Below are 57,115 nucleotides of genomic sequence, written 5' to 3'. Positions count from 1 at the left end.
CACCGGTCCGTCTGATGGGCGCCGCGCTTATCATCGGCGGCGCGATTTTTTGCGAACTCGCCGGCAAACGCGCAGACACCAAAGCAAGCATCGCTCAAGCGGCACGCGCCTAACAGCCCCTCTTCAGCTCAAAGCAGGGACGCATCCGCGGTTATCACGTTGCAGCAAACCACACAGCCGGAAGTGCCCCTGCTTTGAAATGTTATCTGCGCAAACAGCTACTCCCCAGATGGGGATTATTGTCTAAAACACCCCGATGTGCCAAACTGCTCTTATATGTATAAAGATGGCATAAAGGTCTGCTGCCCTTTGCAGGGGCCGGATGTCTAAGGGAGTCCACGTGGCACACAACAAACTGGAGGCAAGCCCCCAAGACCAGCGTGGTCAAGGCGGGCATGGAGCCATTCCCCTCTCCGCTGGCATGCTGCTCGTAACGCTCGGCGTCGTCTACGGTGACATCGGCACGAGCCCCATGTACACCATGAAATCAATCGTTGCCAACAACGGCGGCATCGGTACCGTCAGCGAGGACATGATCCTGGGCGCGCTTTCGCTCGTCATCTGGACCATGACGCTCGTGACCACGGTCAAGTACGTGGTTATCGCCATGAAGGCCGATAACCACAACGAGGGCGGCATCTTCGCCCTGTTTAGCTTGGTGCGCAAAGTGGCGCCGTGGCTGATCCTTCCCGCCATGATCGGCGGCGCGGCGCTGCTCGCCGACGGCATCCTCACCCCCGCCGTCACGGTTACCACGGCCATCGAGGGCTTGCGCACTATCGAGTGGGGCCATGCGCTTTTGGGTGACGGCCAGACCAACGTCATCATCATCACCATCATCATTATCTGTGGCCTGTTTGCCATGCAGCGCGCCGGCACCTCGTCGATCGGCAAGCTGTTCGGGCCGCTCATGACGCTGTGGTTCCTGTTCTTGGCTGGCGCCGGCCTGTTCAACATGCTCGGCAACCTGTCCATCCTACGCGCGCTCAACCCCATCCGCGGCATCATGTTCCTGTTCTCGCCCATCAACCACTCGGGCATCATGGTGCTCGGCTTCGTCTTCCTGTCGACGACCGGCGCCGAGGCGCTCTATTCGGACATGGGTCACGTGGGCAAGGCTAACATCTATGCATCCTGGCCGTTTGTTAAGGCGGCCCTTATCCTCAACTATCTGGGTCAAGGAGCTTGGCTGCTCGCCAATAACTCCAACCCCCAGATGCTCGCGATGGATATCGTCAACCCGTTCTATATGATGCTCCCCGAGCCCCTGCGCCCCTTTGCCATCGTGCTTTCGGCCGTAGCGGCCATCATCGCCTCGCAGGCGCTCATCACCGGCTCGTTCTCGCTGGTATCCGAGGCAACCCGTCTCAATCTCATGCCGCATCTGCGCATCCACTACCCCAGCGACACCAAGGGCCAACTCTATATTCCGCTCGTCAACAACATCATGTGGGTCGGCTGTATCTTCATCGTGCTGCTGTTCCAAAACTCCGAGCGCATGGAGAGCGCCTACGGCCTCGCCATTACCGTGACCATGCTCATGACCACGACGCTTTTGACGAGCTACATCGCCGGCATCCTCAAGCACAAGCTGGGCGCCTGCGTCTTCGCCCTGCTCTTTGGTGCCATTGAGCTGTGCTTCTTCGCTTCGTGCCTCACCATGTTCTTTGACGGCGGCTACGTCATGATCTTCCTGGCCGCGCTGCTGTTTGGCCTTATGTACGTGTGGCGCCGCGGCACCGCCATCGAGCGCACGCAGACGATCCTGCTGCCCGTCTCCAAGTACATTGACCAGCTCGGCCGCCTGCGCAACGACGAGACCTACCCCGTGCTCGCCGACAATCTGGTGTTCCTTACCAACAGTCCCGACCCGCTCACGCTCGACCGCGACGTGCTCTACTCCATCTTGGACAAGCACCCCAAGCGTGCCAAGGCATATTGGTTCATCAACGTACACGTTACCGACGAGCCCTATACGCACGAGTATTCCGTTGAGACCTTTGGCACAGACTTCCTGTTCCGCGTGCGCTTGGACCTGGGTTTTAAGGTCAACCAGCGCATCAACGCCTACCTGCGCCAGATCGTTGGCGACCTGATGGCCTCGGGAGAGCTGCCACCGCAGCACCACACCTACTCCATCTACGAGACGCGCGGCAACGTGGGCGACTTCCGTTTTTGCATGCTGCGCAAGATGCTCGCCCCCGAAACGGACATCAACCGCAACGACCATCGCGTCATGGCCATCAAGTACGCCGTCCGCCGCGCCTGCGGAAGCCCGGCACGTTGGTATGGTCTCGAGAACTCGGCCATCATCATCGAGTACGTGCCACTGTTTGCCCGCATGCGCCCGGCCGTTAAGCTCGTGCGCACCCAGGTGCCGCTCGAGGTTCAGATCGAAGAGGCCGAGGAAATGGAAGTCGATATCTTCTCGGACGACTTGGTCAACGGCAACGAGGCCGGCAAGAGTATGAACGTCGATCCCACCGAGCTGCTCGAGAGCGTCGCCGATACGCCCGAGCAACAGCAACTCGACGGACTCGAGAGCACCCAGCTCAACGACGCCAACTTCTAACACGCCACCAGCCATTGACGACAACGGCTCCGCATCTCATAAAAGGTGCGGAGCCGTTTTATGTCGCAACGGACCGGTGAGCTACGAACGACGCGGCTCGGGAACCACGAGCCTATCGGGGCTCGCGCCCTCGGCATCCATCAGGCTCACGTAGCGAATCGACGGATCCCCATACATCGCGTAGTAATAATTGCCCGTGCGCGCGCTAAAGCATCCGGTGTAGATAGTCTTCTCGAACTTGCCATCGCCCATCCTGGACGCCCCCTCGATCATCACCACGCCCTCGAGCGAGCGGAACATGCGGACGACGTTTTCGGTCTCGCTCTCCTTTTGCGGGTAATTGGCATTGAGGTACGCCGCCTTTACAAAACGGCTCGGCGAATAGCAGTCACCCGGAATACCGCGCATGCCGGCACCCGCACCATAGGGCTTGAGCTCGGCGCCACGCCATGTCGCCGTCTGCGGAAAATCGCTTGTGGCCGTGATATAGGTGCGCAGGTTTTCCATGTGCCACGGGAAGGTGGGCTGATTGGCAAGGGTGTCGACCGGATCGTCGTATACATGCAGGCCGTCAGCCATCATCTCGACCACGATGCTACGCTGGCTGTCGCCGATAATCCAATGGAGCAGCGACACGCCCAGCCCCTCTCCGGCAGATTTGGCGACAATCACCGTGTCGCGCAGCGCGGCCTCGACCTCATCGACCGTCGAGAACGTCGCTGCCACCCACAGGGGAAACTCATAGGCTGCGATATTGGTCTTGCCGTCGACAGGGTCCTCGGCATACTCGGCATAACCCGGGAAATTGAGACCCGCCACGGCGAGGCCCGCATCGTTGCCGCAGTCGAAGAACATGGGATAGTTCTTGTAATCGATGCACATACCGATCACCGCGTGTGCCGCTGTCGCGTCGTCGATAAACGAATACGGAATGTGAAACCCGCGAGGCATCACGCGAACCTGTTGGCCATAGTCAAAGCTCCAGTCGAGGTTGCGGCCTAGATACATGTGGCCGGAATTATCGGTAAATCGAATGCTCGTACACATAGCGCCTCCTAGCTTCACGTTCTTGCTAATCTCATTGTCTCCAAACAGAAAGGCGCTAAACACAAAAGCCCGGACATGACAACAATGTCACGCCCGGGCTATTCAAGCAGGATAAACTCAACCAAGTTAACCCCGCAGGTCGTCTAAGGGGTCAAAGTGCCGCAGATTGCCACGAAAGAGGAGCGAAGCGTACTTAAGGTACGCGAGCGACGATTGAGCGGCAAGGTGCGGTGCTTTGATCCCCTTAGACCAACTTGCCGAGGCAGTGGTCGATCATATGCTGGATCATCTGTGCCTCGAAGCCCACAAAGTCCTGCTTGCGCTCGCGCATCTTGCCGTCGGCGATCACGTCATAAGCGACCTTGCACTTGATATAGCGCGTGGACTTGGTGATCTCCTCGTGCGTCAGGCAGCTCTCCTCCATCTTGCTGGCACCCAGGCCAAACACCAGACGGGGGTTGTAGAGCACATGGGGCTCGCCGGCATCGTCCAGGTAGACGCAGACCTTCTTGGTGATGCCGATCTGGTTGGCGGCAAGGCAGCCGGCATCGTCGAGCGACTTGATGGTATCGATCAGGTCCTGTGCGACCGACTCGTCTTCGACGGTCGCGACCTCGCAACGCTGGGACAGAATAGCCTCGTCGTGGCAGAGCTCTTTAATCATACGTTCCTCCATAGGGGTCGTTGTAACCGCTTAAGTATACGGTACCCACACATTTTCATGCGAAAAATACCGTCCGTCTGCTACAAAGCGCCGAACATCAACATGCGAGGAACAACAGCGTCGTAAAGGGGCTATAGTGGGTGAGTTCGTGTCAATCGGCCTAAACTCGGGGCCGAACAAGGAAAGGGTATGCATGGACGAACTATTTCACGTCAGCGAGCGCAAGTCCACAATCGGGACCGAACTTCGCGCTGGACTGACAACGTTCCTGGCAATGGCCTACATCATTGCCGTCAACCCCGCGGTGCTCTCGGGCGCCGGCATCGATGCAGGAGCGCTCGCCTGCGCCACCTGCCTGGGCGCCGGCATCATGACCATCTGCATGGGCATCTTCGCCAACCGCCCGCTCGCCTGCGCGTCGGGCTTAGGCGTCAACGCGATGATCGCTGGAATCGCCACCACCGTCTGCGGCGGTGACTGGCACGTGGCCATGAGCGTTATCTTCCTCGAGGGTATCGTCATCTTGCTGCTCGTGCTTTGTGGCCTGCGCGAGGCCATCATGGACGCCATCCCGGTTGTCCTGCGTCACGCCATCTCGGTGGGTCTGGGCCTGTTCATCGCCATGATTGGCCTGTGCGATGCCGGCATTATCACCGCTGGCGCCGGTACACTCGTCGGTCTGGGCGACATCACCTCCCCCACCTTCATCGTCGGCATCATCTCCATCCTGGTGACAGTCGCCCTCGCCTGCCGCAACGTCCCCGGCTCGCTGCTCATCGGCATCGTCGTCGCCGTCATCGCCGGTATCCCCCTAGGTGTGACCCAGGCTCCGACCGGTATCATCGCCCCGCTCGACTTCTCGAGCATCGGTGGCCCCATCGCCGACGCCGGCGGCGTGCCCGCCATCGTCAAGGTCCTTACCGACCCCACGCTCCTCGTCATCTCGTTCTCGCTGCTCATGAGTGACTTCTTCGACACCATGGGCACCGCGATGGCCGTAGCCAAGCAGGGCGAGTTCCTCACCGACGACGGCAACGTCGAGAATATCAAGGAGATCCTAATCGTCGACTCCGTCGCCGCCGCTGTGGGCGGTTTCATGGGCGTCTCCTCCATCACCACCTTCGTCGAGTCCACCTCTGGCGCTGCCGACGGTGGCCGCACGGGTCTCACCTCCGTCACCACCGGTGTGCTGTTCATTCTCGCCGCGTTCTTCTCCCCCATCGTCACCATCGTTTCCAGCGCCGCCACCTGCGGTGCTCTGGTCTACGTCGGCTACCTCATGATGAGCGAGGCCTCCGAGATCGACTGGTCCGACGTGTCGCAGGGTTTCCCGGCGTTCATGATTGTCGCCGGCGTGCCCTTCACCTACTCCATCTCTGCCGGCATCGGTCTGGGCTTTATCGCCTACGTGATCGTCGCACTCTTTAAGGGCGAGGCCTCCAAGATCAAGCCGCTCATGTGGATCGCAGCCCTCGCCTTCCTCGTCTACTTCTTTGTAGCGTAGCGGCAAAGCTGCCAAAGCAGAACACCAAAGCGCGGAGTCGCATCGAGCGGCTCCGCGCTTTTCTTTTAAAGCCGGGCAACGCACGGACGCGCGACGTATTGCTTCCCAAGTTTTGGACATTTTGCCCTCCAAACGGCACTACCGACGACTACATCCTGCAGATATGCTGAATGTAGTCGCATAGGCCCTATGAGGATGGGAGTAACCATGGCCGCCTTGTTCACGACCCCCAAGCGCAATGACAAAACCTCTGGAGCCCATTTTGTCGAGCCCGACGTGCGCCGTCGCACGCTGCTCGCACACGGCAGTTGGCGTCGCGTGACGCGCCGCATCGTTGTAGGCGCCGTATGCGCGCTTACGGTGAGCTCGCTGCTCATGCCGAGCGTCTCGCTCGCGGCCGAGCGGGTCAACGTCGGCGACACCTGGTATGAAGCTGGCGCCGCGGTAGGCGACGAGGCGGGCACCTGGGCCTGGGACGGCGCCGACGACATGAAGCTCAACGGCTATGGCGGCGGTGCAATCAAGGCTGCAGGCAAGCTCAACATTGCGTACGAGGGCAAGAACACCGTGAAAACCGAGCCCGATTACACCGGAGCCGCCATCAAAGCGCAGGATGGCACTAACCAGAAAGCGGAGTTGAACATAACGAGCTCGAATAGCACGGATGAGCTCAATGTGACAGCCGAGGCCGATGCAATTAAATCCACAGGCGACCTCTCCATTTCTGGCCCAGGCACCGTGAACACCACAAGCACTACTTCCGACGGAATTGAGGCAAAGGGCGACCTCTCTATCACGGGCTCGGGCACCGTGAATGCAACGGGCGGTACCGAAGGTATCCAATCCAAGGGCAAGACCACCATCGATTCCTCTGGCACAGTGATCGCTAAAGGAGGCGAAGGTTACGGCGTCGCCGCGGGCAGTGACATCATCATCAAAGGCGGTGGCAAGGTAGAAGCAAGCTCGATAGAAGAAGCGGCGATTTGGGCTGACGGCAACATCGACATCTCGGGCGGCAGCCAGGTCGAGGCAAGCTCCCAGGGAGATCTTGCCGTCGACGCTGAGGGCAGTCTCGCGGTCACGAACGCCTCCCTTGACGCAAGCGGTGTTGAATATGGTATCTATGCCTACAAGGGCGTTACGCTCGATCACGCGACCGTGACGGTCCGCACAAGCGCGAGCGGCGGCCAGGCCATCGCCCTCATCACTGACGGGGACGACATCGTCATCAAGAATGGTTCCATCGTGGACGCGTTCGCGGAAGGCAAATTCTCGGTTGCAATCTCTACCAGAAACCACCAGCCAAACGTCGCTGGCGGTCACATCTACATCAGCGACTCCGTTGTTAAGGCTATAGCCCGCTATGTCGAGACCGGTGGCGATGGCCCCGATTGCTACAGTACAGACCAGGATGGCGAGATCACCCCTGAGCACAGGGGCGTGAACATCGGCATCTTTGCTCAGACCAGCGAGGGTATTATGCCCGCGACCATCTCCATCGTCCGCAGCAAGGTCACGGCCGAGGGAGACACGGCAGCGATCTTCGCCCTTGCCATGAGTGCGGACGGCAAGGCGATCGGCACCATCGAAATCGAAGGCGCCAGCATCCTGACGCCTGAAGGCGGCAAGGTCATTGACTATCGCAACAAAGAAGAGCTCAGTGAAGGCATCATGTACGAGGCAGGCCAAACCATCGGCACGGGCGATGCCGTAGTCGACTCCCCCTATAACGAAGCTGTTGCCAAGAGCACGGTCATCGCACCGTCCGAGGAGACCAAGCCCGAGGAGAAGCCCGGCGAGACCAAGCCCAAGGGTTCCAAGTCCGAGGGTACAAAGACGATCAAGACCGTTGCAGTTGCAGCCACGGGAGCCAAGACCACCGGCAAGCTTGTGGCAACCGGCGACGCCTCGAGCGCAGCCATCGTGGCAGCCGCCCTTGCGGGAACAGCCGCCATCGCCGCAGGCGCCGTGGTGAGCCGCAAGCGCTCATAGACGCCTTTGGCCTTTAACGCACGGGACGGCACCCACAGAAGTGCTAGCCTGCACACCGTTTAGCAACGCCACCGTCGAGCTCCCCTCCGGCGGTGGCGTCTTCCTGTTTGTGCTCACGCGGTGCGTATGCGATTATTCTTAATGCAGCCCAACCTATATGTGCCAGCGTGCGACAATTGGGACCGTCGATATCACAACGCTGAGAGAAGCAGGCCATGGAAGCGCATCGAAAGCAGATAACCGTCTATTCGAATCATGCGGAAAGCGTACCTGTCATCTACCTCCCCGTAGTCATGGGCGACGGCAGCGAGGTCTACAACCGTTGTCTTGAGCTCGGCTGCCCGCCATTCACCCTCGTCGCCATTGGCGGGCTCGATTGGAATCGCGAGCTGAGCCCCTGGGCATGCGACGGGACCGTGCGCGATGCCGAACCCTTTGGTGGGCAGGCGTCCGGATTTCTCGATGAACTGCTGAACCGGATAATCCCAAAGGTCGAATTATCGCTCCCACTGCCGCCCACCTGGCGCTGCATTGCCGGCTACTCGCTCGCGGGCCTCTTCGCGCTCTGGTCCCTCTGGCAAACCGACGCCTTTGACCGCGCCGCGAGCGCATCGGGGTCCCTGTGGTTTCCTGGCTTTATCGACTATGCGCACGAGCACGCGATGGCAGTTACGCCCGACGCCGTCTACCTGTCACTCGGCAAAAAGGAGGCCAAGACGCCCAACCGCATGATGCGGCATGTACTCGACGACACACGCACGATGGAAGCGTTGCTCGTCGGGCGCGGCATTCCAACAACGCTGGAGCTCAACCCCGGCAATCACTTTGCCCAAACCGACTTGCGCATGGCCCGCGGCATCCACTGGATACTGACGCATTAAAAATGGTGCCCACGCGCATATACGCATGGGCACCATATCTTGTTTTAGCTGAACGCAGCTACTACTCAACAGCTTCCTCAAGCTCGGAGACATCAAACTCAAAGTCGTTACCCGGTAGGATGGCATTGAGTACGATGCCCACCAGCGAGCCCACGGCAAGACCGGAAAGCGAAATCGTCACGCCGCCCAGCTCCAGCACGATGGCGCCGGCGGTGCTGTACGCGATGCCGAGCGAAAGCACGAGCACCAGAGCGGTCACCAGCACGTTGCGGTTGTTTTGGAAATCGACCTGGTTCTCGATGAGGTTGCGAACGCCCACGGCGCTGATCATGCCGTAAAGCACGAGCGAAACGCCGCCGATAACGCATGCCGGCATGGCGGCGATCACGGCAGCGAACTTGGGGCAGAACGAAAGCACGATGGCACAGCACGCGGCAATGCGAATCACGCGCGGGTCGAACACACGCGTCAGGGCGAGCACGCCGGTGTTCTCGCCATACGTGGTGTTGGCCGGAGCGCCAAAGAGCGAAGCCAGAATCGTGGCGAGACCATCGCCGAGCAGCGTGCGATGCAGGCCGGGATCGGCAATGTAGTTGCGCTCGCAGGTGGAGCCAATAGCGGAGATATCACCGATATGCTCGATCATGGTTGCAAAGGCCAGCGGCATGATGGTGATGATGGCCGTCGTGGCAAGGCCGCTATCGAACTGCGGCCCAAAGAGTGCAAATACGGTGTTGTCCCACACGACGGGCAAGCCAACCCAGGGAGCGGCTGCGACGCCAGAGAAATCGACCTCGCCCAGCGCAGCCGCAACGGCATAACTCACCGCAACGCCCAGCAGGATCGGCACGATTTTGACCATGCCGCGGCCCCAGATGTTGCAGATGACGATCACTGCAACAGCGATAACGGCGACAAGCCAATTGGTCTGGCAGTTGGCAATGGCAGAGCTTGCCAGGATCAGACCGATCGAAATGACGATAGGGCCAGTCACCACCGGTGGGAAGAAGCGCATGACGCGCTTGGCGCCAAAGGCGCGGAACAGGGCCGCCAGCACCGGATAGAGCAGACCGGCGCAGGCTACGCCCAGGCAGGCGTAGGGCAAAAGCTCGGTCTCGCCGTTGGGCGCGATGGCGGCATAACCTGCGATAAAGGCAAACGACGACCCCAGGAATGCCGGCACCTTACCGCGCGACAGGAAGTGGAACAGCAGCGTGCCCAAGCCGGCAAACAAAAGCGTCGCCGAAACCGAGAGACCGGTGAGCACGGGCACCAGCACGGTGGCGCCAAACATGGCAAACAGGTGCTGTAGGCCGAGCAGGAACATGCGCGGGCGGCCGAGCGACGATGCGTCGTAGATGGCATCGGCGGCAACGGGCGTCGAAGGCTGGGACATGTGAGTCCTTTCGAATGGAAGGGCGATCGGGCATATCGGATAACCTGCCCGAACGATACGATCCGAACCATTGTACGCGATACGCCATGTCTCGCACGCGCCGTCACCTGCGAACGCTACTGCTACTTCCAGACACGCTCGGCAATACGCTTGACCAGCGCGATCTTCGCCCATTGCTCGTCCTCGGTCAGCTTGTTGCCAATCTCACAGCTGGCAAAGCCGCACTGGGGCGACAGATACAGGTTCTCGAGCGGAACATACTTTGCAGCCTCGTGAATACGCTCGACGATGGCATCCTCGTCCTCAAGCTCAGCGGCCTTGGTGGTCACCAGGCCCAACACGACCTTCTTGCCGGGAGCAACGTACTTGAGCGGCTCAAAGCCACCGGCGCGCGGCGTATCGAACTCCAGGTAAAATGCGTCGACATCCTCGCGTGCGAACAGGTACGGCGCGATGGGGTCATAGCCGCCCTCGAAGGCATAGGTAGAGTGGTAGTTACCACGGCACACGTGCGTGTTAATGACCAGGTCGTCGGGCTTGCCCTCGATGGCGGCGTTGTTGAGCGCCACGCCCAGCTCGCTTACCTTTTGCAGGTCGACCGGGCTCATGCCGGTTTTGGCGACAAAATCGGTATCGCAGTAGATGCCCCAGGTGCAGTCATCAAACTGGATGTTGCGGCAGCCTGCTGCGTACAGGTCGGCGATCACCGTGCGATAAGCGGCTGCGATGGCGTCGGCAAGTTCCTCATCGGTCTTATAGACAGCGCGCAGGCTCTCCTGCTGGCCGTCGCAGCGGTCGAGCGTGACTTCGGAGAACGTCTGGATCGGCGCCGGAATGGTTTGCCGCGCGACCTGGCCCTCCCCCTCGAGCGCCTTGACAAATTTAAAGTGCTCGACGAACGGATGGTTCTCGCCGCTAATGGGGCCGGTTACCACGGCGGTGTCGGCTGTGGTCTCCTCGTCGTGGAACATATAGCCCGTACGCGAGGTACGGCGTTCAATGCCGTTGAGCCCCCACATAAAGTCGAGGTGCCAGTAACTGCGGCGAAACTCGCCATCGGTAATCACCTGCAGGCCAGCGGACTTTTGCTTGTCCACCAGGTCGCGAATGGCCTCGTCCTCGACGGCCTTAAGGCCGGAAGCGTCGAGTTTACCCGCGACATAGGCGGCACGGGCGTCCTTTACAGCCTGCGGACGAAGAAAGCTGCCGACGATATCGGCGCGAAACGGCGCGTTCGGTTGAATCGAAGTGCTCATAGATATCTCCCTTTGCATTGGTTGCTTTACTGGGACAGAGTATGAGCGCTCATATGGCCATCGTAAAATATATGTTTATAACAGTTCGATATAGATGCTTCCTATATCAGTTGGGACTGCCATGAAGAGATTTGAGCCGTGCAGAACGCAGCAGTCTAAATATGCTGGCGGATCGCGTCGATATAAGCTTGGCCGTAGCGCGTGAGCGTCGTATTTTTGCGCGTAATGATGCCGATCTCCATGTACTCGTCTACATCAAGCGGAATGGAGATAATACCGGGGCCGTTAAGTTCATGGCTGATCACGCCCGAACACACCGTGTAGCCGTTAAGGCCCATAGCCAGGTTGAACAGCGTCGCACGGTCGCGCACGCGGATATTCTTGCGACGCTCAAACGTCGAGGTCAGTTCCTCGGAATAGTAGAACGAGTTATAGCTGCCCTGCTCGTAAGACAAAAACGGGTAGTCTTCCAAGTCCTCGAGCGTCACGCTGGAGCGGCCCGCCAGCGGATGGTCGGCGCACACGAAGACATGCGGCGTGGCGCAGAAGAGCCCCTCGAATACGAGCTCGTTGGCGGCGAGCATGCGCTCGATGACCTCGCGATTGTGCTCCGACAGATACAGGATGCCGAGCTCGCTTTTCATATGCGCGACGTCCTCGATAATCTCGTGGGTCTGTTCCTCGCGCAGGGTAAAGTCGTAGCGCGCGGCATCGAACTCACGGATCACATCGACAAACGCGTTAACGGCAAAGGAATAATGCTGGCAGCTCACGCTAAAGTGCGGCACCTGCTCGGACGCGCCCTTGTACTTGCCTTCGAGCAGATCGGCCTGGTCGAGCACCTGTCGCGCGTAGCCCAAGAAGGTCTCGCCTTCCTCGGACACAATGACGCCCTTGTTGGTGCGCTCAAAGATGTGCACACCCATCTCGTTTTCGAGATCGCGAATCGATGCGGTAATCGAAGGCTGCGACACAAAGAGCCGGCGCGAGGCCTCGGTGATGCTGCCGCATTCGGCGACTTTGACGACATACCTGAGCTGCTGAAGCTTCATGGCTTTCTCCCTAGATGTTCGTGACGTCGAAACCCGTCGCATCCATCTGACGCATAAACGGCGGCATCTCCCCCGTCGCGGCACAGGCGGCAATCTGATGCAGAGCCCCGGCAACCGCATCGTCTGCCGCAGCGCTGATATGCCAGCGCGCGGCAGCCGTGACGGCCTCGTTGGCATTGGCGACTGCAACGGAGTTGGGAACGGCATCGATCATGGGCAGATCGTTATCGGAATCGCCAAATACGGCCACTTCATCGGGCGTCAGACCCAAAGCGCGCGCCAGCTCCAGCGCAGCGCAGCCCTTGTCCCAACCAGCCGGAAGGATGTCAAACAGGCGCACTCGGTTGTTGGGAAACACAAGCGAGAGCTCCGGCACCTCAGCGGCAATGCGTTCGCGCAGCTCAGCGAGCTCTTCGCGCGAGCGGGCGCTCCAGATATTCGCCTTGTATACCGGGGCATCATCGACAACAGGACGGCACGGGGCCTCTTCGCCTTTGAGCCACGCGTTGCCGCCCGACTCCATGGCGCGACGCACGCGCTCGGGATCGCTCGTCACGCAATAGGCATCGTTGTCCCAAAAATCATCACCCAGGCTGTAGACCTTCAGGTACGTATCGTCGGTCTCTTGCTCCAAGTAGTCAGCCAAACGCATAAGGGCGGCGTTGCCGGTCGCATGCGAGGCTACCGCCTCGCCGTCCACAAACACGACCTGTCCGTTACAGAACGCGCCAGTCGAAAAGCACTCGGAACGATTTTTGAACATCCAACCCATCGCGGACGGCTGGCGACCCGAAACCGGGCCAAAGTGCAGACCCGCCGCCTGCATGGCATGAATGCCCTCGATGGCGTAGTCGCTAGCGCCGTCATGCCCGGCTGGAATCAGCGTATCGTCCATATCGGTCAGCACAAGTTTAATCATAAGGCCCCCCATTCGTATCGGTCCTACCTATTGTAACGACCTGCCAAAATAAACCTGTCCCTTTTTGGCAGGTGCGCTAGTATAGGGAACAACAGATTCGATGCGGGAGTGCCGGCGGTGCAAACCACAAGGCTGAGAGGGCATGGGGCCCAATCCTTTGAACCTGTCAGTTAATGCTGGCGTAGGGAGCATGCCGCCTTTAAAGGGGCGCTGTCTATGCACAGCGCCCCTTTTCTATGCCAAGGAGGCATGTGCAGTGATTGATTCGGAACAGCTTAAGCAACATATGGTCAAGGCCGTGGAAGAGATTCGCGCCACCAATCCGATGGCCGGCTCCATCACCAACACGGTGACGATCGACTTTGTCGCCAACGCACAGCTCGCCGTGGGCGGATCGGCCGCCATGGTCTATCTGCCCGACGAGGGCGAAGCGCTCGTTGCCGGCGGCGGCGCCATCTATCTCAACATGGGCACGCTCTTCCCTATCTACGAGCAGACAATTCCCCGCGCGGCGAAGGCGGCACACGACGCCGGCAAGCCCTGGGTGCTCGATCCGGTGGGCCTGGGCATCGGTAGCCTGCGCACCCAGCTGGTAAACGAGCTCAAGCAGTACAAGCCCGCCATCGTGCGCGGCAACGCCTCCGAGATTATCGCGCTCGCCGGCCTGTGGGGTCTTGAGGGCGAGACGGCCGATCTGAGCCGCGTGCGCGGTGTCGATACCACCGACACGGTCGATGCCGCCCGCGATGCCGCCGTGGCGCTCGCCCGCTACACCGGCGGCGCCGTAGTGGTCTCGGGCGGAGTCGACCTGATCACCGACGGCACGACGGTGGCCAAGTCCCACGGCGGCAGCCCGCTCATGTCCAAGATCACCGGCTGCGGCTGCTCGCAGGGCGGCGTGCTGGCCGTGTACGCCTGTGCCGCCGACCCGTTTACGGCAGCCATCTGCGGCACCGCCGTCTACAACGTGGCCGGCACGCGTGCCGCCGCTGTCGCCGACGCCCCGGCAAGCTTTAAGGTCGCCTTTATCGACGAGCTCTACCGCGCAACCGCCCAAGACATCGCCGATAACCGACTCGAGCTCGAGGAGGCATAGGCCATGTCCGAGCCCGTAGCCAATACCGACATGAACACACTCGTCGCCGTGGCCATCGCCCCATGCGGCACCGGCGATGAGCTCTCCGCCGAGGTCGCCGAGGTCGTGCGCGTCATACGCGAGAGCGGCCTTCCCAACCGCACCACCTCGATGTTCACCGAGATCGAGGGCGACTGGGACGAGGTCATGCAGGTCGTGCGCGACGCAACCTTTGTGTTGGCGAGCAAGGGCATCCGCACCGAAGTCGTGCTCAAAGCCGATATTCGACCCGGATTTACCGACACCATGACCGGCAAGCTCGAACGCATGGAAGCGCAGATCAAAAAGCAGGAGGAAGCACGATGAGCATCCGCGACAACCTTGATATCTCGGCCTATCTGGTACTCGGCCCCGAAAACACGCTCGGGCGTCCCGTGGGCGATGTGGTGGCCCAGGCGCTCGACGCAGGCTTTACCTGCATCCAGGTGCGCTCCAAGGTGGCAAGCGCCCGTGAAATCATCGCGCTGACGGGCGACGCCGCGCAGGCAATCGCACAGGCCGGCAAAACCGGTCAGGTCGCCCTGCTGATCGACGACCGTCTGGACTGTGTGCTTGCCGCGCGCGAGCAGGGTATTGCTGTCGACGGCGTGCACGTGGGCCAGAGCGATATTCCCGTCGAGGTCTGCCGCAAGCTTCTGGGCCCCGATGCCATCGTGGGCCTTTCGGCCCGCTGCGAGGAGATGCTCGAGTACGTCAAGACCGCCGACATGAGCCTAGTCGACTACCTGGGCATCGGCCCGCTCCACGAGACCGAAACCAAGCGCGACTGCGGACGCGCGGCCGACGGCTCTATCATCACCAAGAGCTTTGAGGACCTGGCCGCACTCCACGCGGCAAGCCCCGTGCCCATCGTGGTGGGCGGCGGCGTCAAGACGGCCGACCTGCCGCAGCTCAAGGCCACCGGCGTCGACGGCTTCTTTGTGGTGAGCGCCGTCTGCAGCGCCAATGACCCCTACGCCGCGGCCAAGGAACTCGTCGATACCTGGCAGCAGGCATAGACATAAGCCGAGCAGCTGATCCGCAGCCTCATATCTTCAGCAATGGAAAGCGCATCCCAGTTTGGACCTCCATTCCGGGATGCGCTTTCCGCCGAGTCCACGGCAGTTTGCCCTACCCCGCCAGATACGCTTCCAACGCCGGCAAGGTCGCCTCCGCATCGTGGCGGCCGACCTGGTAGATGCGCTCGAGCTCATCCGGTTCGCGGCACAGCGACGGTACCTTCACCGATTCGCTCGGCCGCACCACAAAGATTTCGCCGGCAGCCTCGCGACGCGCCAAGTCATCGAGCGTGGCGTTGTAGACCTCATGCCGATGCTCAAGCGCTGCGACAAACTCCGGGTAGTGACGGAACACGCGCCGCAGCATGGGCATCACACTGTTGGGCTGCTTCACAAAGCCCGCCGGCTGTGTGAGCACCACGATATTGCGGTCATACCCCTGCGCAAACAACCAAGCGCTGGGAATGGAATCAGCCACGCCGCCATCCAGGTACTTACGGCCCTCAATGGCAACAGGACGCGTCGCCACAGGAATCGCCGACGATGCCCGGATCCACTCGATATCCCTCTCGTCGCCATAGGGCAGGTCGTGGTAGACGGCCTTGCCCGTCTCGATATCGGTACACACGCACGTAAATCGCATGGGGCAGGCGCGATACGCCTCCAAGTCGATGGGATCGCGCTCGATAGGCACCTCGTGATAAGCAAAGTCGGCATTGAACATATCGCCGGTTCGCAGCCAGCTGGTCACGCTCGCATAGCGCTTGTCGGCGCAATAGGCCTTGTTGTAGCGAATGGCGCGGCCGATCTGGCGCGATTTAAAGTTGTAGCCAAACGCCGCGCCCGCCGAGACGCCCACCATATGGTCGCAGGTCAAACCGTGCTCCATCCAAACGTCGAGCACGCCCGCCGTATACATACCGCGGTAGCCGCCCCCCTCGAGCGCCAGCCCCACCGTGCGCGTCATATTTGGCTGTGCCATGCGACCATCTCCGTTCCTGCGTTTTAAAACGGGACAAGTATACCCGTCAACATATATCGTCCCAGTCGCATTTTTATCGAACATCGCATCATCGCGCTACCGCTTGTCGAATGATAGCCGCCCACAGCATGTGCACCCATATCCCCGCACTCGAGGAAAGCGGCTTTATGGTGACGCTCGACAAGCACATTTGGCAGATTGCACCCGTCGACGGCGATCAAGGCCGCAGTACGCAAATCATTTCATCGATGCTCGAAATGGCGCAGTCGCTCCATCTGCCCGTCGTGGTCGAAGGCGTCGAGACAAATGAGCAGGCGAACATGCTACGACAAATGGGCGTCCGCTACGCTCAGGGCTTCCTCGACTACCGCCCCATGCCGGCGAAGGATTTTGAGGCATTGCTCGATGGTGGCAATAACAACTGATACGTTCGCACGCAAAACGCCACCGTCGAAGGGGACATTTGTCTCCATTAGCTAACTTATATCCCTAATTCAAACCGAATTGGGGATATGATACAAACCGTTGTTCCGCCCAAGGAGGTTATCCATCATGAACGAGTCATACCGCATGGGCGAGCAATCGATTATTGCCTATCTTCAGCGACTTGCGAATGGCATCTCGACCGCCGAACTCGATGTTGCCGCGCTGCCTGCTGAGCTACGCGCCGTTGGTGAGCAACTGCAAAAGACGCATGCCATCCTGCAACAAGAGCGCCAGCTGCTTGAGCGCAACGCCTATATCGATCCGCTCACCAACTTGGGCAACCGCAACGGATTCGACCGTCACGTCGAGCAACTCTGGCGCAAAGGCGACCCCTTCACCTGCGCCTATATTGACATCGACCATCTCAAACATTGCAATGATAGGTTTGGCCACGCCGAAGGCAATCGCTATATTCTAGGTATCTGCCGCACGCTCTCCGAAACCATGGAGCACGATGAGATGCTGTTCCGTATCGGTGGAGACGAGTTTGTGCTCATCTCGCTCTCCGCAAACGAGACTGAACTCGAGCAGCGCTTGGAGCAGGTACGTGCCGGACTGATCGAGGCGAGCTCAGGTGGCAAGGCGCCCATGATCGGCAGCTTTAGCTTTGGCTGCTCGCGCGTCGATCCACTTGCCGGCGACACGCGTCGCCAGATGACGATGGATGCCGATCGCAAGATGTATCGCTATAAGCTTATGCATCGTGTGCAGCAACCGAAAGACGATGACGCGCCGCAACGCCCAATCGTCGATCAGTTTCCCTGCAACGACCGGGTGTTCCAAGCGATCTCCATGAGCTCCGAGACGCGCTATCCGTTTATCCTCAATCTCGATACGGGCGAATCGCAATGGTCGGTTAACGCCGTGCGCGATTTTGACCTGCCCTCCCAGCACCCTTTTAACTCACTCGACATGTGGCTCGCCCGCGTTCATCCCGAGGACCGCGACAACGTACGCGCCGAGCTCGACATGGTGATAAACGGCGCGTGGCACTTCCACTACATGCAGTATCGCGTAATGGATGCCACCGGAGCGTACGTGCTTTGCGACTGCACGGGCTACCGCTTGGACGGCACCGATACCGAGCCCAGCATGTATGTGGGCATTATCGTCAACCGAAGCCTAGCGGATACGACCGACTCAGTAACGGGCCTGGGCGATGTCCACGCACTGGTCAACGCTATTGGAGAGATGCGCCACGTGCCGCACGAGGCAGGTTTTATTGCCATTAAGGTCGACGATATCGCCGAGGTCAATGCCCGCTTTGGATTCGATGCAGGCGACCGTGTGCTCGCCGAAAGCGCCGCCTGCCTCATGGATTGTTCGCGCGGCAAGGGCCGCCTGTTCCGCTCAACGGGGCCGATGTTCGTGGCACTCTTCGATGAGCTCGGCCCCGAGGCAATCGACGAGATCGCAAGCGACATCGAACGGTTCCTGGGTACTCCCGTGCTCATCGGCTCGCTTGAATATCAGCCGCCCATTCGCGTGGCCACGCTCCATCTGGACGGCGTCGACCGTCAACCCGTTTCCATTTTGAACGAGCTCAAAGCGTTGCTCGGGAAAGCCGTGCAGGTGCCAGGTACCAAACTGGATTAGCGCCGCGCCCGCGCCGCCTCCCCCATCGTGCGATAATCCTCTGCAGAAGTCACCAAAAGCAGAGGGAGTTTGTGATGAAGGTTCTTTTAGTCAATGGCAGCCCCAAGGCAAACGGCAACACCGCCCGCGCACTCGCCGAGGTCGCAGAGCAACTTAATGTAGAAGGCATTGATACCGAGGTGTTTCAGCTGGGCGCCAAGCCCATTCGCGATTGCATCGGTTGCGGCCAATGCGGCAAGCTTGGCGGTCGCTGCACCTTTGATGACGACGTGGTGAACGAGCTCATCGCTGCCGCCGAGCAGGCCGACGGCTTTGTCTTTGGCTCGCCCGTCTACTATGCGCATCCCAGCGGACGCATCCTCTCGGCCCTCGATCGCGCATTCTATGCCGGAGGCAAAGCCTTTGCACACAAGCCGGGCGCTGCCGTCGCCGTCGCCCGTCGCGGCGGTACGTCGACGACCTTCGACGTGCTCAACAAGTACTTCACCATCAACCAAATGCCCGTGGTTGCTTCCACCTACTGGAACAACGTGTTTGGCCGCGTGCCCGGCGACGCCGATGGGGATGCCGAGGGCCTTGCCACCATGCGAAACATCGGCAAAAACATGGCTTGGCTCCTGCGCTGCATCGAGGCGGGACAAGCCGCCGGTATCAACGCGCCCGAGGCAGATCGCGCAACGACCAACTTCATTCGATAGAGCGGCGGGGCCATGAATATTCAAATCTTCGGGACTAAGAAGTCGTTCGACACCAAGAAGGCCCAGCGCTATTTTAAGGAGCGCCGCATTAAGGTGCAGTTTATCGACCTTAAGGAAAAGGAGATGAGCAAGGGCGAGCTTACGAGCGTAATGCAAGCGGTCGGCGGCATCGACAAGCTGCTCAACCCCAAGGCCAAGGACGAGGAGACGCTCGCGCTCATCCAGCACCTCACCCCCAGTCAGCGCTTCGATAAACTGCTCGAGAATCAGCAGGTTCTAGCCGAGCCCATCGTGCGTAGCGGCAAAAAGGCCACCGTCGGTTATTGCCCCGATGTATGGGGAGCCTGGGAGTAGCTTGTGTTATTTGCCGGCGCGTGGGTATAAGAGCAGGCGTTTGGCATAAGATTCAACTGTAAGCCATGTCTAACAAAGGAGGGCACATGCCCAACAAACCCGTGAAGATCATCATGCTTACCGGATACCTCGGTGCCGGCAAGACCACGCTGCTCAACCACATCCTCGCTAACGACGGCGGCATCCGCGCCGCCGTGATCGTCAACGATATCGGCGAGATCAATGTGGACGCCAGCCTCATCGCCGACGGCGGCCTTTCCGAGACCGACGACCTCATCCCGCTCACCAACGGCTGCATCTGCTGTACGCTTTCGGATGACCTGGCCAACCAGCTGCAGGGCATCGCCGATTCGGGCAACTTCGATTACATCATCATCGAGGCATCGGGTATTTGTGAGCCTATTCCCATCGCCTACACCATCTCGAGCTTCTGCGACGAGGCCAAGGTGGGCGGCGAGCCTAAACTTGCGCTCGACAACATCGTGGCCGTGGTCGACTGCGCCCGTATGTACGACGAGTTCAACGGCGGTCGCGACCTGCTGGCTGAGGATATTGACGAGGACGACATCGAGAGCCTGCTCATCCAGCAGATCGAGTTCTGCTCCACGCTGATCCTCAACAAGACCGATACCGTGAGCCCCGAGCAGATCGCCGAGCTCAAGGCCATCGTGCGCAGCCTGCAGAAGGACGCCGTGATCGTCGAGGCCAAAAACGGCGAGGTCCCCATGGAGGAGCTGCTCGACACCGACCGTTTCGACTTTATGCGCGCCTACAACTCCGCCGCCTGGATCGAGGCCATGGAGCATCCCGAGGAGCACGACGACCCCGAGGTGCTCGAGTACGACATCGAGACCTTTGTTTACTCGCGCCGCAAGCCGTTTGACCTGCAGAAGTTCACCAATTTTGTTGAGCAGGAGTGGCCCGACGAGGTCATTCGCGTCAAGGGTCCGCTGTGGCAGACCGGCAATCCGGACATGTGTTACATGTTTGAGCAGGCCGGCCACCAGATGCGCCTGATGGAGAACGGCCTGTTCGTTGACTCGGCACCCGAGGGCGAGAAGCAGAAGATCATCGACGAGAACCCCGAGATCATGCAGATTTGGGACGACGAGACGGGCGACCGCATGACGAGCCTGTGCATCATCGGCCGTCACATGGACAAGGACGCGCTCATCGCCTCCCTCGATGCCTGCCTGACCGACTGGCACCGCGCCTAGGTTTATCCAAGCGGGTATTTTTCCGCCTACGTAACCGCCAAACCACCACGAAGGTGCCCTTCGTGGTGGTTTTTCGTTCTGAGCCAAGGAGATTCATGTTCAATATCGTGCTGTATGCGCCCGAGATTCCGGCCAATACGGGCAATATCGGCCGCACCTGCGTGGTCACCGGCGCCCGCCTGCATCTGGTGGAGCCGCTGGGGTTTTCGCTCGACGACAAGACGGTGCGTCGTGCCGGACTGGGCTACTGGCAAAACTTGGACGTGACGACCTATGCCGGCTGGGAGGATTTCCTTGCGCGCAACGACCTCTCCCCTGCCGATGGCCGCCTGCATCTGCTGACCAAAAAGGCACGCCGCACCTATGCGCAGAGCACCTACCGCGATGGCGACTACTTGGTCTTTGGCAGCGAGAGCTCGGGCATTCCCGAGCCATTTCTTGCCGCGGCGCCCGAGCGCTGCGAGCGCATCCCGATGCTGCGCGATTGTGACTCACTCGATAACGCCGAGGCATGGGAAGCCCACGAGGAATCACTCGGGCATATCGAGGACGGCCATGAGGCCATCCTTAAGCAGGATATCTGCGGCAACTTCGTCAATCCGGACGACTACCGCATCAGCGCACTCAATCTCTCCAACAGCGCCGCCATCGTCCTCTACGAGGCCCTGCGCCAAACAGGCTTCGCCAACATGTGACAAAGGGACAGTCCCTTTGTCACATTGCCTATAGGTAGCGACCGGTAATGCTCTTGGAGCAAGCTGCGATATCCGCCGGCGTTCCGGCGCAGACGATTTGCCCGCCCGCGTCGCCACCGCCCGGGCCCATGTCGATCACGTAATCGGCATTGCGGATAAGGTCGAGATCGTGTTCGATCACGATAACCGTGGCGCCCTTGGCAACAAGGCCGTCGAACACACTCAGCAGTAGCTGAACATCGAGCGGATGCAAGCCAATCGTGGGCTCATCGAACACGAATACGGCATCGTCCTGCACGCGGCCCATCTCGCTCGCAAGCTTAAGACGCTGCGCCTCGCCGCCCGAAAGCGCCGGTGTGGGCTCACCGAGTGTGAGATAGCCCAAGCCAAGGTCGTGCAAGGTCTGCAAGCGCGCCTGAACCTTCTTGAGTCCCACCGTGGCGTCGATAGCCTCGTCCACATTCATGTCCATGAGCTGCGGCAACGTAAGCAAGCTCCCGTCCTTGCCCTCACGATGGATACGCGAAGCCGTGTCCGCATAACGCGAACCGCGACATGCCGGGCAGACGACCTCGACGTCGGGCAAAAACTGCACATCGAGCGATATCGAGCCCGTGCCATCGCACGTAGGGCAGCGCAAGGCACCGGTGTTGTAGCTAAAGGCACCCGCCTTGTAGCCGGCTGCCTTGGCCTCGGGCGTGCGGGCGAAGGCACGACGCAGCTCGTCATGGATGTCGGCATAGGTTGCGACCGTCGAGCGCACGTTGGCGCCGATGGGCGTGGCGTCAATCAGGTTTGCGCGGGCAATACCCTCGGCATCGACCCAACGCACGTGTCTTGGCAGACGCTCGCCAGCTGCCTGTGCCTTAAGTGCCGGGATGAGTGTCTCGAGCACCAACGTCGTCTTGCCCGAGCCCGAAACGCCCGTCACCGCGACGAGACGGCCGCGCGGGATATCGACTTCGAGCGGTTTTACGGTATGAATGGCATCGGTTGCCATGCGGATATGTCCCTGGTCGAACATTTCCTCGTCAGTCACCTGCGGACGCATGCGCTTGGACTCTGCGCGCAAAAACGGGGCGATGCGGCTGCCCCGCGATTGTTCGACCTCGTCCACCGTACCTGCAGCGATCACGTTACCGCCACCTGCTCCGGCAACGGGGCCCATCTCGACCAGATAGTCAGCTTCCGCCAGTACGCGCGTATCGTGGTCGACAACAACCACGGTGTTGCCGTCGCCTACCAGGTCGCGCATCACGCCAACCAGGCCGTCGACATTTGCCGGATGCAAGCCGATCGAGGGCTCGTCCAGCACATAAAGCACGCCCGTCGATCGATTGCGTACCACGCGGGCGAGCTGCACACGCTGGCGCTCACCCGTGGAGAGCGTGGCACCGGCGCGGTCGAGTGAAAGGTAATCGAGACCCAGGTCGACCAGACGACGAGCCGTGCTCAAAAACGAATCGCAGATATCCGTCGCCATGGGCTGCATCTCGGCCGGCAAGGATGCGGGCACCCCGCGCACCCACTCAATCGCCTCGCCCAGCGTCATGGCCGCGGCCTGTGCCAGATTGATACCGCGCACCTGGGGCTGGCGCGCGGCCTCGGAGAGACGCGTGCCGCCACAGTCACGGCATGGCCCCTCGCGCAAAAAGCGTGCAACGCGTTTGAGGCCCTTATCGTCCTTAACCTTGGCAAGCGCATTCTCAACGGTATAGACGGCGTTGTAATAGGTAAAGTCGAGCGGCGTGGCGCCCTCGCCGTTTTTGGGAACGTAGAGAATGTGCTTTTTAACCGCCGGACCATGGAACACGATGTCGCGCTCTAGAGGCGTGAGCTGGTTAAACGGCACGTCGGTGCGCACGCCCATCTCACCGGCAACTTGCTTCATCAGGTCCCACATGAGCGTGCCCCAAGGAAGCACCGCGCCTTCGTTGATGGTCTTGGACTCATCGGGCACCAGACTCGCCTCGTCCACCTCGCGCATGACACCGGTGCCGCCGCAGGTAGGGCACGCACCACCACTATTGAAAGCCAAATCCTCGGCGCTCGGCGCGTAGAACTCGCGACCACATGCGGAGCACGTGAGCGACAGGCCAGCGGCAACGTTAAGGCTCGGCTCCACGCGCGCCCCGCAGTGCGGGCACACGTGATGGGCGCAACGGCTAAAGAGCAGACGCAGGCTATTGTTGAGCTCGGTCATGGTGCCAAAGGTCGAGCGCACACCTGGCACGCTGGGGCGTTGATGCAACGCGAGCGCCGCCGGCACATGCAGTACCTCGTCTACCTGGGCATGCTCAGCCTGCGTCAGGCGACGACGAGTATAGGTGCTGAGCGCCTCCAGGTAACGACGCGAGCCCTCGGCATAGAGGACGCCCAACGCCAGCGAACTCTTGCCCGAGCCCGACACGCCGGCAATACCCACGAGCTTTCCCAGCGGGATATCGATATCAATGTCCTTGAGGTTGTGGACACGCGCGCCACGCACCTCGATAGCCTGCGGGCTCATCTTCTGTTCCGTCACCTTTATCACCCTACTCGTGCCATAAAATGCGGTCGCGGATATACTCGCCCAGCATGGGCACGGTAAACCGGACGAGGCCGTATCCGGCAGCCTCGATGACGCGCTCGCGAATCAGGCTTGCGCGATATTTACTCGCCCAGCTCTGGGTACGATCACAGCGCTCAATGATATCCGCCATGCGCGTCGGTTTACCCTCATCAGCAGCCATAGCCTCGATAAAGAGGCGTTGCGGACTGCGCAGCCCGTAATACAGGGGCGCGTCAACCGCTTCGTAGAACTCGGAGACGGCATCCGCATGACCATCCTCGACATCGCGCTCTTCAATGACCTGCGAGCCACGCCGGACAGCAGACCGCCACATGTAATAGCCCACCAGCTGAACCATGTAGGGATGCCCCATGCTCTTGCGCGCCGCAAGGTCCGCCGTCTCCGCGTCAACGTAAAGACCAGCGTCTTTGACCGTCCGGACATATGAATCGCGCACCTTGGGCAAAGATATCGCCCCCAGCGTACGCTGCTGGGCACGCCGCAAAAACGTCACGCTCGGCTCTTCGAGCAGGTCGTCAACCATACTGGGTAAGCCGGCGAACACCAGCGCAAGACCGCGCTGGTCGCTATCGGGCAAGCCCGTGGCATCCTGGTCTCCGAGCACCTGCTGATAGAGAACGGCAAGAGCCGCCAGTTCCTCGATAGACGCCGATTGCGCCTCGTCAATCGCAAACAGGATGCCCTTGCCTGGACCGAGCTTCTCAAGGCGCTCGTTGACCAGCCCTCGCAACGTCTCGCCCTTTGCCCGCGCCGCCTCGACCGACATCCGACCAAACGACGGACCGAACTCCATTGACGTCACAACGGGTTTATTCGAGCGAAGCGCGTCGGCCAAGCGGTCGCATAAGCCAAGCGAAGCGGAATCGGAGACAACCGCCCATCCGCGCTCGCTGGCCAGACGTTGCAGCTCCCGCAGGAGAACCGTCTTGCCGCAGCCGCGGTTTCCCGTAATGAGCATGAGCCTACCCGGCGCTCCGGCGCCATTATCGAGCCCTTCCTCGAAATCTTCGATGACCGACTCGCGACCGACGAGTATCGGAGGCCGCTTGCCAGCCGTGGGCTTAAAGGGATTTGGATTCATGTCGGCCTCCTCGGATTGGCAAACCCTGGTAATAGTTATACCAACTTATACCGAGTTATACCAACAGCAGGTGACAAAAGGCCGCCCTTCTATCACCTATGGCCGAAAAACTCGGCGTCTGCTGCTCGCCAGGGGCGGAAGGTAGCGGGATCGACCTTTACGTGCGCCGCGGCGGGTACGTCGTACCATTTGACCGTGTAACCGGCGCCGTGAGAGCAAAAGACCGAATCGGGCGTGTTGGGCAGATCGGCCTCTGGCTCATAGGCGGCAGCCTCGATTACGCGCTCGGCATCATGGCAAGCCGCATAGCCGGCGAACTCCAGGTACAGATGTCCGCGACCGCTCGTGTAGGCAGCCACCTCCAGCGCGTAATCCTGCACCTCGGATACCGGTACGCGACCCACAAGCTTCGCCCGGTCGCCCGCCATCGTCGGCGGCTCGTACTCGGCACCCATGCGCGTGGCATCCGAGAGCGCCCGGCCCACGCACTCCCCCGGCACCTCGAGCTCAAAGTGGTACCACGGCTCCAATAGTACCGCCGCGCCGGCCTCACGTGCCTGCATGAGTCCCTGGCGAATCGCACGGTACGTAGCCTGGCGAAAATCGCCGCCCTCGGTGTGTTTGGCATGCGCGCGGCCACCTGTGAGTGTAATGCGCACATCGGTGATGGGCGAGCCGGTCAGCACGCCCAAGTGGTCGCGCTCCATGGCGTTGGTGAGTGCCAGACGCTGCCAGTTAAGATCGAGCTCGTCGGTCGAGGTCACGGTGCCAAACTGCACGCCCGAACCCGCTGGCAACGGCTCCAGGCGCAGATGCACCTCGGCATAGTGGCGCAGCGGCTCAAAGTGGCCCACGCCCTCGACCGGCTGCGAAATAGTCTCCTTATAGAGAATGCCGCCAGACTCAAACGAAACCGAAAGGCCAAAGCGATCTGCCAACACCCGCTGCACGACCTCGAGTTGCACGGCGCCCATCAACTGCAAATGAATCTGCTCAAGATGCGTATTCCAGCTTACGCCGAGCATGGGATCTTCGTCCGCCAGCTCAGTCAGCGCTTTGAACACCGTATGGACGTCATGTTTGTCCGGAAGCACCGTATAGGTGAGGACCGGAGCGATGATGGGCGCATCGCACGCGGACTCCGCGCCCAGGGCGTCCCCTGAGCGAACGTGCGCAAGACCCGTCACGGCACAAATACCGCCAGCAGCAACTTCTTGGGCAAGCTCATACTTTTCGCCGTTATAGATGCGCACCTGATCGGCCTTCTGTTCCCACGCCTCGGCACCGGAACGTCCGTCAATCATCTGCTTGGCATGCAGCGTGCCGCCGGTCACTTTAACCCATGCCAAGCGCTCGCCGCGATCTCCGCGGCTCACGCGGTAGACGCGCGCGGCAAACTCCGGGCGCCATGCCTGTTCGCGCATCAGCGCACATATGCCATCCAGCAGCTCGTCCACGCCTTGGTCCTTGAGCGCCGAGCCGGCAAAACAGGGAAAGAGCTTGCGCTCGGCAACCATGCGTGACAGCGTCGCGACGGAAAGCTCACCCACCTCTAGAAACTCCTCGAGCGCCGCCTCGTCCAACGCAGCAGCGTCCTCCTGAACGGCCCCACCCACCAGCAGTTCGTTGGCATCCAGGCACCCCTCAGAAAGACGCTGCCCAAGTTGTGCCAGCAAAACATCGCGGCCGGGATTCTCCAAATCGATTTTGTTGATATAGATGAACGTCGGAATGTCATAGCGCGCAAGCAGACGCCACAGGGTTTCGGTATGCCCTTGCACGCCGTCGTTGGCGCCCACAACCAAAATCGCGTAGTCGAGTGCGCGCAGCGTGCGCTCCGCCTCGGCAGAAAAATCGACATGCCCCGGCGCATCCACGAGCATGACGCGGGTATCGCCATGCTCGAGCACGGCCTGCGACGAGAAGATCGTGATGCCACGCTCGCGCTCGATCGCGTTCGTGTCCAGATGTGAATCGCCATCGTCCACGCGGCCGCGCTTGCGAATGCGACCCGCGTTGAACAGCATGGCCTCGGCTAGCGTGGTCTTGCCTGCATCGACATGCGCCAAGATTCCAACGACCGCTTGCTTCGACATGGCTCTCCTCTTATTACGAGCCCATCGCACGCGGCAACGGGCGTTCACGCTTCACACTGGATGATATAATGTACGGGCCGGCGGGCGAAGCGGGCCCTATCCCCCGACCGAGCTCATCGCCCTGCGTTGCCGCGCGGCGATTTTCGTAGGTTCGCGCCTTGCGAAAGCCGGCTTGCAAAACAGCGTAGCGAACGAAAATAGCCCCACCCGGGGCCATTTTCGTTCGTGCAAATTGTTGATACGCGTCCCCGCTCTTATGCCTCGCGCAGCCAGTCAAACGCAACACGCGGTGTACCGTCGGACACATACACGATGCCGGCGCGCTCAAACCCCGCCTTGAGGCTCGCGCCCTGCATGGGCAGGTTGTCCTGATGCGTGTCGATGCGCAGGTGATCGGCACGCTCCTTGGCAAAGGCAAACATCGCAGCCGCGATACCGTGCACGGTGCCGTCGGATGCCACACGGTGCAGCACGGCGTACGGAGTGTCGCTACGCCATTGACCGTCCTCAATTACGTCATAGCACTCGTCCGGGCCCGGTAAAAAGGCAAACGTCGCCACCACGCGGCCGTCGACTTCACACACATAGCTGCCACCGGCAGCGATATCGGCAGCCAGCTGCTCGGCAGAAGGCGTGCCCTCGGGCCACTGCGTGGCGTTGCCATGCGCGCGCATAAAGGCGCGGGCCGCGTCATAGACAGCCATGACGGCGGGAATGTCGGTATCGAGGGTTTTTCTGATCATCACGCGGCGGCCTCACGTTTATTGGTATCACTTTGATTGAGCAATGATACCAACGTTTGGAGAGGGGCGCGAAGCAGATGGGGAGCAAAAAGCGAGCCGCTTGGTCAAAAGCCAAAAGCGAGTTTTTAGGCGCTGCCACGGGCGGCGATATGAGTGACCTGTTTGCGCGCGAAGACGAGCGCCGCGACGCCCTGGACGCCGAGCGCGATGAGGCCTGGCGCTACAAGTCGTGCGAGCGCAAAAACCGTTACGACACGCGCGCCGAGGCCGAGGCTGTTATGGCCGAATGTGAAAACCGCGGGCGGCGTGGCTTGGCCTGCTACAAATGCGAATACTGCGGCGGCTGGCATTTGACGTCGCACCCTTGGAAATAGACCCCACATTGGCACGGCACTGACGGAGCGCCAGCCATCGCACACAAGCTACGGGCGTGGCGGCACCAAAACATCGTAGCGAACGGCCTTGCCCGCAAGTTGATAGCTCGGCTTAACGCCGGCAAGCAGCGGGCCCTTTACCGGCCGCTTGATAACGACCTTGCGCGGATGCACAGCAAGCGCCGCCTCGACCAGCGATTCCTCGTCGGCGCATGGCTGCTCCAGATGATGTAGGAGCTGGAACTTCTTTTTGACCGCTGCACTCTTGGTGCGCTCGGGAAACATGGGATCCAGGTACACCACGTCGGGTGCTGCGAGCTCGCCCTGCTCGACCAGCTCGACGGTTTGACGAAGGCCCGCAATGCTGTCCTCGCCCGCATGTAAGCACATGCGTGCCACGGCAGCCGCAAGCGCCGGATCATCCGCCGCGCGCTCCAAAGCATCCTGAAGGAGCGCCGCGATCACGCAGTCCTGCTCATACAGATCGACGGTAAAGCCCGCGGCCGCCAACAGCAGCGAATCCTCGCCAAAGCCTGCCGTAGCGTCAATTGCCCATGGTCGCTCGATGCCCTTTGTGCGCGCAGCCTTTACCAACAGCTCTTGCTGTAGACGGCCCTGCTTGAGTCGCGGCAGCATGCGGCCAAAATCGGCGCGCAGCTCCATCGTGCCGTCGGTGAGCGTGAGGCCCTCGGGCTTCCCGATCAGCTCAAGCCCCGCGGCCCGAGCAACAGATAAGGGATCGACGACGCCCATGGACACTCCTTAACAAGCAAAACGAATACGCAGGGCACCGTTTATGTCGGCACCCAACCGTCCGCTATTGTCCCACATGCGACATGGCCCACAGCATCCCAATGCAAAGCACCGCCATCAATCCCGTGCACACAGCAGCGATCACGGAATCACCCATGCGCCTTCCCAACGACCGCGGCTCACGCACTTGCCCTGCTCCGTACATCATGGCTCCTCCTTGAGACCAGCTCCTTGTTACAGCCTCATCATCTCAGCGCCGCACATGAGCCGCCATCGATTTGGCTTACGTCCAGCTTTCCTTTTTGAAAGGTTGGACCGTACAGGCAAGAGACGCTTTCAAACGCATGCATCGCCCCGTTGAACTACAATGTGCTTCACGATATGTGCCACAACCTGGGTGCGACTGATTCTCCGCGCCCGCATCGAAAGGACCAGCCATGAGCAACGCCTGCAAATTACTCAAAATCCTATCGTTCTTCTTCTTTGTCGTCGGCATTCTAAGCGCAGGCATGGGTGCTACAGCGCTCTTTGCGGGCAGCGCGGCAGGCGATATCACGGGTACCATGATCGTTTCTTGCATCGTCGTCATCGTATTGGGCGTCGTCGAAATTGTGACCGCCGTCTTTGGCATCCGCGCGGCAAATAATCCCGCCAAGGCTGGCGTTGTCTGGATTTGGTCCATCGTCTGCCTAGCATGTTCGGTCATCAGCCTGCTTCTCTCCCTGCCCCTCTTGGGTGGGACCGGCTCAAGCATCCCCGATTTTAGCGGCCTGATTGTCAGCATTATCTACTTTGTAGTCGCCAACCGCGTCAAGAAAGAGGGCATGGACCGTTTGAGCTAAGCCGCATCCGTGTCAATCGCTCAGCGACTCTGGTATATACGCCAATAAAAAGGGCCGATCGCGTAGCAACGCGGTCGGCCCTTTACGTTTGCCCAGATAGAACCTACCAAAATAAACCTGTTCCTATTTGGCAGGTTGTTAGCTGTGGCGGTACTCGGCGATGATGAAGTCGATGGCGGTTTGAAGGGTGTCCAGATTTGCCAGGCGCTCTTTGTCGGCGGGGCGCGTGCGGTAGTAGTACGGCGTCATCTGGAACACCGCCTCGATGTCGGCCTGGGTCTGGAGCGTAATGTTCGCAGACACCCGCTGCGTTCCGACCAACTCGAGCTCGGTAGTCTTCGGCAGTTTCTCGTCATTGAGATATGGCGTGTCGTAGAGCACTTCCTTAAGCCCAAACAGATGACGGGCACCCGGCACCACGGTGTAAAGCGAGCCCTCGGGCGCCAGCACGCGGGCAAACTCGCGCTCGTTAAAGGGGGCAAAGAGCTCGGTCACCATATCGAAGGCGCCATCAGCCACGGGGATGTCCTTCATGTTGGCCACGAAATAGGTCGCATCGCCGCGCTTGGCGGCAAGGCGCACCATCTCTTTGCCAAGGTCGAAACCATAAGCATCCACGCCCGGCACCTCGCCCATGGCACTCGTGTAATAGCCCTCGCCGCAGCAAATATCGAGCAAGGTCAGCTGCTTGCCCGTAGACGCCCCGTGCTCTGCCGCCCGCTCGTGCACCAGCTCGACCATCGCATCGCGCAACGGCGCGTAGTATCCACGGTTCAGAAAGTCACGACGGCTGCGTGCCTGCGACTTGGGATCACCCATGGAGTCGCCGCTCTTGGATGAGCGCAGCAGATATAGATAGCCCTCGCGCGCACGGTCAAACCGGTGTCCGCCCGCGCATGCAACACCACGCTCGTCATCCACCAGTGGCTCATGGCAAACGGGACACAACAACATGGCAACTCCTTAGCGCGAACAACACAACGCCCACCATTGTCGCACGCCTTCCCCACCTAGTCATTGGGGACGTTCTTGAATGACTAGTCGTTTAAGAACGTCCCCAATGACTAGTCGATTAGGAGTATCATCATCTGCGCAAATAAGCACGAAAGAGCATATTAGAGATTGAGAGCATATGGCTGACACCGTATCTAAGCACATTGACATGACCACCGGCTCGCTGTGGCGCAATATTCCCCTGTTCGCCTTCCCCGTGGCCGCCACGAGCATCCTGGAGCAGCTGTCGAACCTCATCGCCACGGTCATCATCGGCAACTTCTCGGGCGACCAGGGAACCCTCGCCATGGCGGCGGTCGGCTCCAATGTTCCGCTTACCAGTCTTATGCTCAACCTGTTTATTGGCATGTCGCTTGGCTCCAACGTGGTCATCGCCAACGCTATCGGCCGCAACGATCAGAACATGGTCAAGCGCGCCGTCCATACCTCGATTTTAATGGCGCTCGTGGGCTTTGTCGTCATCGCGCTGGGCGAGATCTTTGCCGAGCCCATGCTCGCCGCGCTCAACGTTCCCGCCGAGACCATGCCGCTCGCCTCACTCTACCTACGCGTCTTTTTGCTCAGCATGCCCTCGATTTTGCTCTACAACTTTGAGGCCGCGATCTTCCGCTCCGTCGGCATCACCCGCATGCCGCTGCAGGCGCTTGCCGTGTCCACCGTCCTCAACATTGGCCTGGACCTCATCTTTGTCCCAATACTCCACTGGGGCGTCGCGGGCGTCGCCATCGCCACCGCCATCGCCTACACCGTCAGCGCCGCTACGCTCTTTATCCGCCTGCTCAAGACCGACTCCGTCGTCCGCGTCACCCTACGCGACCTAGCTATCGACCCCGTCGCCCTCAAGCGCATCGTCAAGATCGGCCTGCCCGCCGGCATCCAAAGCGCCGTCTTTGCTGTCGCCAACATCATCATCCAGTCTGCCATCAACAGCTTGGGCACCGAGGTCATGGCGGCATCGAGCGCCGCCATGAGCCTGGAGTACGTGTGCTACAACCTGCTCAACAGCTTTAGCCAGGCTTGCACTACCTTTGTGGGACAAAATCACGGCGCCCGCCAGATCGACCGCTGCACCAAGACGCTCAAGGTCTGCCTGGTCGAAGGTGGTATCGTTGCACTCACCACGATCATCGTTATTGTCGGCCTGGGACGCGAGATCTTGTCGCTCTTTAACAGCGATCCCAACATCGTCTCGATCGGCTATATCCGCGTGTGTTCGATCTTCCCGGCGTACGCCTTTAGTATGTTCTACGAAAACATGTCAGGCTACCTGCGCGGCTTTGGTATCTCGCTCACGCCCGCCCTCATCACCATGATCTGCGTCTGCGGCATCCGCTTCTATTGGGTGTTCTGCGTGTTCCCGCATTTCCGCACCTTTGCGAACATCATGATGGTCTACCCCATCAGCCTGGGCACCACGGCGTTCTTTATGGTCGTGGCGGTACTACTTTGCCACCCGGCACGCACCTATCGCGCCACCCAAGCCAAAGCGACAGCCCGCTAAACACCGCACTCAACGCCACGCCAGTCATTAATTGACAATATGAGAGCTCATATAGTCGATAAAGCGCCTCGTGGCGATGGGCATGGTGTCCCAGCTGCGCCAAGCGGCCACCACGTCGCGCGAGGGGGCATGCACGATGGGACGTACGCGAATATCGGCACGCATGCCCTCGACGGTACGGCGATATAGCATACTCACGCCTAGGCCCTCCTCGACCATCGCCATGATGGTGTAGTCGTCGGTCACCTCACTCGTCACATGCGGCGACAGCCCATGCGCCGCAAATGCATCGAGCACCAGACTCTGTTCGCCCTCATCCAGCAGCACAAACGGCTCGGACGCCAGATCGGCGAGCGTCACCTTTTCCTTTGCCGTCAGCGGATGCGCGGCCGGCAACAATGCTACCAACTCGTCGTGATAGACCACGCGCTTCTCGAGCCCCGCGGTAAAACCGCGTGCCGTAAAGCAAAAATCAACCACGCCATCGTGCACCCACTGGGCGTTGCGCGTGTAATCGCCCTGCTTAAGGGTAAAGTGTACCCCCGGGTGCAGGGCCCCAAAGTCGCGGATCACGCGCGGCAACACGGTTCGACTCACGTTGGTAAACGTCGCAATACGAATATCAGTCGACGAAAGCCCCAGCAGCTCCTGACGCTTGCCCTCGAGCTCGGCCTCGGCAGTCACGATCTGGCGCAGGTACGGCAGATATTGCTTACCGTCGCGCGTAAGCGAAACGCCCTGCTTTCCGCGCTCGATAATCGTGGTGCCCAGCTCGCGCTCGAGTGCCTTGACGGCCTGGCTCACCGCACTTTGCGTATAGCCCAGCTCGTCCGCCGCGCCCTTAAGACTGCCGCAATCGACCACCATACATACAATCTGATACCGCGATGCCATCGTGCCTCCACATCGATGTAGCTGTAAAACGTTTTGCCAGGACTTTTCCCGCCAACATTAGCATTTCTTAATCATACTGAAGATACATTCGCTTTACTACATCCACATCTGGGAGCAGAATCCTTTTTGCGAAACCGTTCTGTAACAAAAGGAGTCCCATGGATCGCAAAAAAGCAATCGCGCTCTCATTTTCTGTTCCCGTCGCATGGGGCTTTTCGTACCCCCTCATGAAGATCGGCATGGACAGCATGAACGCCACGAGCATCGTTGCGCTGCGCTGCATCATCGCCTTTGCGGCCTGTCTGCTGCTCTTCCACAAGCACGCGTTTCGCATCAACCGCGACCTTATGGTTCGCGCCGCCATCATCGGTGCCATCATGGCAACCGAGCTCACGTGCATGTGCCTGGGCTCCAGCCTCACCTCCGCCTCCACCGCCGGCTTTTTGCAGAGCCTGACAGTCGTAATCGTGCCGTTTGCCAACGCAGCCCTGCTGCGTCGCGCCCCCGAGCGCAAGGTGCTCGTCGGCACCGCCATCGTCACCTGCGGTATGTTGCTGCTCTCGGGCGCCGATTTCACCAGCCTGAACCCGGGCGCGCTCATCATGCTGCTCTCCGCCTTTGTCTATGCCGGCCATATCATTGTGGCGAAGCGCTTTGTCGAAGAAGTCGATCCGTTGGCTCTGGGCGTTTGGCAGCTGGGCTTCGGCGGCTTATTCTCGGGCATTGCCGCATGCGTCTTTGGCGGTTTCACGCTTCCCGGCACGCCGGGCGAGGTCGTAGTCGTCGTCGCACTCGCACTCATCTGCTCTGCCTATGGCTTTTTCACCCAAACGCTCGTGCAGCCCCACGTGCCCGCTGAGACCACCGGCTTCGCCTTCTCGCTCGAGCCGGTCTGCTCCGCCGTCTTTTCGTTCTTCTTGGTCGGCGAGGTCCTGAGCCCCATCGCCTTCTTTGGCGCCGCTCTCATCCTCACCGGCGTCATAGTGGCAACCGTGCAGCTTCCGCGACTTCATGCGCACGCTCACGACCACGCCCACATGGCAGGAACGCCCGAGCAAGTCTCGTAGACCCCACTCTTCATACAGCCGTGGCATAAAGGTCTCCGGACGCCTTTACAATAGATGCCAACAGAGCATCTGCCATAAAGGAGCCCCATGGACACCGCAACCCGCGACCGCAACATAGCAACTTGGTTGGGCGATGCGCCGCAGCCGGTACGTGACACTACGAACCAGCTGCTCGAGCGCATCGCCCTTTTGCGTGCCGAGCAAACCATCTACCCGGCACAAGACGACATCCTCAATGCCCTCGCCTATACGCCGGCCGACCAGGTCAAGGTTGTCATCCTGGGTCAAGACCCCTATCACGGGCCCAACCAGGCCATGGGGCTGTCGTTCTCGGTCCCTGCGACGCAAACCAAGTTGCCGCCGAGCCTGCGCAACATCTATAAGGAGCTCAAAGCCGATCTGGGTTGCCCCATTCCCGCCACGGGAGACCTAACCCCATGGGCACAACAGGGCGTCCTGCTCCTCAACACCACGCTCACCGTGCGCGAGCATGCCGCGAACTCGCACGCCAAGCTGGGCTGGAGCGCGCTCACCGACTACGTTATCGAACGCTGCTGCCAGCTGCCCCAGCCGGTAGTCTTTTTGGCATGGGGCCGCTTTGCCCAGCAGATGGTCGAAGGCAAGCTCGCCGCGACCGACGCGGGCAAGGCGACCGGCAAGTTCTGCCTGGCCTCCACGCACCCCTCACCGCTTTCGGCTAACCGTGCCACGGCAGAACTCCCCGCCTTTATGGGGTCGCGCCCCTTCTCGGCAGCCAATCGGCTACTCGAACAGCACGGCTCGACCCCCGTCAACTGGACTTGCCTCGGCTAAAAATCGATACATCAAAAACGCGCCCGACGGCAATCTTGCCATCGGGCGCGTTTTGTTACTCGGGCCAGATAAACTGGGTGCGGCCGGCCTCGCCACCATCGATCAGCAGGCTCTGTCCGGTCATAAACCGGTTGGTCACGCCCACAAAGTAGATCCACTCGGCGATTTCTTGGGCGGTGGCCCAGCGCTTAAGCGGCGTGAGCTCCATAATCTGGTTCCACAGGTGTTCGTCTTCCATCACGCAACGGTTGAGCGGCGTGATAACGCCACCCGGGTCCACACTGTTGGCGATGGCCTGCGGCGCCAGGCGGTTTGCAAGGTTCTTGGTGTAGGCGATAACGCCGCCCTTGCTGGCAGCATAGGCGGGAAACTCCGATCCCGTATGTCCGCTCGCCGACCCCACATTGACCACGGATTCGATAGCCGGCGCCGGCTTGGCGGCAAGCCCCTCCCCCACAAAGGCGTAGCGCTCGGTCACGTTGATGGTGCCACACAGGTTGGCGGCGATGTCGTCAGTCGAATCCTGCGTACCGGCAACATTCACGATCACCTGAGGCTCAAGGTCGCCTGGAAACGAGTCCGGCTTGCGGACATCAACGATCAGATGGCGGTAGCGCTCGTGTTCGATCGCCGCCGGCAGCAGATCAAAGCCCACGACCTCGTGGCCCTCGTCCAAAAAGCGCTGCACGCACGCGGCTCCGATACCGCCCGAAGCGCCCGTGATCAAAACCCGCATACTTGCTCCTTAGGCGGTTGCGTGGCGCTCGAGGTACTCGGCGCCCACGTTCTCGCGCTCCCAGCCGCGCACGACCTTGTAGCCCACGGGGCTCAGGAAGACCTCGCACAGCAGCTCGGCGACGGCACCCGTCAACGAGCACATAAGGACCTGTACCCAGGTCCAACCAAAGAACGTGTGGCTTACCACAATGGCAAAGACCAGGTTGTCGATAAACTGGCCAACGCCCGTGGACACATAGGAGCGGAAGGCAAAGCTCGCAAAGTTATTCTTTTTGAGCATACGGCCGAGCGACTGGTTGAGCGTGGAGTTAACCACGGCAGAAACGAGCATTGCCAGCGAAGAGCCCAGCACCACGTACCAGGTGCCGCCGATGGTGGCGTTAAGGGCATTGTTGACCTCGATCATGCCCGTATCGTAGTACGCGCCCCACATGCCGGGCGTGAGCGAGCACGCCCAAAAGCACAGGCTCACGGCAAGGTTGACCGCCAGTGCGAGGATAGAGATTTTGATGGATGCCTTGGCGCCAAAGCGCTTGCAGATCATGTCCTGGCACAAAAACGAAACCCAGCTCACCACAAAGCCGCAATCGAGTGCCAGATACGGCAGGCTGATGAGCTCTTTGTTGGCCAGCAGGTTCATCATGATGACGCTCACGAAAAACAGCGAAACCGTTGCCGCGGGAATGCTCCGCAACAGGACCTTGTAGTCCTCCATGACCTTCTTGATCATAATGTACTCCTTTGGTTTTAGGTTTTACGAGCAGGATATCGGACCCGAACTGCTCGGACGCCCCGGTCTTGAGACGACGGTGGGTATGATAGCCGCTCACACGGCATCAGGCAAGCAAGCGGCGCGGCAGCCCCACAGGGCCACCGCGCCGATGCGTTAAAAGGCTACGTTGCCAAACTCCGACAGGATAAGATCGGGGTTGTGATCGGTTGCCCAATCCACGTTCCACGGACTCGTGAACAGCAGCAGCTTACCACCGCGCATATCCTCGACGCGCAACGTGTCGCGCGTGAGCGAAAGGGCCGGGATATCGATGGTGTCGGGGTCGTTCTGGATCCAGCGGATGTCCGTATAGGGCAGCGGCTGGCGACGAACCTCAACACGGTACTCGGCCTTGAGGCGGCGCTCGAGCACCTCAAACTGCAGCACGCCGACCACACCCACGATGACGCTCTCCATGCCGGCACCCAGCTCGCGGAAGATCTGGATGGCGCCCTCCTGGGCAAGCTCCTCCATACCCTTGACGAACTGCTTGCGCTTGAGCGTGTCGACCTGCGTAATGCGAGCGAACATCTCGGGGGCAAACGTCGGGATTTGCGGATACTGCACGTGGCGCTTGCCGGAGCACACGGTGTCACCGATGCTAAAGATACCCGGGTCGAACAGGCCTACGATATCGCCCGCGTACGCCTCGTCAACAATCGCGCGGTCATCGGCCATCATCGACGTACCGGTGGCAAGCTTGAGCTTGCGGTTGCCCTGCACGTGGAAGGCATCCATGCCGCGCTCGAACTTGCCCGAGCAAATGCGCACAAAGGCGATGCGGTCGCGGTGATTCTTGTCCATGTTGGCCTGGATCTTAAACACGAAGCCGCTAAAGTCGTCGCGGCAGGGATCGACCGGTTCGCTGGTGAGCGTATCGGTATAGGCGCGCGGCGTCGGGGCCAGACGCAGGAACTCCTTGAGAAAGGGCTCCACGCCAAAGTTGGTAAGCGCCGAGCCAAAGAACGCCGGGCTCAGCTTGCCGCAGGCCACGGCATCCAAGTCGAGCTCGTCGCCGGCGCCATCGAGCAGCTCGATGTCGTCCATCAGGTTCTTATGGTTTTCCTCGCCGATGAGCTCGTCCATGGAAGGATCGCCCAACTCGGCTTCGACCTCGGCGACCTTTTTGGTGGCGTTGGCGTGGCCGTCGCCCTCAAAGGCAATGACGTGACGAGTCTGACGATCGAACACGCCGCGGAAGTTGCGGCCGCTGCCGATCGGCCAGTTCATGGGATACGTATTGATGCCCAGGACATTCTCGATCTCTTCCATGAGCTCAAACGGATCGCGAGCCTCGTGGTCGAGCTTGTTCACAAAGGTGAAGATGGGAATGTGACGCAGTGTGCAGACCTTAAAGAGCTTTTTGGTCTGGGCCTCGACGCCCTTGGCGCCGTCGATGACCATGACCGCGGCGTCGGCGGCCATGAGGGTACGGTAGGTATCCTCCGAGAAGTCCTGGTGGCCGGGGGTATCGAGGATATTGACGCAGGCGCCGTTGTAGGAGAACTGCAGTACCGAGGAGGTAACGGAGATACCGCGCTCCTTCTCGATGTCCATCCAGTCCGAGACGGCATGCTTGGCCGAGCTCTTGCCCTTGACCGAGCCGGCGGTCTGGATGCTGCCGGTATAGAGCAGCAGCTTCTCGGTAAGCGTGGTCTTACCGGCGTCCGGGTGGCTGATGATCGCGAATGTGCGGCGCGACGAGATTTCATCCGACAGGCTTGCCATGCGGATCCTTTCTTGCATTGAGTGCATTACGTCGATGTAACCGCACTATTGTAGCCGCGAAATCCCGCCATAGGGCACCTATCAGGACAAATTCATCAGTTGGGGCCTAGGGTAGCAGTCGATGGCGGCACTCCGCAGCAGTTTGTCTCGATCTGTAACATCTAGCAGCCAAAAACTTCTCCAGTTGTTACAGATTGAGACAACCAAATGGGGTCCGCCAGCAAAATCTCAATCTGTAACAGGTAGCCGTCCAAACCGGTTCCAGATGTTACAGATTGAGATATAAGGATAGACGGGTGGCCAATGTCTCGTTCTGTAACATCTAGCCGCGCAAATCGACTCTTACTGTTACAGATTGAGACAAATAGGCAGGCGGGCAAATAACATCTCAATCTGTAACAGAAGGCGACCCAAAACGGACCCAGGTGTTACAAATTGAGATTGTTTTGGAGCAAGCGCGGCGCCGGTGGGCTATTCCGTATTTGTCTCTTGCATAACTGTATATAGTGTATATATACTGTGCTTACCGGTTATATACACGTGTAGCCCATCAGCTAAGGAGCCGCTGTGGACATCATCCTATCCAATTCGAGCGACAAGCCCATCTACGAGCAGATATCTTCGCAGGTTAAAGCACAGATACTCTCGGGCGCACTCGCTGCGGGAGCCAAACTCCCCAGCATCCGTGCACTCGCGAGCGATCTTGGCGTGAGCGTCATCACCACCAAGCGCGCCTACGCCGACCTGGAGCAGCTCGGCTTTATCTGCACCGTGCAGGGCAAGGGCTGTTTTGTCGCCGAAGGCAACCAAGAGCTCTTGCGTGAAAACCAGCTCTGCCATATCGAAGAGCTGCTCGCGAAAGCGGCAAGCCAAGCCGAGGCCCTGGGCGTCACGCGCGACAAGCTGCACGAGATGCTCGACCTGGTAGCCCCCGAAACCATGCAGTAGCCATCTGCAAGAAAGGCTATACCATGCAAAACCTTTTAGAACTCAAAGGCATCTCACGCCATGTGAGTGACCGTTTTTCGCTGCGCGACGTCACGCTTGCCGTGGAGCCTGGCCAGATCGTCGGCTTTGTGGGTGCCAACGGTGCCGGCAAAACAACGACGATTCGAGCCGCGCTTGGGCTTATCAAACTCGATGCCGGCGAGGTACACCTGTTTGAGCAGCACTGTGGCGCCGACGCACCCGGTGAGGCGCAGCGCTGCCTGCGTTCCCACATCGGTCTTGTCCTGGACACGTGCCCCTTCCCCTCCACGCTCAAGGTGGGCCAGATCGAGTCGCTCGTAGGCCCAGCGTACCCCACGTGGGACCGCGAAATGTTCGCCCGATTCATCAACCGATTTGGCCTCGATCCCAAGACAAAGGTCAAGGACCTCTCCCGCGGCATGGGCATGAAACTGCAGCTTGCCTGCGCACTCAGCCACAAGGCCAAGCTGCTCGTTTTGGACGAAGCCACCGCGGGCCTCGATCCCATGGCACGCGAGGAGCTGCTTGATGAGCTGCTCGCCTTTGTTTCCGACGGCCTGCACAGCGTGCTGCTCTCGAGCCACATTACGTCCGACCTCGATCGCGCTGCCGACCGCGTCATCTGCATCGATAACGGCTCGATTGTGTTTGACCTGCCGCGCGAGGACATTACCGACCGAGCCGGCATCGCCCACTGCACCCAAGCACAGGCCGCCGAGCTTATGGCTTGCGTCGAAGGTGCCCGCGCCGCCCGCCATGCCTACAGCGTGGACGTACTCGTACCCAACCGTCGCGAAACACTCGAGGCCTTCCCCGAGATTCCCTGCGATCGGGCAACCATTGATGACTATCTGCGCCTCATGCTGAAAGGGGCTTCGAAATGAAACGCGCCTTTATGTCCGAACTCGCCATCGTTCGCACGCTCATCCCGAGCATCGCGGGCGTCGGCCTGTTTATCTTCGTCGTGCTGACTCTTGCCAACGCGTCGGATGGCGATTCCGGCATGAGCGCCGGCGCCTGCGCCGTCAGCGCCATGTCGCCCATCATGGTCATGAGCTCACTGGCAGGCTTCGACAATCAAAACGGATGGGAGCGCTATCGGGCAACGCTGCCCATCTCGCGCAAAGACATTATCTGCGCACGCTACCTGAGCATTGTCGCATTTTCGGCCGTCATGGCGTGCGTCACCGCGCTTTTGAGCATCGTCGTCATCCCGCTCTTCAACAGCGCGGGCGTCCCTTCGACGGGGCAGGCTGTCTTTGAAATCACAATAGCCTCCGCCGCATCGATGCTCATCTCCCTCATGATGGTGTTTTTGGCACAGCCACTGTTCTTTCGATTTGGACACATGGAGGCGCTGCGCCTATCCGTTGGCCTGTTTGCCCTGCTCGGATGCCTTGCCATGGCAATGCTGAGCTCCTCCAACCCCATTAGCAACTGGCTCATGTCGATTGCTGGGGCGAATCCCGATCCCGCCGTCCTTGGCTGTCTGTGTGCAGGAATTGCCGTACTGGCGCTCGCACTATGTGCAATCAGCTGCGCTGTCAGCACCAAGGTTTATCGAGTACGCGATCTGTAATCGACAGCTAAAAAAGCTTAGGTGGTACCCCGCTAATTTTTTCAATGAAACAAGGCAGCATAGCGTCACCACCGCCCCTCACGGCAGGCCGTCTAGTTCTTGGCAACCAAAAAGACACCGTCAGCATATCGAAGGTGAATACTTTTCCGAGAAGTGAACGAGTAAAAACAGTGCCCTGTAGCATCGACATTTTTAAGGACTCAATTCCTGCGGTTTTTGTCTAAGAATCCTGCAGTTTTGTTCGAAAAAAGTGTGCATGTTCCAGGGGTCCAGATTTACTCGTTCACTTCGCGGAAAACCATTCACCTTCGATTCGAGCCTTAACCAAATGCCCTCTCGAACTATGGCCCCTGTCTCACCACAGCGATATCAAAGCTTCATGGCGGGACGGTATCATCGGACGAGCGCCGTAAATCTGGCGCGGTCGTTCTTTGGGGAGGCATTTCACCCGTGTCGTGGGTCGCAGCAGCATTTGTGTCGGCTTTCTTTGCCGGCATCACATCTGTCCTGGCCAAATGCGGCATCAAGCAGACCGACTCCGATGTCGCGACGGCCATTCGCACCTGCGTGGTGCTCGTTTTCGCCTGGGCAATGGCGGGCATTTCTGGATCCATTGGAACCATCGGCAGCATCGAACCCAGATCTTGGCTCTTTCTCGTCCTCTCGGGACTCGCTACCGGTGCTTCGTGGATCTGTTACTTTAAGGCGTTGGGCATCGGAGACGTCAATAAGGTCGTACCGGTCGACAAGATGAGCACCGTACTCGCCGCACTGATCGCCATCGTACTTTTTGGCGAGACGAGCAACCTTGCGGTTAAGCTCGTGGGAACCGCTGTCATCACCCTCGGCACGTTTTTAATGATCGAGAAGAAGCAGCCTGCCGGACCCGAGCAGCAGCAAGACCGGACCTGGCTCGCTTACGCCCTCGGCGCCGCCGTGTTCGCGGCGCTCACGTCCATCCTTGCCAAGGCTGGCATCGAAGGCGTCGAATCCAACCTGGCCACGGCAATCCGTACCTGTGTGGTACTGGTTATGGCATGGGCAATCGTGGCAGCTAAAGGCAAGATGGGCCAAGCCGTGCGCGTAGACCGCTACGAACTCGTATTTCTCGCGGCATCGGGCATTGCGACTGGCGCATCGTGGCTGCTATGCTACTACGCCATCGCCACAGGCCAGGTGAGCGTCGTGGTGCAGATCGACAAACTATCGATTGTCGTATCGATACTATTTGCGCACTTGGCATTCAACGAAAAACTCTCACGGCGCAGCGCCATCGGTCTCGCCCTCATCGTACTGGGCACCGCCGCGCTCGCAGTTTGGAAGTAGCGCGGCCAGCAGCCGCTACATCCTCACACCTGGCTTGGGATGCCTGTACTGACCGTGGGATGCCGTGCGTTTACCGTGCGAGATGGCAAATTTGGGACAACAGTGCAGGCAACGAAGGCAGGCTGCGAACTCCGGCTTTGTCCAGACGGGAAGGCCGTCGCGCATCTCAATCGCCGCCATGGGGCAGCGCTTGGCACACAGGCCGCAGCCGATGCAGCGATCGGCATCGACGGCAAACTTGCTCGTCTGCTGCATACGCGGCAGCCCAAACGCATGATACGCGCACGATGCAAACAGGGGCACGCGATGGCGCATCATATTGCCCGTGCGCCGCTCCCGCACCGCCTCGATCACAGCATCAATCTGCGCCTCAGCAGCCCTATTGATACCCTCAACCTTTTGAGGGTCAGACAGGTCGAAAACAGGCGTCCAGGTATCAGGCATCTTGACGCTCATCGCCGCATCTAACTCGAGCCCACGCTCGTGTAGCAGATCGCGGGCGAACTTGGCCGATTGCCCGGTCGTCGAACCATATGTCGAGACATAGAACGTATAGGGGCGCTCGCCGCCCTTTGTGCCGGCAGCAACCGATAGGTCGACAGTCTTCAAAAACTCGATCATTGGCGTCGGCAAACCCCAGGCGTATACCGGGGCGACAAACCCCAGCCGACAGGGGCCTTCCATCACAGCAAGGTGAAGGATCTCGGCATCAAAGCGCTCAATCGACATAACTTTGTCGCTTGTCGCCGCTGCAATGCGACGCGCCACATGCTCGCTGTTCCCTGTCGCGCTAAAGTACAGGATCATCTCGTACCCCTGGAATTGACTCGTGAAAAACCGCGCTACTTGCGCAGCGGCTTGGGCAGCGGAATGCCGGCGGCGATAACGGCGGCGATGATCATGCAGACGATACCCTTGAGCGGGAAGCACATGAGCAGCAGGCCCACGACCATGACGGGCTGACGCATAACGGCGCCCATCGTCGATGCCGTGCAGACGGCGACGCAAAAGACCGGATCTGCGCCGGTGAGGATGGCAAGGCCATAGCCCAGGCTTACGCCCGAGAAGATAACCGGGAAGAAGTGGCCGCCGCGCCAACCAAGGTTGATGAGGGCGGGGGTCAGCATGGCCTTGACCAGACCGGTCGCGATAAGCACGCCGGCGGGAATGGTCAAGTAGGTTTCCATGAGCACGTCGGCCTGGGTCTCGCCGGCAAACATGGTGTAGGGCAGGACCGTGCCGCAGGTGGCGAGCGCCAGACCGGCCAGCATGGCCTTGACGACAGGACGCTCCCCTATTGCATGGGACAATGCCTCGCTTGCATGCTCGGAGACAAAGTACAGCCAACCGCAAACGGTGCCAACCAACGCCAGCGGAATGAGCCAGGTAAGCTCCAGGTTGCCCACCTCGGCGGACTCGAACCTGGGCATGCCCATGCCGCCGCCCATGAGCTGGCCGAGCAGCAGATAGGTGCCCAGGCCGCCGGCAATCGCAATGCCGTAGACCACGGTCTTCTGTGCTTTGGGCAGCTTGATCGTGATCTCGTCGGACGCAGAGCCCTCGTCGCCGTCGGCGCTACCGGCAAGCGGCGCCACAAAGCCAAAGACGGGCGCGGTAAAGAGCGCCGTCAGGGCAGCCTGGGTACCCAGCAGCGTGAGCTCCCTAAACTCGGCGCCAAAGCGACGCATGCGGTCGCCGACCCAGCTGCACAGACCGGCGATAACGCCGGTCAGGCCGGCCTCCGGTCCAATGCTTCCGCCAAACAGCAGCGGCAGCAACGCCGCGAGCGAAAGCTTGCCCAGGTTGTCGTATGGGTAGCGCCCGTCTTGCTTAACCTTAGCCATCACCTGGTTGAGATCATCGGTCTTGGTGCCTGTCATCTTTTCGTACAGACCGATTAACAGGCCGCCCAGCAGGCAGACAAAAAACGGGTATGGCAAAAAGCCAAACGGACCGCTGGCAAGCTCGGGCGAAGCGACGCCCAGCGCGTGCGGAATCTCGGTCCATAGATAGTCGATACCGTGCTCCATCGCAAAAAAGAACAGCCAGACCGCGGCGCCTGCGAACGCACCGGTCACGGCAACGCTAACTAAAAACAGCGCACGGTTTTTGGGTTTTGCAAGGCTATCCATCGGGTCCTCCCGTGGCCAAAATCGACAAAGATAGGTTTTATTTTAGAGCGAATGTGGCCCAGACAAGCCAACCATCCGCGCTGCAAACGGCGCCAACGGGAAGCACGGCGGGACAGGCTCAAGGCTCATCCGTTGATAATCGAGGCAATCTCGTGCAGGTCCTCGGCAAAGTAGATGCCCTGTTGGCGCCGCGGGCTCGATAGGCCCTTATCGATCATGTGCCCGAGCAGCGCCTTGAGGTCGTTGTAGTAACCGTCCAGGTTATACAGGATGCACGGAGCACTCAGGTGCCCCAACGACACCGCGGACATGACCTCGGCAATCTCCTCGAGCGTGCCCGTCCCACCGGGAAAGGCAATGAACGCATCACCGAGTTCGATCATCTTTGCCTTACGCTCGGCCATGTCGCTCGTCACGATGAGGTTGTCGATTCCGTCGTGCTGAAACTCAGCCTCGATAAAAAAGCTCGGTTCCACACCCGTCACGTGCCCGCCGGCATCGAGCACGCTATCGGCGAGCGCACCCATCAGGCCTGACTTGGAGCCGCCGTATACCAGCGCGTGTCCGTTGGCGCCAATCCAGTTGCCCAGCTCCTGCACCGCGGGCAGAAACGCCGGGTCATTACCGACGCTGGCACCCAGATACACGGTGATATTCATATTCAGTCCCCCTCATCGTGACGCACGGCGCCCGTTCTAGCGCTGGCGTCGACGATACTCGCGCACGCGACGCGAAAGATCGGCGAGCTCGTCACGATCGAGCTCTTCCAAATGCTCAAGATCGTCCATAAAGCGCGCCATGGTGTCCTTTTGGCGCATCTTGATGAGCGTATTGCAGTAGTTCACCGCCACGCCCGTAAGCATGGCGATGTAGAAGATGCTGATGACGCTCAAGACGACGGTAATCGCGCGGGCAACTGGTGTCTCGGCCGGAATGTCACCAAAGCCGATGGTCGAGACCGTCTCAAAGCTAAACCAAAGTCCATCGCCAAAGGTGAGGGTCGTGGGCTCGGACAGCCAGACGGCCGTTGAACACAATAGATAAAAGACGAGAAAGAGGCCCGTGATACGCACGAAACCGGCCTGACGCAACACATCGGCCAGCGTCCTCAGCTTTTTCATCGAGACCCCCTTTTTTTCAGGACAATCAATCGCTTTTGGTCGGTATTGTCCCACGCCTCCCCTGCAAACGGAACCAATCATCAAGAACGCTTCTAAACGACGGGTTGTGAGGGACAATCCTCCCACGACAAAACGAAGCACGTTTCAATCTGCGGAAAACGGGGCGTTCCCATCGGCCTCGCAGCCTGAACTAGTATCTTGATATAGACACACCGCCCACCGTCGTGCACGCAACACGCGGAAAGAAAGGAAGCCCACGATGTTTAGACCTCTTCGCAGGAAGAAGCGTGCTATCACCGATCAAGAGGCACGAGAGCTGCTCGTCAATTGCAAGCGCGGCGTTTTTGCCGTCAACGGAGACGACGGCTATCCTTACGCCATTCCCGTTAACTACTACTTTGACCCCGAGCACAACAAAATTTACTTTCATGGAGCCAAGGCGGGGCATAAGGTCGATGCACTCAAACGCAGTGACAAAGTCTGCTTTACCGTCTATGGCAACGATTGGTACAAAGACGACGACTGGGCACCCTATGTTCAGAGCACCGTGGTTTTTGGCCGTTGCCGCCTCGTAAACGATGACCCGGCGTTTGTCGAAGACAAAGTCCGACAGTTTGCCCTCAAGTACTATCCTTCTGCCGAAGAGGTCGAAGAGGAGATCAAGCAAAGTATCAGGGGCGTCCAACTGTATGAAATTACGATTGAGCACCTTTGCGGCAAGCAAATTCAAGAAAAGTAGCAGACGTGGAAAACGCGCTCGCAAACCTCTGTGCTCTATGCGTCCATGCACATTGACGACATGGGCGCAAGCCGCAGTACCCGAATCGTGCGGCCCCTATACCCCAAAAACGTAGCGGTCTAAGCAGTCGCACGCTTCCTTTACGCGCGAAAGCGGCAGCGCCAGATTCACGCGAATGTGGCAGGGTCCGTGGAACGGGCGGCCGTCCTGATACCCCACGCCCACGCGCGCCCCCTCGTCGAGCAGCCACTGAATATCGCGGCCATGCTCGCGGCACCACTCGGTGCAGTCCAGAAACACCATATAGGTTCCCTGCGGACGTGAATAGGACACGCCCTCAAAATGCTCGCCCACGTAATCGCAGAAGTACTCGATATTGCCGGCAAGCACCTGGTTGAGCTCGTCCAGCCACTCGTAGCCCTGCGGCTGGTAGGCACCGATAAGCGCGTGCATCGAAAGGACATTCATCTCGTTGTAGTGGGTCTTGTTGGACACAGCGCACACGCGGTCGCGCAGCGTCTCGTTGTAGATGATGTGGTAGCTGCCGATCAGGCCCGCCAGGTTAAACGTCTTGCTGGGCGCGTAGAGGGCAACCGTGCGCATGCGGGCGTCCTCACTTACCGACTGCGTCGGGATATGCTTGTGCCCCGGCAGGATGATATCGGACCAAATCTCATCCGAGATCACCACGCAATCGTGCTGGCGGTAAATGTCCATGGCGCGCTCGATCTCGCCGCGCTCCCATACGCGGCCGCAGGGATTGTGCGGCGAGCAGAACACCGCGGCATGGATGTGGTTTTGGGCAAGCTTGCACTCCATGTCCTCAAAATCCATGCGCCACACGCCCTGATCGTCGAGCTTAAGCGGGCTGTGGACAATACGATAGCCCGCAGCCTCGATGGACTTGGTAAAGCCGATGTAGGTGGGACTGTGGACCAGCACCGCATCGCCCGGCTGGACATATGCGCGCAGCGTCGACACGACACCGCCCAGCACGCCGTTTTCGTAGCCGATATGCTCAGGGAGCAGGCCCTCGACGCCATTACGGCGACTCTGCCATTCGATGATGCGGTCGAAGTACTCGAGGCGCGGATTGAAATAGCCAAACATGGGGTGCTGGGCGCGCTGAATGATGTACTCCTGGACCGTGGGCACCGTGGCAAAGTTCATGTCCGCTACCCACATGGGAATGCGGTCGAAGCCCTCGTCGGGTGCGTTCGGAGCCATACCGGGAATCTCGCCCCAGGAGTCAACGGCGATGGCGTCCATGCCGTGGCGGTCGATAATCGAGCTAAAGTCGTATTTCATGCTGAGCTCCCATGCAAAGCGGATTGTTTTGGTAGGCGTTATTGTCCACCAGCATGGGCGGTTTTGGCATGGGGTTTGGCGTTGAATTTGGCGGGTGCAGACGAATGGCCGATTAGTCCTGCGCCTCGTTGACGGCGACCACCGTCAGCCTGGTTCCGTCAACGGTAAAAGACACGTCGAGTCCGGCGTATGCCATGTGATAAACACGGTTTGGCTCATGCTTGCTACCCGCGCGGCGCGGATCTTGGCGGAGGACCTCGACCAAGCCGGGGAGCTTTTCGGGCGGGACCATATCCTGCAGTGCTTGCGGAAACTCAACATCGAGCTCTTGCCACGGAGCATCCTCAATCCAGCCCCCGATCGCATCCGGGTGGCAGTCCGCAAACGGAATGTATGGCTTGATATCGTAGATGGGCGTGCCGTCACGAAGGTCGGCCCCCAGCACATGGATGATGGGACCATCGTCGGTGAGCTCGACACGGTCGAGCTTGACGCAGGTAAGACCGATGGGATTAGGGCGAAACGGACTCCGCGTGGCAAACACGCCCACGCGCTCGGCTCCGCCCAGACGCGGCGGGCGCACAGTCTTCGACCACTTGACGTTGGTGCCGGACCTGTCCTGCGACCTGGCATCGGCAGCTATGTCCTTTGCCGTGCCGCCGGGCGTTCCGTTTTCGAAGCGCCACAGCAGCCATAGGTGAGAGAAGGAATCCAGACCCTCAACCGCTGCATTGGAGGCAAATTCCGGCTCAAAGACGATGCGGCCCTGCAGATGAGGCGCCAAAAAGCTGTTGCGCGGAATGCCGAACTTCTGCGGCAGGTCAGTGCGTATGTACGCGATAGGCCTCATTATACCCCCGGTTACAATTTATTCCGACATAAGAGCAGGTCGACGCAGGCCTTTGACTTGCACATGATACCAATCTGCACTTAAACAATCACCGAAAAGACGACCGTTGCACAACCCATTTTCCGCTAATGCGCATGTAGGCCGCTCAACAAGTCGAAGGAAATGCCTCGCCACGGTCATGATTGTTTTATCAAAATTTGCAGACATTCTTCAGACATTCTTTAAGGAGGTTAGGTATGGAATCGAGTCATGTCTAGAGGGGTACATCGCAGAGCCGCCGCAGGTCACGCTGACGGTGAGCTACATCGCTAAGCGCATTTGTTCAATTTAGGGCGTGGGTGGCTAGAGCGAGTCACCCACGCCCTTTCGTTTGACCCCTCGGGACGGAGAAAAACGAATCACCTGTGCCGGGCCCATGCAAAAAAGCTGTACGCCAGCATCTAAAGATGTCGAAAAATGTCGACTTTGGATGCTGGCGTACATGTTTGGGCCGTATGGGTTGGGGTGGCACGGTTGAAATGCGCGTGCTAGAGCAGGTTCTTTTGTACCCACGTGATGATGTCACTCGACTCGTAGAGTGGCTTGCCGTCGATGAACAGGCAGGGAACCTGGCGTTTTCCGCCGACGGCGATGAGTGTCTGCTCGGCTTCGGGGTCGGTCGAGATATTGCGTTCGGGAATGGTCACGCCGTTATCGGCCAGAAAGCGCTTGACCTTTATGCAATACGGGCAGCCGGTCATAACGTACAGTGCGAGCTCGTGATCAGTAGCCATAGGTCTCCAATCGGTTGAGGTTTCGATTGAAATACCCAAAGCCGCCGCGGTCTATGCGTGAGCCGACGACTCGATAGCTTGGACCAGAAACGCCGTGGCTCCGGTACCGCAGGGCTTGTCGTAGTAGTCGATAAAGCGCTTGTCGGCAAGATAGCCGTGGGCGAGGCCCAGGTATGCTTCGTCTTGGGGTTCGTGTCCCCAGTTAAGGCCAATCCATCGACGGTGCATTGCGACAAGTTTGCGGGCCTCGTTGCTCTCTGGGTCGCCAATGCCCATGGCAATCGAAAGCTGACCCAGAACAGCGTGTTCAAGTTCCTTCATGTCGTTCCATGTCTCGGGGTCCATGTCCAGCAGCGCCTCGTTTGCTGCGTCGATCGCCTCGTTTCCGTAGCGCTTCCGGGCTTCGGCGCCGTAGCGCTCCTCGTTTTTCTGCACGGTGCGCCAGCGCTCCAGTTGCGGCAGCACGGCGCCCATGAGCGAGACGGCTTCGTCGAGCGACATACCGGTGTTTTGCGCCAGCCGCGGGGCACAATCCTCGATCATCGCCTCCATCGTGGTCTCGTAGGTGTACTCGCCGTGGTCGTAGCACCACTTGCAGTAATGATCGGTCGCGGTGTCCGCAGCATCGGTACCGCAGTCCTCGGGCGTGAGTATCATGCCACAGCTCTGGCAATAGTGCTCGGGCATTTCGAGCAGGTGGGACAGCGGTTCTCCGGTTACGGCGGCAATGAGCTTCATCATGTCGATGCCCGATGTGACCTCGCCGCGCTCCCAGCGGCTGACGGCTTGGCGTGTGACGAAGAGCTTGGCGGCGAGGCCTTCCTGCGTGAGATTGTGCGCGCGGCGGATGGCGACGAGCTTGTCTGCGAATGCCATGACGACTCCTTCCTGCGGGTTTGTTCGCTGGTTAAAGTATGGCCGCGGGTACGCGGGCTGCCAAGCAATCGTTGGTTGCGCATAACGAAAAGCCCCGCCGGAATATCCGACGGGGCTTCATTCAATGGCAAGAAGTGCGCGGCCTAGAGCTCGTTGCGCTTCTTCATGACGACGGCGGCGCCGAGGGCGGTCGCGCCGAGTGCGACGATGGCGAGGGCGTTCGCGCTCTGGTCGCCGGTCTGGGGAAGAGCCTTGCGAGAGGTCTTCTTTGCAGCGGGCTTCTCGGTTGAGGGCTTCTCGGCGGGGGCGGCAGCAATCTCGTGGGTGTTCGTGATGGTTCCCTCGTTGCCAACGGTCGCGTTGTCCGTGGTGTAGCCGTCGATGTTCGCCTGGGTCACCTGGTAGGCGATCTCGTGGCGGACACCGTTCTCGTCATAGGCGTACTTGCGGACGTTGTCGAAGACAACGTTGTAGGTGTCGCCGTTCTCCACAATGACGGCCTGCGCGTCGGTGGGCTCGCCGTCAGCGGTGAGCGTGAGGTACTTGGCGAAGTCCTCGGCGCTCGGGCGGATACCGTCCTTGTTGGAGGAGTCCTTCCAAGCGACAGTTACGTTTACTTGGGTGTAAGCGGGGGTGATGGTGAGCGTGCCGGGGATGACTTGGACCTGGACGTAGCCGGAGGTATCGTCGCCGACGAGCTGATAGTAGTGGTAGCCCTCGTAGTCGAGGCTGCCGATGCCCGTGCGGTTTTTGGCGGTGTTGCTGGTGTAGGGCGCAGGAATCTTCTCAGGGTCGGTCGCGACGGTGATGTCGTACTCACCGGGCGCGTAGTTGGCCTTCTCGGCGGCATCGCAGCTGAGGATGAAGTCGGAAAGGTTGAGGGGGTTGTTGGGGTTGCCGCTCAGCACGTTGAGGTCGGCGGCGAGGGAGGGCTTTTCCTCGCCCTCCTGTATGGTCACGTTCGGGACTTTGAGCTGATACTGCGTCCAGACGCTGTGGCGAATTGAGTTGTCGGCGTAGTCCTCGTACTTGCCGATGCCGTGAATGTTCTCCCACACGAAGCCGGCGGCAGTCATTCCATCGTCGGAATCCTTCCACTCGGTCTCGCTCGAGGGATTCCAGCTGCGCTGGTCTGTGTAGTAGTACCGGCGGACGAAATCCGTACCCTCAACGAGCTCCTTGCCGTTCTTGTCCTTGACGGTGCTCTTGAAGTGGTGCTCCTGGCCGTTATAGGAAACGGACTGCGGTGCGGAAGCCGTGAACTGACCTGCCTCGCCGGCCAGCGCGGTCACCGGCAGCGCGAGGACGACGGCGGCAACGAAGGCCACCGCTAAAGCAATAAATCTGCTATGACTGTGCTTCACTTGTGTTCCCCCCCCCTGTAAGGTTCGGTTATGAAATACGTGGTTAGGGGCGCATCAACTACCTATTGGAATTGGCCCTGCGACGAATCGCCTCACCAAAGCCGAGCACCGCAGTGCCAACACCGGCGAGGGCGGCAGTCATCACGGCGCTGCTTTTATCACCGGTCGAAGGAAGTGACTTGGTGCTCTTGGTCTTCTTGGTAATCTCCTTCTTGGGTTTATCACTCGGCTGAACGGGCTTCTTCGTCCACTTACCGTAGAGCGTCATCGAACCCGTCAGCGAATCGCCGTCGTTCCACAGGACCGTGCAGTCCTCGTCGGTATACCAACCATCGAACGTCCAACCATCGACGGCCTTCTGCTCCTTGGCGGCATACGCAGAACCAACCTCAAGGCCCTCATCGGCATCGGGCAACTTTGCCTTCTCGGGGGCTTCGCCGACATACTGGTAATCGACGTTCACCAGGCCATGGGCAGCCTTGAATGCAACAGGGGCTTCTTTTGCCTCGTAAGTACCAGGTTGAGCAGCCTCTACATATTTGGCCTCGCCATGAGCGGACCAGCGAGAGTCTTTTGCATCGACATACCAACCATCGATCGCATGACCGCAGCCCTCAAAATCGGAAAGCATGTTGTTATGCGTTGCGCCGAAGGAGATGGTACCGCCCTTCTCGACATAGAGGTCATCGCCAGCAAGAGCAGCGTTGTTATTGTCGATCACCGCCGAAGCAGGAAGCGTAAGACTGGCTCCGTTGCGCATGACTACGCCGCCACCCATCTGAGCGGTATCTTTCTTGGTGGAGCAGTTCTCCTGAGAGGCATCGTTGCGCGTAATGGTAAGGCCGGAACCCTCGGCGAACGCAGCCTGCGCACCGGAATCAAGGAAGAGGCCGATGACTTTGTTGCCAGTGATGGAAACTGTAGAAGCAGCGTCAACATCGAGCCTTGCGTTCGCCTTCATCAGACGCATGCCAGCGTTCCAGTAGCTCGTGCCCTTAGTGCCGGAAATCTGAACATTCGCGCTCTTGAACTCGCCCTTGCCAGTAAAAATGATGCCCGTGAGAGCGTTATTGCTGGCCGTAACCGTAGAGCTATTGATGGTGAGGTTACCGGCGGAAAGGCCGTGAGAGCCGTTACCAGAGAAGTCAACCACGGAGCCATTCTTGATATTAAAGTGCGAACCATTCGAACCGTTGCCAGTCGAGTTCACGACGTTGACCTTCGAGTTGTCGACCGTAACGACGAAGGTGCCCGTGAAACCAGAACGGCAGTGATCGGAGGTGTAGGTAGAGCCGCCTTCGATGTTCACGTTGTAGCCGCCGTCGCCGCCATCCCACTCAAGAGCGTCCTGCTTGTAGTTCTTAATGGTGAGATTAGAGCCATTCTTCAGGTTAAGCTTATTGTTGCTACAGAAATAAATGGCATGAACGTTGCCGGCACCGGTGCCGTCCATGGTGAGCGTAGCGCCATCGAGCGTGAGCGAGGCATTCTTGCTCGCGCACACAGACATCCATTTCCACTCGGCGGTATACGGAGTGGAGCCAACGCCGGCCATGCTTGCATTGACGTTCTTGAGCACAAGCGCGTGGCCCCAAAGGGCAATGCCCTTGTCGGTGAACTTCAGCGCGTGGCCATTGCCGTCGATGGTGAGGTCCTTGTCCAAATTAAGGCCCGAAGTCTCGGCATGAGCTTGATGGTCGCGCCGTCAGTTTTCTTGGCGGCAGCAAGCGCTTCATCAAAGGTCGCGTACTGGGTCCCGTTAAACTCTGCGACAGAAGCACCGTTCCTTGCGCCCGCAGAAGCACTTGCGGCAACAGGAGCCGAGGAGGGAGTGGTCGCAGCAGATTCGGCAGAAGAGGCGACAGGCGTGCCAGATTCGTTCGCAGACGCGGCATCGACTTGGGGCTTGGCAACCGTGCTCACCGAAGACGCCTCAACGGCAGGCTCAGAAACAGAAGCAAAACCGTCATCCGCAAAAGCCTGAGGTGCAAGAAAGCAGAGGGATGTCATAAGCCCTGCTGTTACCGCAAGAACGGCATGGGAGCGTTTTTTCATGGAATGCCTTTCCTTTCGTATCGAGCCCGGCAGAACGCCGGCACAACTTTCTTACGCCACTATTCTAATGGCATAAGCGAAATACGCTTCAGGATATAGCTCAAGTGTTACCACATTGTAAATATTTTAAATAGTCATAGTACCATCACATTTTTGGCAAGTTTCTTGCACGACTTTTGGTGCCAGTCCCAAGCCTCTGGGAGTTGGCACCAACAAGACGATTTGCTTCCTTCGTTCCCCTACAGATCAGTTATCCGTGGAAACGAGCGGTAGGCGCGAGCGGCTGCTCGCGAAAGACCCGTTCGACGGCGGCGCGGTATTCGTCGACCTTTTTGGTCTTGCGCACGAGCTTGTGGACGGTGGCAGGATCGGCAAAGGCGCACTTGGCGTAGAACCACCACTCCTTCATGCGAAAGACTGCATTGCCGCCAATCTCTTCTGCATATGCCGCAAACAATGTGTCGTGGAAGCGTTGCATCTCGTCGGCCGTAGCAGCAGGACCGCCCTTGATCATGCGAGCCAGCGCGGGGTTTGCGAGCAGACCACGCCCCAACATCACATGGCGCGTGCCGGGATAAGCCTTCACCAGCGCGCCCATGTCCTCAAGATCAAAGATGTCACCGTTGTATGCCACCGGAAACGGCGCCCGCTCCAACGTCTCGCCGTAAAACTCCTTGCGCGGCGAGCCCGTATAGCGGTCCTTTTGCACGCGCGGATGCACGATCAGCTCTGCCAGCGGCATGCGGCAGTACAGATCGAGCACGCGCTCGTATTCGTCGTCGCTCTCGAGTCCCAACCTAGTCTTTACCGATACCGGCAGCGGAGAGCGTTTGCACACATCGCTCAAGAACACCTCGAGCTCATCGAGATGGCGCAGAAAACCCGAGCCCTTGCCCTTGGCGACAACCGTCCCCGAGGGGCAACCCAAGTTGAGGTTGACCTCGCGATAGCCCATGTCGGCGAGCACCTGCGCCGCCCACACAAACTCGTCCGCATTCTTGGACATGAGCTGGGGCACCACGTTGAGCCCTTGGTTGTTAGCTGGATCGACTTCCTTAAACGCCTTGCCGCCAAAGCGATTGCCCACCCGCGGCGGCGGCAAAAACGGCGTGTAGTAGCAGTCGAGCGCACCAAAGCACTCCGCATGCACGCGACGGAACACATGCCCAGTAATTCCCTCCATGGGGGCAAGCGAAAGGATCATCTACTCTTCTCTCATATCAACGAATGTGACAAAAAGGGACCGTCCCCTTTGTCACATGCATTATGCCTTGTGCTTCAGGCAATTCACAAGGCAGAGATAACTACTTGGCGATGGCCACCCCTCCAGCTGCCCCCGTGCAACGAAGGTGAATGACGCCCACAAACAGCAAGAAGGGCCGCCCCACAGCAGCTCCCTCACTCGCCACTTATCCTTTGGTAGCGACTTCATGCTCCAAAAGACGAGGTTCACGATCAAGTGATCACCAATAGCACGCTGTTGACCGCCATGCCTGAACAACAGATACCCTACACTCATCTATACTCAAGAGCGTGTGCGCATCGCCCAAAAACGATGAGAGTCGAGGCCCCCATGCAGCAGCTCACCGAACAAGAAAAGAAACGCATCCAGCGGTACTGCACATACCCCAAGATCGCAGCGACCGCACTCGTCATGTCGTTCGTGGCATGCCTGTTGATGTTGCCGCTCCAAATGATCAACGATATCGCGTTCCACCAAAAGGAATTCCAACCCGCGGGCATATATACCGCCATTGCACTCACCGCAATCGAACTCGCCATCTTTTGCTATTGCGCTCTTGCGCCGCGCTTTGGAATGCAGGGCAAACAGTGGAAGGAGCTGCAGAGCAGGCTTGCGGTGGCCCAGACCAACAAAGACCGTTCCGCGGAGGTCGCCAGCGTGCTCGCCACGCAAGCTGCCGGCCGCCTGCTCAAGAACAGCGATAACGATCTCGCGCGCAACCTAGGCGGCGCCGCAGAGGTTGCCGGAGCCGTAGGGGCAGTCGCCACGGCGGCAGACGTGCTGGCCGAAACCTCGAGCAATGCCGAGGCCATGGCAAACGCATACGGCGTGACGATTCCAAGCATCAAGAAGCAGATCATAGCTCTCGCGGTGTTGCCCGCCATTGTGCTGCTTGGCGTCTACATCCCGCAGTTTGTCCAGGGAAATAACGAGCTTCAGGCAAGAAAGGCTGCAGCCGCCGAGCAGCTCGCCATCGCGCAAGATGCCTTGGACCCCGCGTGCGAACGCGTCGCGGCAGACGACCCATACGAGTCGTATCACGACTACGGCTACCGCATTATCGGCTATCTGCGCGATAATGACCTCGACGCTCAAGCAGCCTATGTCTACCTTTCTTTCGATGCAGATGGCATGCTCACGGACGTCGATTACACCAGCCAGATCGACCCCGAGGCAAGCCTTGCAGACAACCTCGCCCGCGCCGAGCAGGATATCGCGACACTCTGCACCCCGCTCAACGGGTTGGACATTTCCGTTGCCACACCGGGCCTCCTCACGCCATGCAGCCTGTCGGATGAATTTAAACAGGCATTTTTAGCCGGATCCTTATACGAGGGGATCAGTATCAAGACGGAGGACGAATCTATCAAGTCGTACTACACCTTTGACACCGAGCCCAAAGAAGAGTTCGACGAATACACCCGTCCGGTAATTAGCCTCATGCTCTCCGCAAAGGAGGACTAGCAGCTTACGCCCTAATTGACGCTCGCGAACATCGTCTATATCTCGAGGTCTAATACTTTTTCCGAAAGTATTAGACCTCGATTTTACAAGCCACTCAATGTGACAAAGGGGCTGTCCCCTTGTCACATTATTCGGAGCGCAGGGCTTCCACGGGGTCTTTTTTGGATGCGCTGCGGGCCGGCAGCAGACCGGCAACGACCGTCAGCAGCACCGAAATCGCGATGAGCACCAGCGCATCCTGCACGGGCAGGCTCATCAGATTGGGTACCTGTTTGGCAGCAAGCGCCCAGGCATTAACCGGAAAGCTCACGGCCACCACGACGACAATAGCAAAGACGCCGGCAATGAGGCCCTCGATAAAGGTCTCGGCATTGAACACGTTGGCCACGTTGCGCTTTGACGCGCCGATCGCGCGCAGGATGCCAATCTCCTTTTTTCGCTCCAGCACGCTGATGTAGGTGATGATGCCGATCATGATGGAGCTCACCACCAGGCTGATGCTCACGAATGCGATGAGCACCAAGCTGATGGTGTTCACGATGTCGGTCACCGAACCCATGATGATGCCCATGTAGTCGGTGTACGAGATCGCCTGTTCATCGTGGCCGGCGGCTTTGACCTGCTTGTTGTACGCATCGATGTGATCGAGCACACGCTCCTTGGCCTCAAAGTCGCGCGGGAAAATCTTGACCGAGATGGGGTCGGCCTCATCCGCATAGCCCAACGTGGTCAGATTGTTGTCGTAGGTGAGCTTCGAAGCCTTGGCATAGCCCATCATGAGCGAACTCAGATCCTCGGCATCCATGTTGAAATGGATGGCATGAGCAAAGGCGCTCGCATCCACACGCATAGCGCTCGCCAGGTTGGCAAAACTCGATGACATC

55 protein-coding genes and 1 riboswitch (2 of these 56 only partly in view) are annotated in these 57,115 nt (G+C 59.5%); of the genes, 25 read left to right on the top strand and 30 right to left on the bottom strand.

The annotated features are described in order from the left end of the window. Together V2391_RS06705 and V2391_RS06700 are read left to right on the top strand one after the other, a co-directional pair. Positions 1-113, top strand: partial view of a DMT family transporter gene (locus tag V2391_RS06705; RefSeq protein ID WP_329738708.1) — the final stretch only. 799 nt of this gene lie to the left of the window's left edge; only the last 113 of its 912 coding nucleotides appear in the window; its start codon lies off the left edge, out of view; it ends in the stop codon at positions 111-113. Positions 114-322: 209 nt separating this feature from the next. Next, on the top strand, positions 323-2,572 hold the full coding sequence (locus V2391_RS06700; protein ID WP_329738707.1) for a KUP/HAK/KT family potassium transporter: 2,250 nt from the start codon (positions 323-325) through the stop codon (positions 2,570-2,572). 81 nt (positions 2,573-2,653) lie between these two features. Here V2391_RS06700 and bsh read toward each other — a convergent pair whose 3' ends face one another. Beyond that, complete coding sequence (gene bsh / locus V2391_RS06695) at positions 2,654-3,619, bottom strand: choloylglycine hydrolase (RefSeq protein WP_138341130.1); 966 nt, start codon at positions 3,617-3,619, stop codon at positions 2,654-2,656. Between the two features lie 244 nt (positions 3,620-3,863). Continuing rightward, positions 3,864-4,283 (bottom strand): peptide deformylase, encoded by a 420-nt coding sequence (locus tag V2391_RS06690; RefSeq protein WP_329738706.1) that lies wholly within the window; start codon positions 4,281-4,283, stop codon positions 3,864-3,866. Between the two features lie 193 nt (positions 4,284-4,476). On the opposite strand from V2391_RS06690, the gene V2391_RS06685 reads away from it, so the two are divergent. From V2391_RS06685 to V2391_RS06675, 3 genes are all read left to right on the top strand, one after another. Further along, entirely contained in the window at positions 4,477-5,787 is a 1,311-nt protein-coding gene (locus V2391_RS06685) for an NCS2 family permease (RefSeq protein WP_329738705.1), read from the top strand. Positions 5,788-5,994: 207 nt separating this feature from the next. Then, positions 5,995-7,779, top strand: a complete 1,785-nt coding sequence (locus V2391_RS06680; RefSeq protein ID WP_329738704.1) for a hypothetical protein — start codon at positions 5,995-5,997, stop codon at positions 7,777-7,779. A 215-nt stretch (positions 7,780-7,994) separates the two neighbouring features. Then, entirely contained in the window at positions 7,995-8,660 is a 666-nt protein-coding gene (locus V2391_RS06675) for an alpha/beta hydrolase (RefSeq protein ID WP_329738703.1), read from the top strand. Positions 8,661-8,721: 61 nt separating this feature from the next. On the opposite strand, the gene V2391_RS06670 is transcribed toward V2391_RS06675, so the two are convergent. The 4 genes from V2391_RS06670 to V2391_RS06655 all read right to left on the bottom strand — a co-directional run bounded on the left by V2391_RS06670 (position 8,722) and on the right by V2391_RS06655 (position 13,283). Next, positions 8,722-10,056 carry a uracil-xanthine permease family protein gene (locus V2391_RS06670; RefSeq protein WP_329738702.1) on the bottom strand — a complete coding sequence of 445 codons (1,335 nt, stop codon included), beginning with the start codon at positions 10,054-10,056 and terminating at the stop codon, positions 8,722-8,724. A 122-nt stretch (positions 10,057-10,178) separates the two neighbouring features. Next, on the bottom strand, positions 10,179-11,312 hold the full coding sequence (locus V2391_RS06665; RefSeq protein WP_329738701.1) for a 5-methyltetrahydropteroyltriglutamate--homocysteine S-methyltransferase: 1,134 nt from the start codon (positions 11,310-11,312) through the stop codon (positions 10,179-10,181). A gap of 155 nt (positions 11,313-11,467) precedes the next feature. Continuing rightward, positions 11,468-12,364: a LysR family transcriptional regulator gene (locus V2391_RS06660; protein ID WP_148331535.1), complete on the bottom strand. Its 897-nt coding sequence runs from the start codon at positions 12,362-12,364 to the stop codon at positions 11,468-11,470. A gap of 10 nt (positions 12,365-12,374) precedes the next feature. Next, positions 12,375-13,283, bottom strand: a complete 909-nt coding sequence (locus V2391_RS06655; RefSeq protein ID WP_329738700.1) for an HAD family hydrolase — start codon at positions 13,281-13,283, stop codon at positions 12,375-12,377. 94 nt (positions 13,284-13,377) lie between these two features. Further along, a riboswitch (TPP riboswitch) is annotated at positions 13,378-13,488 on the top strand. 51 nt (positions 13,489-13,539) lie between these two features. Here V2391_RS06655 and thiM point away from each other — a divergent pair. Genes thiM through V2391_RS06640 form a run of 3 tightly spaced genes read left to right on the top strand, consistent with a single transcriptional unit; the run spans position 13,540 to position 15,416 of the window. Next, positions 13,540-14,379, top strand: coding sequence for a hydroxyethylthiazole kinase (gene thiM / locus V2391_RS06650; RefSeq protein ID WP_329738699.1), 840 nt, complete (start codon positions 13,540-13,542; stop codon positions 14,377-14,379). Positions 14,380-14,382: 3 nt separating this feature from the next. After that, entirely contained in the window at positions 14,383-14,724 is a 342-nt protein-coding gene (locus V2391_RS06645; RefSeq protein WP_329738698.1) for a thiamine-binding protein, read from the top strand. Then, positions 14,721-15,416 (top strand): thiamine phosphate synthase, encoded by a 696-nt coding sequence (locus V2391_RS06640; RefSeq protein ID WP_329738697.1) that lies wholly within the window; start codon positions 14,721-14,723, stop codon positions 15,414-15,416. Before V2391_RS06645 ends, V2391_RS06640 begins: the two co-directional genes overlap by 4 nt. A gap of 112 nt (positions 15,417-15,528) precedes the next feature. On the opposite strand, the gene V2391_RS06635 is transcribed toward V2391_RS06640, so the two are convergent. Then, positions 15,529-16,398 (bottom strand): patatin-like phospholipase family protein, encoded by an 870-nt coding sequence (locus V2391_RS06635; protein ID WP_329738696.1) that lies wholly within the window; start codon positions 16,396-16,398, stop codon positions 15,529-15,531. Between the two features lie 128 nt (positions 16,399-16,526). On the opposite strand from V2391_RS06635, the gene V2391_RS06630 reads away from it, so the two are divergent. The 6 genes from V2391_RS06630 to V2391_RS06605 all read left to right on the top strand — a co-directional run bounded on the left by V2391_RS06630 (position 16,527) and on the right by V2391_RS06605 (position 21,444). After that, positions 16,527-16,823: an EAL domain-containing protein gene (locus V2391_RS06630; RefSeq protein WP_329738695.1), complete on the top strand. Its 297-nt coding sequence runs from the start codon at positions 16,527-16,529 to the stop codon at positions 16,821-16,823. A gap of 127 nt (positions 16,824-16,950) precedes the next feature. Continuing rightward, positions 16,951-18,480 (top strand): diguanylate cyclase domain-containing protein, encoded by a 1,530-nt coding sequence (locus V2391_RS06625; protein WP_329738694.1) that lies wholly within the window; start codon positions 16,951-16,953, stop codon positions 18,478-18,480. Between the two features lie 74 nt (positions 18,481-18,554). Next, on the top strand, positions 18,555-19,178 hold the full coding sequence (locus tag V2391_RS06620; protein WP_329738693.1) for a flavodoxin family protein: 624 nt from the start codon (positions 18,555-18,557) through the stop codon (positions 19,176-19,178). 12 nt (positions 19,179-19,190) lie between these two features. Continuing rightward, positions 19,191-19,532 (top strand): arsenate reductase family protein, encoded by a 342-nt coding sequence (locus V2391_RS06615; RefSeq protein WP_329738692.1) that lies wholly within the window; start codon positions 19,191-19,193, stop codon positions 19,530-19,532. Positions 19,533-19,618: 86 nt separating this feature from the next. Continuing rightward, positions 19,619-20,749, top strand: a complete 1,131-nt coding sequence (locus tag V2391_RS06610; RefSeq protein WP_329738691.1) for a GTP-binding protein — start codon at positions 19,619-19,621, stop codon at positions 20,747-20,749. A gap of 95 nt (positions 20,750-20,844) precedes the next feature. Further along, positions 20,845-21,444: a tRNA (cytidine(34)-2'-O)-methyltransferase gene (locus V2391_RS06605; protein WP_329738690.1), complete on the top strand. Its 600-nt coding sequence runs from the start codon at positions 20,845-20,847 to the stop codon at positions 21,442-21,444. A 28-nt stretch (positions 21,445-21,472) separates the two neighbouring features. On the opposite strand, the gene V2391_RS06600 is transcribed toward V2391_RS06605, so the two are convergent. From V2391_RS06600 to V2391_RS06585, 4 genes are all read right to left on the bottom strand, one after another. Continuing rightward, positions 21,473-23,953, bottom strand: coding sequence for an excinuclease ABC subunit UvrA (locus V2391_RS06600; protein WP_442878002.1), 2,481 nt, complete (start codon positions 23,951-23,953; stop codon positions 21,473-21,475). A 25-nt stretch (positions 23,954-23,978) separates the two neighbouring features. Beyond that, on the bottom strand, positions 23,979-25,097 hold the full coding sequence (locus V2391_RS06595) for an ATP-binding protein (protein WP_329738688.1): 1,119 nt from the start codon (positions 25,095-25,097) through the stop codon (positions 23,979-23,981). Positions 25,098-25,189: 92 nt separating this feature from the next. Further along, positions 25,190-27,193, bottom strand: coding sequence for a translation factor GTPase family protein (locus V2391_RS06590; RefSeq protein ID WP_329738687.1), 2,004 nt, complete (start codon positions 27,191-27,193; stop codon positions 25,190-25,192). Positions 27,194-27,447: 254 nt separating this feature from the next. Next, complete coding sequence (locus V2391_RS06585; protein ID WP_329738686.1) at positions 27,448-27,936, bottom strand: N-acetyltransferase; 489 nt, start codon at positions 27,934-27,936, stop codon at positions 27,448-27,450. A 77-nt stretch (positions 27,937-28,013) separates the two neighbouring features. Here V2391_RS06585 and V2391_RS06580 point away from each other — a divergent pair, with 77 nt between their 5' ends. After that, on the top strand, positions 28,014-28,310 hold the full coding sequence (locus tag V2391_RS06580) for a hypothetical protein (RefSeq protein ID WP_329738685.1): 297 nt from the start codon (positions 28,014-28,016) through the stop codon (positions 28,308-28,310). Positions 28,311-28,358: 48 nt separating this feature from the next. Here V2391_RS06580 and V2391_RS06575 read toward each other — a convergent pair whose 3' ends face one another. Further along, positions 28,359-29,063: a class I SAM-dependent methyltransferase gene (locus tag V2391_RS06575; RefSeq protein WP_329738684.1), complete on the bottom strand. Its 705-nt coding sequence runs from the start codon at positions 29,061-29,063 to the stop codon at positions 28,359-28,361. Between the two features lie 437 nt (positions 29,064-29,500). Here V2391_RS06575 and V2391_RS06570 point away from each other — a divergent pair, with 437 nt between their 5' ends. Beyond that, positions 29,501-29,905 (top strand): hypothetical protein, encoded by a 405-nt coding sequence (locus V2391_RS06570; RefSeq protein ID WP_329738683.1) that lies wholly within the window; start codon positions 29,501-29,503, stop codon positions 29,903-29,905. A 138-nt stretch (positions 29,906-30,043) separates the two neighbouring features. Here the strand turns inward: V2391_RS06570 and V2391_RS06565 are convergent, their stop codons facing one another. Next, complete coding sequence (locus V2391_RS06565; protein ID WP_329738682.1) at positions 30,044-30,859, bottom strand: putative RNA methyltransferase; 816 nt, start codon at positions 30,857-30,859, stop codon at positions 30,044-30,046. A gap of 178 nt (positions 30,860-31,037) precedes the next feature. Here V2391_RS06565 and V2391_RS06560 point away from each other — a divergent pair, with 178 nt between their 5' ends. Continuing rightward, a complete protein-coding gene (locus V2391_RS06560) occupies positions 31,038-32,420 on the top strand; it encodes an MATE family efflux transporter (protein ID WP_022093969.1) in 1,383 nt (460 codons plus the stop codon). 27 nt (positions 32,421-32,447) lie between these two features. Here the strand turns inward: V2391_RS06560 and V2391_RS06555 are convergent, their stop codons facing one another. Beyond that, the gene (locus tag V2391_RS06555; RefSeq protein WP_329738681.1) at positions 32,448-33,314 is read right to left on the bottom strand and encodes a LysR family transcriptional regulator; all 867 of its coding nucleotides are present in this window, start codon (positions 33,312-33,314) and stop codon (positions 32,448-32,450) included. Between the two features lie 158 nt (positions 33,315-33,472). On the opposite strand from V2391_RS06555, the gene V2391_RS06550 reads away from it, so the two are divergent. Both V2391_RS06550 and V2391_RS06545 read left to right on the top strand, forming a co-directional pair. Further along, complete coding sequence (locus V2391_RS06550) at positions 33,473-34,381, top strand: DMT family transporter (RefSeq protein WP_329738680.1); 909 nt, start codon at positions 33,473-33,475, stop codon at positions 34,379-34,381. 87 nt (positions 34,382-34,468) lie between these two features. Further along, positions 34,469-35,194, top strand: coding sequence for a uracil-DNA glycosylase (locus V2391_RS06545; RefSeq protein ID WP_329738679.1), 726 nt, complete (start codon positions 34,469-34,471; stop codon positions 35,192-35,194). A 55-nt stretch (positions 35,195-35,249) separates the two neighbouring features. Here the strand turns inward: V2391_RS06545 and V2391_RS06540 are convergent, their stop codons facing one another. From V2391_RS06540 to V2391_RS06530, 3 genes are all read right to left on the bottom strand, one after another. Then, on the bottom strand, positions 35,250-35,930 hold the full coding sequence (locus V2391_RS06540; protein WP_329738678.1) for an SDR family NAD(P)-dependent oxidoreductase: 681 nt from the start codon (positions 35,928-35,930) through the stop codon (positions 35,250-35,252). Between the two features lie 9 nt (positions 35,931-35,939). Beyond that, a complete protein-coding gene (locus V2391_RS06535; protein ID WP_233539641.1) occupies positions 35,940-36,662 on the bottom strand; it encodes a VUT family protein in 723 nt (240 codons plus the stop codon). Between the two features lie 156 nt (positions 36,663-36,818). After that, positions 36,819-38,432: a peptide chain release factor 3 gene (locus tag V2391_RS06530; RefSeq protein WP_329738677.1), complete on the bottom strand. Its 1,614-nt coding sequence runs from the start codon at positions 38,430-38,432 to the stop codon at positions 36,819-36,821. A gap of 567 nt (positions 38,433-38,999) precedes the next feature. Between V2391_RS06530 and V2391_RS06525 the strand changes: the two genes are divergently transcribed. The 4 genes from V2391_RS06525 to V2391_RS06510 all read left to right on the top strand — a co-directional run bounded on the left by V2391_RS06525 (position 39,000) and on the right by V2391_RS06510 (position 42,306). Next, positions 39,000-39,380 (top strand): GntR family transcriptional regulator, encoded by a 381-nt coding sequence (locus V2391_RS06525; RefSeq protein WP_117746148.1) that lies wholly within the window; start codon positions 39,000-39,002, stop codon positions 39,378-39,380. A 23-nt stretch (positions 39,381-39,403) separates the two neighbouring features. Further along, the gene (locus tag V2391_RS06520) at positions 39,404-40,285 is read left to right on the top strand and encodes an ABC transporter ATP-binding protein (protein WP_329738676.1); all 882 of its coding nucleotides are present in this window, start codon (positions 39,404-39,406) and stop codon (positions 40,283-40,285) included. Further along, on the top strand, positions 40,282-40,980 hold the full coding sequence (locus V2391_RS06515) for an ABC-2 transporter permease (protein WP_329738675.1): 699 nt from the start codon (positions 40,282-40,284) through the stop codon (positions 40,978-40,980). Before V2391_RS06520 ends, V2391_RS06515 begins: the two co-directional genes overlap by 4 nt. Before the next feature lie 450 nt (positions 40,981-41,430). Beyond that, a complete protein-coding gene (locus V2391_RS06510; protein WP_329738674.1) occupies positions 41,431-42,306 on the top strand; it encodes an EamA family transporter in 876 nt (291 codons plus the stop codon). Between the two features lie 15 nt (positions 42,307-42,321). Here V2391_RS06510 and V2391_RS06505 read toward each other — a convergent pair whose 3' ends face one another. The 4 genes from V2391_RS06505 to V2391_RS06490 all read right to left on the bottom strand — a co-directional run bounded on the left by V2391_RS06505 (position 42,322) and on the right by V2391_RS06490 (position 45,559). Then, positions 42,322-43,113: an EFR1 family ferrodoxin gene (locus V2391_RS06505; protein ID WP_329738673.1), complete on the bottom strand. Its 792-nt coding sequence runs from the start codon at positions 43,111-43,113 to the stop codon at positions 42,322-42,324. A 35-nt stretch (positions 43,114-43,148) separates the two neighbouring features. Next, the gene (locus tag V2391_RS06500; RefSeq protein ID WP_329738672.1) at positions 43,149-44,438 is read right to left on the bottom strand and encodes a chloride channel protein; all 1,290 of its coding nucleotides are present in this window, start codon (positions 44,436-44,438) and stop codon (positions 43,149-43,151) included. A 125-nt stretch (positions 44,439-44,563) separates the two neighbouring features. Then, on the bottom strand, positions 44,564-45,097 hold the full coding sequence (locus tag V2391_RS06495; RefSeq protein WP_329738671.1) for a TIGR00730 family Rossman fold protein: 534 nt from the start codon (positions 45,095-45,097) through the stop codon (positions 44,564-44,566). 36 nt (positions 45,098-45,133) lie between these two features. Then, on the bottom strand, positions 45,134-45,559 hold the full coding sequence (locus V2391_RS06490; protein WP_329738670.1) for a potassium channel family protein: 426 nt from the start codon (positions 45,557-45,559) through the stop codon (positions 45,134-45,136). Between the two features lie 259 nt (positions 45,560-45,818). Between V2391_RS06490 and V2391_RS06485 the strand changes: the two genes are divergently transcribed. Next, the gene (locus V2391_RS06485) at positions 45,819-46,298 is read left to right on the top strand and encodes a pyridoxamine 5'-phosphate oxidase family protein (RefSeq protein WP_329738669.1); all 480 of its coding nucleotides are present in this window, start codon (positions 45,819-45,821) and stop codon (positions 46,296-46,298) included. Between the two features lie 96 nt (positions 46,299-46,394). On the opposite strand, the gene V2391_RS06480 is transcribed toward V2391_RS06485, so the two are convergent. The 8 genes from V2391_RS06480 to V2391_RS06445 form a co-directional block, all read right to left on the bottom strand. Next, complete coding sequence (locus V2391_RS06480; RefSeq protein ID WP_329738668.1) at positions 46,395-47,606, bottom strand: MalY/PatB family protein; 1,212 nt, start codon at positions 47,604-47,606, stop codon at positions 46,395-46,397. A 112-nt stretch (positions 47,607-47,718) separates the two neighbouring features. Then, positions 47,719-48,456 carry an SAM-dependent methyltransferase gene (locus V2391_RS06475; protein WP_329738667.1) on the bottom strand — a complete coding sequence of 246 codons (738 nt, stop codon included), beginning with the start codon at positions 48,454-48,456 and terminating at the stop codon, positions 47,719-47,721. 527 nt (positions 48,457-48,983) lie between these two features. Then, on the bottom strand, positions 48,984-49,229 hold the full coding sequence (locus V2391_RS06470) for a glutaredoxin family protein (protein ID WP_329738666.1): 246 nt from the start codon (positions 49,227-49,229) through the stop codon (positions 48,984-48,986). 51 nt (positions 49,230-49,280) lie between these two features. After that, a complete protein-coding gene (locus V2391_RS06465; RefSeq protein ID WP_329738665.1) occupies positions 49,281-50,105 on the bottom strand; it encodes a TipAS antibiotic-recognition domain-containing protein in 825 nt (274 codons plus the stop codon). Between the two features lie 143 nt (positions 50,106-50,248). Beyond that, positions 50,249-51,469: a Cna B-type domain-containing protein gene (locus V2391_RS06460; protein WP_329738664.1), complete on the bottom strand. Its 1,221-nt coding sequence runs from the start codon at positions 51,467-51,469 to the stop codon at positions 50,249-50,251. A gap of 58 nt (positions 51,470-51,527) precedes the next feature. Then, positions 51,528-53,132, bottom strand: coding sequence for an InlB B-repeat-containing protein (locus tag V2391_RS06455; protein WP_329738663.1), 1,605 nt, complete (start codon positions 53,130-53,132; stop codon positions 51,528-51,530). Next, on the bottom strand, positions 53,090-53,524 hold the full coding sequence (locus V2391_RS06450) for a hypothetical protein (protein WP_329738662.1): 435 nt from the start codon (positions 53,522-53,524) through the stop codon (positions 53,090-53,092). The genes V2391_RS06455 and V2391_RS06450 overlap by 43 nt, the downstream gene beginning before the upstream one ends. Before the next feature lie 250 nt (positions 53,525-53,774). Next, positions 53,775-54,728 (bottom strand): tRNA dihydrouridine synthase, encoded by a 954-nt coding sequence (locus tag V2391_RS06445; protein ID WP_329738661.1) that lies wholly within the window; start codon positions 54,726-54,728, stop codon positions 53,775-53,777. A 369-nt stretch (positions 54,729-55,097) separates the two neighbouring features. Here V2391_RS06445 and V2391_RS06440 point away from each other — a divergent pair, with 369 nt between their 5' ends. Next, the gene (locus V2391_RS06440; RefSeq protein ID WP_329738660.1) at positions 55,098-56,231 is read left to right on the top strand and encodes a hypothetical protein; all 1,134 of its coding nucleotides are present in this window, start codon (positions 55,098-55,100) and stop codon (positions 56,229-56,231) included. A 127-nt stretch (positions 56,232-56,358) separates the two neighbouring features. Here V2391_RS06440 and V2391_RS06435 read toward each other — a convergent pair whose 3' ends face one another. Further along, a protein-coding gene (locus V2391_RS06435) for an ABC transporter ATP-binding protein/permease (RefSeq protein ID WP_329738659.1) crosses the window boundary here: on the bottom strand, positions 56,359-57,115 show its end. The gene runs 2,498 nt beyond the window's last position; only the last 757 of its 3,255 coding nucleotides appear in the window; its start codon lies beyond the right edge, outside the window; its stop codon occupies positions 56,359-56,361.

Source organism: Collinsella sp. CM84Y_54, assembly GCF_036317945.1.
Classification (GTDB): Bacteria; Actinomycetota; Coriobacteriia; order Coriobacteriales; family Coriobacteriaceae; genus Collinsella.
The sequence above is the reverse complement of the archived record's forward strand: the minus strand, read 5'-3'. Positions and strand labels throughout refer to the sequence as shown.

Coding starts and splice junctions, on each gene's coding strand:
- V2391_RS06545 (WP_329738679.1), top strand. CDS start 34,469: ATGGACACCGCAACCCGCGACCGCAACATAGCAACTTGGTTGGGCGAT.
- V2391_RS06665 (WP_329738701.1), bottom strand. CDS start 11,312: ATGAGCACTTCGATTCAACCGAACGCGCCGTTTCGCGCCGATATCGTC.
- V2391_RS06555 (WP_329738681.1), bottom strand. CDS start 33,314: ATGGCATCGCGGTATCAGATTGTATGTATGGTGGTCGATTGCGGCAGT.
- bsh (WP_138341130.1), bottom strand. CDS start 3,619: ATGTGTACGAGCATTCGATTTACCGATAATTCCGGCCACATGTATCTA.
- V2391_RS06485 (WP_329738669.1), top strand. CDS start 45,819: ATGTTTAGACCTCTTCGCAGGAAGAAGCGTGCTATCACCGATCAAGAG.
- V2391_RS06575 (WP_329738684.1), bottom strand. CDS start 29,063: ATGGGCGTCGTCGATCCCTTATCTGTTGCTCGGGCCGCGGGGCTTGAG.
- V2391_RS06585 (WP_329738686.1), bottom strand. CDS start 27,936: ATGATCAGAAAAACCCTCGATACCGACATTCCCGCCGTCATGGCTGTC.
- V2391_RS06530 (WP_329738677.1), bottom strand. CDS start 38,432: ATGGCAAGCCTGTCGGATGAAATCTCGTCGCGCCGCACATTCGCGATC.
- V2391_RS06550 (WP_329738680.1), top strand. CDS start 33,473: ATGGATCGCAAAAAAGCAATCGCGCTCTCATTTTCTGTTCCCGTCGCA.
- V2391_RS06660 (WP_148331535.1), bottom strand. CDS start 12,364: ATGAAGCTTCAGCAGCTCAGGTATGTCGTCAAAGTCGCCGAATGCGGC.
- V2391_RS06605 (WP_329738690.1), top strand. CDS start 20,845: ATGTTCAATATCGTGCTGTATGCGCCCGAGATTCCGGCCAATACGGGC.
- V2391_RS06620 (WP_329738693.1), top strand. CDS start 18,555: ATGAAGGTTCTTTTAGTCAATGGCAGCCCCAAGGCAAACGGCAACACC.
- V2391_RS06565 (WP_329738682.1), bottom strand. CDS start 30,859: ATGTTGTTGTGTCCCGTTTGCCATGAGCCACTGGTGGATGACGAGCGT.
- V2391_RS06580 (WP_329738685.1), top strand. CDS start 28,014: ATGGGGAGCAAAAAGCGAGCCGCTTGGTCAAAAGCCAAAAGCGAGTTT.
- V2391_RS06540 (WP_329738678.1), bottom strand. CDS start 35,930: ATGCGGGTTTTGATCACGGGCGCTTCGGGCGGTATCGGAGCCGCGTGC.
- V2391_RS06445 (WP_329738661.1), bottom strand. CDS start 54,728: ATGATCCTTTCGCTTGCCCCCATGGAGGGAATTACTGGGCATGTGTTC.
- V2391_RS06465 (WP_329738665.1), bottom strand. CDS start 50,105: ATGGCATTCGCAGACAAGCTCGTCGCCATCCGCCGCGCGCACAATCTC.
- V2391_RS06625 (WP_329738694.1), top strand. CDS start 16,951: ATGAACGAGTCATACCGCATGGGCGAGCAATCGATTATTGCCTATCTT.
- V2391_RS06450 (WP_329738662.1), bottom strand. CDS start 53,524: ATGAAAAAACGCTCCCATGCCGTTCTTGCGGTAACAGCAGGGCTTATG.
- V2391_RS06520 (WP_329738676.1), top strand. CDS start 39,404: ATGCAAAACCTTTTAGAACTCAAAGGCATCTCACGCCATGTGAGTGAC.
- V2391_RS06535 (WP_233539641.1), bottom strand. CDS start 36,662: ATGATCAAGAAGGTCATGGAGGACTACAAGGTCCTGTTGCGGAGCATT.
- V2391_RS06600 (WP_442878002.1), bottom strand. CDS start 23,953: ATGAGCCCGCAGGCTATCGAGGTGCGTGGCGCGCGTGTCCACAACCTC.
- V2391_RS06670 (WP_329738702.1), bottom strand. CDS start 10,056: ATGTCCCAGCCTTCGACGCCCGTTGCCGCCGATGCCATCTACGACGCA.
- V2391_RS06630 (WP_329738695.1), top strand. CDS start 16,527: ATGTGCACCCATATCCCCGCACTCGAGGAAAGCGGCTTTATGGTGACG.
- V2391_RS06635 (WP_329738696.1), bottom strand. CDS start 16,398: ATGGCACAGCCAAATATGACGCGCACGGTGGGGCTGGCGCTCGAGGGG.
- V2391_RS06675 (WP_329738703.1), top strand. CDS start 7,995: ATGGAAGCGCATCGAAAGCAGATAACCGTCTATTCGAATCATGCGGAA.
- V2391_RS06505 (WP_329738673.1), bottom strand. CDS start 43,113: ATGATCCTGTACTTTAGCGCGACAGGGAACAGCGAGCATGTGGCGCGT.
- V2391_RS06595 (WP_329738688.1), bottom strand. CDS start 25,097: ATGAATCCAAATCCCTTTAAGCCCACGGCTGGCAAGCGGCCTCCGATA.
- V2391_RS06470 (WP_329738666.1), bottom strand. CDS start 49,229: ATGGCTACTGATCACGAGCTCGCACTGTACGTTATGACCGGCTGCCCG.
- V2391_RS06700 (WP_329738707.1), top strand. CDS start 323: ATGTCTAAGGGAGTCCACGTGGCACACAACAAACTGGAGGCAAGCCCC.
- V2391_RS06680 (WP_329738704.1), top strand. CDS start 5,995: ATGGCCGCCTTGTTCACGACCCCCAAGCGCAATGACAAAACCTCTGGA.
- V2391_RS06645 (WP_329738698.1), top strand. CDS start 14,383: ATGTCCGAGCCCGTAGCCAATACCGACATGAACACACTCGTCGCCGTG.
- V2391_RS06500 (WP_329738672.1), bottom strand. CDS start 44,438: ATGGATAGCCTTGCAAAACCCAAAAACCGTGCGCTGTTTTTAGTTAGC.
- V2391_RS06515 (WP_329738675.1), top strand. CDS start 40,282: ATGAAACGCGCCTTTATGTCCGAACTCGCCATCGTTCGCACGCTCATC.
- V2391_RS06690 (WP_329738706.1), bottom strand. CDS start 4,283: ATGATTAAAGAGCTCTGCCACGACGAGGCTATTCTGTCCCAGCGTTGC.
- V2391_RS06490 (WP_329738670.1), bottom strand. CDS start 45,559: ATGAAAAAGCTGAGGACGCTGGCCGATGTGTTGCGTCAGGCCGGTTTC.
- V2391_RS06685 (WP_329738705.1), top strand. CDS start 4,477: ATGGACGAACTATTTCACGTCAGCGAGCGCAAGTCCACAATCGGGACC.
- V2391_RS06610 (WP_329738691.1), top strand. CDS start 19,619: ATGCCCAACAAACCCGTGAAGATCATCATGCTTACCGGATACCTCGGT.
- V2391_RS06655 (WP_329738700.1), bottom strand. CDS start 13,283: ATGATTAAACTTGTGCTGACCGATATGGACGATACGCTGATTCCAGCC.
- V2391_RS06440 (WP_329738660.1), top strand. CDS start 55,098: ATGCAGCAGCTCACCGAACAAGAAAAGAAACGCATCCAGCGGTACTGC.
- V2391_RS06480 (WP_329738668.1), bottom strand. CDS start 47,606: ATGAAATACGACTTTAGCTCGATTATCGACCGCCACGGCATGGACGCC.
- V2391_RS06570 (WP_329738683.1), top strand. CDS start 29,501: ATGAGCAACGCCTGCAAATTACTCAAAATCCTATCGTTCTTCTTCTTT.
- V2391_RS06590 (WP_329738687.1), bottom strand. CDS start 27,193: ATGTCGAAGCAAGCGGTCGTTGGAATCTTGGCGCATGTCGATGCAGGC.
- V2391_RS06640 (WP_329738697.1), top strand. CDS start 14,721: ATGAGCATCCGCGACAACCTTGATATCTCGGCCTATCTGGTACTCGGC.
- V2391_RS06495 (WP_329738671.1), bottom strand. CDS start 45,097: ATGAATATCACCGTGTATCTGGGTGCCAGCGTCGGTAATGACCCGGCG.
- V2391_RS06615 (WP_329738692.1), top strand. CDS start 19,191: ATGAATATTCAAATCTTCGGGACTAAGAAGTCGTTCGACACCAAGAAG.
- V2391_RS06560 (WP_022093969.1), top strand. CDS start 31,038: ATGGCTGACACCGTATCTAAGCACATTGACATGACCACCGGCTCGCTG.
- V2391_RS06475 (WP_329738667.1), bottom strand. CDS start 48,456: ATGAGGCCTATCGCGTACATACGCACTGACCTGCCGCAGAAGTTCGGC.